This is a genomic window from Microcoleus sp. FACHB-SPT15 (assembly GCF_014849525.1).
GTDB classification, from domain to species: domain Bacteria; phylum Cyanobacteriota; class Cyanobacteriia; order Cyanobacteriales; family Coleofasciculaceae; genus Symplocastrum; species Symplocastrum torsivum.
In genome coordinates this window covers 1-55,855 of the sequence record NZ_JACJNU010000024.1, presented here as the reverse complement: position 1 = coordinate 55,855, position 55,855 = coordinate 1, and the positions used below count along the sequence as shown (strand labels likewise).

Below are 55,855 nucleotides of genomic sequence, written 5' to 3'. Positions count from 1 at the left end.
AAGTTGATTAAACGCTCTGCTTATGGTTTTAGACATTTTGAAAATTACCGAATTAGATGCTTGCTTAATTGGCATCTTAATTGTTGATTTAGCATACTAAGTACTGAAGAGCCGAATATTTTTTCTTAAAGCTTGTCACACAGTACCCTAATTTTCACTTATTAGTAATTCATCTAAATCAATTACTAACAATGAACCAAGAGTTTTTAGAAATCAGAAACACCTTGCCAGAATGTCCAAGATGCGGGAAAAGCTCACTAGCTCAACTTAGCCGCAATAAGTATCAGTGCTTGTGGTGCGGATTTAATCGAGATCTTTCTGAACCTGAATGGACAGGTGTTATTCTTATTGGCGGACTCATTGGATTTTTTGCCCTTGTTTTCTTTAGCCAAGGATGAAGATTAGCTCATCCCACGTCCTTTAGACGTGGGATTTCCTGTTATTTGTTGTTGGTTATTGGTTATTTATCTCCTGGACAAACAACAAAGTGGCGGACGACTTGTAAGCAACAGTAAGCTTCTTCCAGAATCGCTTCTCAAAACTCTTGATGCAAATGCCCATCCCGCAGTTGCACGACGGGTTGATTAGACATTTGCACTAGCTGTTCATCATGAGTGGTAACAATCACTGTTGCACCCATTGCGTTCAGCTTTTTGAGAATCCGCAACACCTGCCGAGAATTATCGGGATCGAGGTTGCCAGTTGGTTCATCCGCTAGCAACACTGGAGGAGTGCCAATGATGGCACGCGCAAGGCTTACCCGTTGTTGTTCTCCTCCAGAGAGTTCTTCAGGAAAACAGTCAGCTTTATGTTGCAAACCTACTAACTTCAGCGTTGGCAGCAGACGACGCTGAATTTCCTTGCGGGTGAAGCCTTGTGCCCACAGGACAAAGGCAATATTTTCTGAGACAGTACGACGGGGAATGAGTTTGTAGTCTTGAAAAACAATACCAATGCGGCGACGGAGTAATGATAAGCGATCGCCCCTCAACTTCCCCACATTAAACTGCTCAAGAATCACATCTCCCTGTGTTGGACGTTCCGCACCATAAAGCAGCTTCAACAACGTTGACTTCCCAGCACCAGAAGGGCCGGTGACAAACAAAAAGTCTCCTCGATTCACTTCCAGATTGACATCAAGTAATCCCCGACTGCCATTGGGATAGGTTTTTGTCACCCCTTGTAACTTGATTATCACAGGCATTTGAGTGGTTCCCGCGTTGGAAGCCACTTGCTGCTGAGTTTTAGGATTACCAGGAGGAGCAAATGCTGTGGTCATAGACAAGCAATCAACAATGATTGGTGAGTATAAGCGAATTCAAGACTTTTCTCTTTTCATTGGGCAGGTGCCCAACGAAACTCTAAATTTACTTCAAACCAAGCGCTGGCCGATCGCTTTTAGAGCAAACTGTGGCAAAGCCATCATCCGCCGCCAACGCCAGGGTTCCTGATAAAGTCGGTAAAGCCATTCCAGATTATTTTCCCGTAACCACACTGGCGCACGGGTTTTAAGCCCTGCCCAGATATCAAAGCTCCCACCAACGCCAATCCAGGTGGCTTGAGGGCACAAGTGGCGGTGTTTAGCAATCCAAAACTCCTGACGAGGGACTCCCAATCCTACCAAAATTAGCCGGGGTTGCTTAGCTTCCAGGGTTTTCTTTAATTCTTGTTCCGCTTCCGGTGAGAGGTAGCCGTCTTCAACTCCTGCGATCGCTAATTCTGGAAGTTGTTGTTGCCAAACCTTAGCCGCATTCTGTGCAACACTAGGTGCCCCTCCATAGAAAAAAACCGGGCAAGACTCTCCCAATTGCCCAGCCTGTCGGATTAAAGATTCAGCAAGTTCAATTCCTGGACAACGCCGTTGCCGTTGCCCTTGGAGACGTAAGTAAAAGATGACTCCAGCACCATCCGGAATCACCAGTTCGGCATCACGAATAATGCTAGCGAGAGCCTCATTTTGCTCTGCTTGGATCGCCATTTCTGCATTCAGTGTCACGACATGGCTACCCAGCTTTTGATGCAGACGAGTTCCAAGCCAGTAGTCATAGTCATCTAATAGGTGAACCGGTAGCCCCAGGATCGGGAATTTTTCAGGTGCCTCAAGCATAGCCCAGTGTTCGCATAGCCTCACATCACACTAACACTATGAAGGCTAGCCGATCCGGACATTTAAATCTAGCGGCTTGTTAATATTACTCACCAAAAAAAATTAGAGACGTGAGCGATCGCAATCACTGGCTTCTAATCAGCTACTGTACAAAACACAGCTAGCCCGTTCAACCCATTGCCTACAGGGGTTCACTGAACAAGAAGAATAAAGGAGTGGCTGTGTTCAGGAGAATCCTGAAGGATAGGGGAAGTTTGCTTTCTCAAGACTTCGTGGTGCAAACCCTCCTCACGTCTCTACTATCTCTACTGGAACACTACTTGCTCTAAAAAAACACTTAAAGAGTGTGTAGTTAATCCTGGTTTAATTCAGATAACTCGTTTAACAGAGCCATCAGCGTACAACTCCAGTGGTACTAGCTGAACTTTCCCTTTAACGTTGACTTTGCTGTAAACGATACGTTCCAAGGGAGAATTGTTTTGGTTATAACGACGAGACATTGTACTCACCCCGTATAATTCAAAGGTTTAAAAAACTTTTCAATCAGGCAGCTATTTAACTTCCTTAACTGCCTACTTCTGTGATACAAGAAATATTGTGAAGAAACAGTAAAGCTGACACGATTTACTATAAAGCTTTCAATAATACTTCCTGAAAGTTCAAGAGGTGCTTGACATTAGCACCGTTTCCTTATTCAGTTCTGTTAGCCAACCACTTAACAACCTCGGTTAGGTCTGCACTGTGCTGACGATAAATCATCAACTGGTCTTCTTGAGCAGCCAATGCATTTTTGGGTTGTGCATCTATAGATTTAAGAGCGGCTTCATACTCTAGCTTTAGGTAGTTCTTAATCTCTGTTTGATTAGCTTCAGGAGAAAGGTTTATTTTGACAACCAGTGTACCATCGGATTTATTTTCAATCCCTTGAATGGATAGCTCAGGTCTATCATTCTCAATTTTTAACTTTTGGAATGAAATGAAGAAGGCTTTCCAATCAATACCATGGCGGAAAGCCAGCTCTATCGTTTCTAATACTTTTTCAAATAACTGGGCACACTCTCCTGGTGCAAAGTTGCCAGTCAAGGGACGACGTGCCTGTTGATGAGCTTGCAGATAAACATAGTCGCACGTTATGTCTTGGAAGGTTGTAGCAATATTTAGCTGCCAGTCTTCTAAGCAAGCTCCTGTAAATATTGCCTTATTGAAATTAACATTCCAGACTTGGGTTCTTTCTAAACCTGCCTCACTCAAGTCTGCTTCACTGAAATCTGCCAGACTGAGGTCTGCATCACTCAGATTTGCCCTACGCAAGTTTGCCTCAATGAGGTTCGCCATTGCAAGGTTTGCCCCACTGAGGTTTGCGTCTGTGAGATTGGCTAAGGGAAGATATGCCCTAGTCAGATTGGCTCGACTAAGATTGGCTTCCCTTAAGTCTGCCCGATAGAAAACCGTGCCACTAAGGTTTGCTCGATAAAACACGGCTTGTCTAAGGTCTACACCACTGAGGTCTGCCTCTCTGAGGTCTACGCTAGTAAAGTCTGCCTCGCTCAGGTTTGGTCTAATGTCTGGATTGTTTTCTCGCCAATTGTTCCAAATAGGGATGCCTTGCCTAAGCACAGCAAGATGTTGCTCATTTACCATCTCACGCTTGTCCGCTAGCTCATCATGGATTAGTAATGAATACTAGCGATCGCTTAGTAAAACAGGAAAACTAAGACAGCAAGAGTGTCGGCAAATAGCCAATTCAAAGATTAGGAGCGATCACAGGTTTTCGTGGCATCACTTATTTGATGTGTATTGCCTCCCGTCTCAACCTGACCAGGAGGCAGAGCAACAAGAGTCTAGGCTTCGCCTGTGGTGTTCTTATCGCGGCGTCCGAGCAGGGTGCGAGTAGCGGCAATAACTTCAGGCGCTGCGAGTGCTAAGGACGCAAACGAGCAAAGCGTCGCAACTTGGCAGTACTCACAAAACGCTTTGTTCTCACTCCACTCCTCACGAGCTAGCTCAACATTTGTCACCACGTCGATTAGGATCTTGATGCCCATTGCAATCGGTAGGAGAGGGTTGCGCTGTGCGCGCTCCAGACCACCAGCCGCCGCCAACCAAGCCGTGATGGCATAAGTAAACACCATTATTGGTCCATCGGGTGAGTTGAATTTGTTGTAAGCGTAGTTAGAAGCGTCAACGCGGTCTGCATCGAAAATCTTCTGTCCCGGAGGATCGGGCAGGTGACTAACAATTCCAGTTTGGTAGAGTGTGACGAGTTGTCCCATGGAACCGCCGAGCATAGACAAGCCGATGATTGCTCGCCGACGGCTCATGTGGGGGTTCTTTCCTTGGCGCAGTTCTTGACTTAGTTGTGTTGGCTCCATAAAGCGCAATCCTCCATAACGTAAGAGTTGATGGTTACATCAGCTATGCACAGGGCATTCCACCAACGATGGAAGAATACGCAATATGCATCCATTCGGCGAAGACAACGCCGGACGTTGAGAGCAGATAGATTCACTACATTTTTACGGAGCCAATTTGATGCGTACCACTCACGCAGGAGGTACTTCTCAAGCCTTATATTTGAGGCTTTCGTATTTAAAAACACAGGCTAACTTAACATTTTGTTATTTCTCTTTCTAGATAGGCGATTTAGACAAAATAGCAGGATTAGATTGCAAGAGAGACTCGATGTGCGAAGCTCACAACGAACACTGAAAAGCCCTCTTTCCCACTCCCTGTGTTTAATCTAGGGCTTATTTCTGTGCGGTGAAGAGGGTATCAATGCCATTATTTTGCTATAGGAGAACTAAGCATGGTGACAACACTAGACGACACAAAGCGGCTTGCGATCGGCGAAAGATTAGCTGACCTGAAAGCATTTCAAGAATTAATTATCTCTGACGAGCAAAAACTAATAGATGCCTGTCCTGATGAAGATGTTCGCAAGCGTCTCCAAAATATGCTTGAGGATGACCAGAAAAACCTGGGCATTATCGAGACGGTCATCGTTCAATATGGCATTCAATCTGAACCTAGTGCTGCGACCAAAATATTTATTCCGCAGTTTGAGCAGATGATGTCAGGTGATGAGTTTACGTTCTACCAGAAACTCATGCACCATGAACTGATGAAGCATGGTCAAGCCATGAGTGGAATCATGATTCACAAAGCCGCTCAGGTGGTAGGGGCTGATATTGAAGTAGCAATTGGGCCTTTGAATACCGTTAACTTCGAGGGACGCGCTCACCAAGAACAGCTCAAGGGGATGCTTGAACAGGTGGGTGTCCGCGAAATGACAGGCAAAGATGCTGATCAGGGACTTTGGGGACGGGTGCAAGATGCGATCGCTGCATTCTCAGGTGTAGTTGGTAGCGTAACCACCCAAAACACCGATAAGCAAGATATGAACATCCAGACCCTCATCCGGCTGGATCACAACAAGACGAATACTATCTTCACCGAAATTGGAGCGACGAAAGATCCTCAAAAGCTCCAAGAGTATTTCGGACAACTCTACAAAGATTTATTAGTACACGCTCAAGCTGAAGAAGAAGTCGTCTATCCAAGAGTTCGCCCATTCTACGGCGATGACAACACTCAAGAGCTATACGATGAGCAAGCGCAAATGAAGCAGATGCTCGATCAAATTAAGGCGATGGACCCCGCTAATGCTGATGAATTCAGATCAAAAGTTAAAGATCTGATGGATATGGTTGGCGATCACATTCGTCAAGAGGAATTCACAATGTTCACTGCAATTGACAACAATTGCAGCGATGAGCAAAAAGAGCAAATGGCGACTGAATTCAAAGCTGCCAAGAGCAAAATTCAGCAAGAAATGACAGCCTAATTACGATAAGCTGCCGAGAGCCTTTCGCGTCGCCTTTTTAACTAATTGGTTTTCGGGGAAAGGTAAAAGGGAACAACCTTTTACCTTTCCCTTTTAGCCTTTTTCCTATAAGTGCATATTGCTTTCTTATAGTAGTAGCTACGAATGTTAGGACATTAAAGGGAGCTAAGGAACTTAGAGTGAGCCGATTTAACCCAAAGCTGACTGCTGAAAGCTATAAATGTTGTCAAGATTCTAGGCGTTGGTAGGCATAGGGCAAGCAACTTTTGTCCCCCCTAACCCACAATACCCATTTGGGTTTTTGGCTAAGTACTGCTGATGGTAGTCTTCAGCAAAATAAAACTCTGGCGCTTCAAGAATCTCCGTTGTGATTGTCCCGTAACCAACATCACTCAAAGCTTGCTGATAAGTGTCTCGTGAGGCTTGAGCTATCTGCTTTTGACTATCGGAATAGACGTAAACGCCTGAACGATATTGTGTACCCATGTCATTACCCTGACGCATCCCTTGCGTCGGATCATGGCTTTCCCAGAAAACTTTCAAGAGTGCTTCGTAACTAATAACGCTTGGGTCAAACACCACACGCACCACTTCATTGTGACCCGTTTTACCGGAACAGACCTCATTATAAGTGGGATTTTTGGTTATTCCAGCCGCATACCCTACGGCTGTCGTAAATACTCCCTCAAGCTTCCAGAATAGCCGTTCAGCTCCCCAAAAACAGCCCAGTCCGAACATCGCCATCTCTAGCCCAGCAGGATAGGGAGGTTTGAGCGGATTTCCGTTTACATAGTGACGAGCGGGCACTGGCATGGGTTCTGCGCGTCCCGGCAATGCTTCCTCAGGAGAGGGTAGGGTTAGTTTCTTGCCAAATCCAAATAGCACCATTACTTCTGACCCTATATTTTTAATGAACGTCTTTGTCTTTACCTTACTTAATATCTTAGCTTTGGTCTAAAAACTTTACCGGGCAACAGCAATACAGGTGAGTAGTGAGGCATCTGTTTTAATCGCTTGGGCATTGATATGAGTTGGACTGGCGCGATAACCTTGCGCTTGCAAGGCTTGAATTAAATGCGATCGCTTTGGAATATCCATCCGACCTCGATGTCCAATTTCCGAGAGAGTGTAGAAATAAGGTGGTAAATCTGCCTCAGATTTCATAGTTTGAAGCAACTGTACTCGCTTGAGCCAGTTCCACTCCTTTGCTAGTAGTTCCATACGCCTGAGATAGAGTTGTTCATGCAATACTCCTAACCACATTGGACCACTTAAAGTTAGGGGATGAGAGTCATGAGGGCAAACAACCCGTCCTAGCTTGCGCCAAGACACAGTTTGATAGTCACCGCAATGGTGACAGTAGCCTAAGAACCCGTAATTTTCTGCCGTCAATGCTTGAGTTCCCACCAAACGCAGCATTACCCGATAGGTTTGACCGACTTGCAGTGAAAAAATTGGCTCAACGCCTAGTCCCTTTGCCGCCGCTTGTTGTTGCACACTCCCAATCAACAGGCGCAATCCTTGCTCATGAGCAGCAGGATGGTTTCGTGCATAAGCACCATAGGTACTCAAACTGCTCTGGGGGGCGTGACCTGTTGCGGTGCGCCCATCCGTGCTAGTGAGGTAAAGTAAGCCACCGATTTTCGTTGCCCAGAGGCTGGTGTTCAGATACGGTGCTGGAGAACCGAAGCAATCGACATCGACAAAATCGTAGTAGTCTTTGTGGTTGTAGCACTCAAAAAATACTCGGTTTGCATCAAGATGAGTCACCTGACAGCAACCTGATGCGATCGCTTCTTCTAAATTTTGGTGCAATACGGTACTAAGTTCTGGGTTCCCCTCATTCGCCCAAACCCAATCGGCGCGACTCTCTAACCAATAGCGCAAAGAGCGCACACCACAACCACTCATTGCATCCAACACTCTCAAGTAACCCGTATCACAGGGGTAAATTGCAGCGGATAAAACGCCTAAATCTCTCGCCACTTGGCTAAGGGGACGATAGAAGGCATTGCCAACCCTGAACCTCGCTCTTACTTCGCTTTGCATGTAATGATGTTTAACTGGAGTTTAAACTACCAACAAATTGAGTGAGTACGCCTTATGCAGTGGCTAAGTGAGCGATCGCTCTTAGCAATTCCCGTCGCAGGCAGTGAGAATCAGGGTAATCTTTCCGAAGTAATCATCGTTCTCATCATCTTGTTGTTAGTCGCTACAGGGGTTGCTCTGATCTCGCGACGATTACGAATTCCCTACATTACAGGTTTAGTACTAGCAGGTCTAGCGATCACTGAGCTGTTGCCGAATCGTATTGCTCTAAACTCTGCTTTAATTTTCAATCTCTTTTTGCCCATCCTACTGTTTGAATCGGCAATCAACACAGACATTAGTCGTCTACGGAGTACGATTAAACCGATTGCCATCCTTGCAGGACCAGGGGTTTTACTTTGTACTGGTATCACTTCAGTTTTGCTCAAACTAGAACTGGGTTTAGCTTGGGTGCCGGCATTGCTAGTCGCTGTAATTCTGTCGATTACGGATACAGCCTTGGTGATTGCTGTTTTTAAAGAAGTATCTGTGCCTCACCGACTGGTTACCTTGGTTGAGGGTGAAAGCTTACTTAATGATGATGTTGCTCTGGTTTTATTTAGCCTAATTTTGACCGTATATTCTACAGGTTCCTTATCGCCTCTAGATGCAGTACAGGAATTTTTATTTGTCATCATTGGAGGAGTATTAGTTGGATTAGCCTTGGGCTACCTGAGTGTTGGTTTATTCAGCCAAACAGATGACCCCTTAAGTGTGATTCTACTTACCGTTGCTGTTGCCTTGGGAGCCTTCCAAACGGGTGAGTTTTTTCATGTATCCGGTGTGGTTGCCGTTGTTGTAGCAGGATTGATTGTCGGCAACCTTGGCGTTTCCCAAAGCACCTCTGCTTCGACTCAAGTAACCTTGTTTAGCTTCTGGGAATTTGCGGGATTTGGAGTCAATACATTTATCTTTTTACTGATTGGTTTAGAGATTAATCTCATCACCCTCTGGCAAACTTTACCCGCTGTTCTCTTAGCACTGATTGCCTATCAAGTGGGGCGTGCATTGACCGTTTATCCACTCTTATCCTTAGTTCGGTTTATTGACAAACCGATTCCTATGCGCTGGCGACACGTCCTGTTTTTAGGGAACATTAAAGGCTCACTCTCGACAGCGCTAGTTTTGAGCTTACCAACATCGTTACCGCAACGAGAAAAGTTGATTGCGATCGTGCTTGGTATTGTCCTGTTATCTCTAGTAGGACAAGGGTTAAGTCTGCCCTGGTTTTTGCGACGTTTAAAGCTATCTCATCACTCAGAATCTCGTCAGCAGATTGAGGAGTTACAAGCCCAACTGATGACAGCGAAAGCGGCTCAGGATGAATTAGAAAATCTTCTAAAATCAGGAGTTTTACCTAAAGCCATCTATGAAGAGATGCGTGCAGCTTATCAGGTAAAAGTCGCCGCGTCTGAGAGAACGTTGCGGGATATCCATAACCAACGTCCAGAGCGATCGCCTTTGAATGTTAGCGATCGCACTAAACTAGATGCAATCCGTCGGCAATTACTCTTGGCAGAAAAAGGGGCACTCAATGACGCGCTGCGCCGACGTATCCTCTCAGAGGAAGTGGTAAAAGAGCGAATTAAAACCCTTAATGAGCAACTTCTGAAGCTGGAGGATGATTAGAACGTAGATCCAAATAATCAACCACCTGATGCAAGAGTTCAGATTTAGTCACGACTAGAATGGTTGACCCTGCCTCCAGCATCGTATTGCCATTGGGAATCACTAGGTCGGCAGAGGGATGGGGTTGATAGCCAATAATCAAAGAACCCACTGGAAAACGGGAATCCTTAGCAATGAGGCCAAGGCTACAACCAGCAACATGGGAATCTGCGGGAATTGCCAACTTGAAGACTTCGACCTGTCCCTGCTCGAAGTGCATCATCGACTCGACTTGGGGATATTCAATTGCCGTCACCATTGTATTCACAGGTAGGTCAATGGTGCTGATTACATGATGCGCTCCAGCAAGACGATAGGGTTCGGCAAAATCGCGGTTACGCATCCGTGTGACAATCTGGGGTACGCCATAGTGCTTGGCAAGGGTAATCATTGCTAGGTTTAGCGCATCATCCCGGAGAGCAGCAACAAGTGCATCTGCCTTACGAATTCCGGCTTCCTGCAGCAATTGGATATTTACTGCAGTGCCTTCAAACACCATCACCCCTACCTGTTCGCGTGCATATCGGCAGGCAGCAGGGTCAATTTCAATAACGGCGATTGTATGCCCCAAGTCCATTAGTTCTTTAGCCAAGTTCAGCCCGACTAGTCCTGCGCCGCCAATCAATATATACATCGCTCGTCCCCCGCTCTTGTAATTGCTGTTGCAAGCTTTTCTATTGTGACTGAAAGCGGCTAGTTGCCAGTTCTACGCTTGACTACATCCGAAAGCGGAATACAGAAAATACAGAAAAACATCAGCCCCCTAAACCGAAGTATCAGTCTAGGAGGCTAATTGTCAAAGTAACTCGCTGAGTGTGAATGTTGGTCTATCTTTAGAAGCTAACGAAGGTATAACCGATGCCTACCATAAGCCCGAAGTCGGTTGTATCTTCAAGAAAACCAATATTGAGGCTAGCATTGGCGACAAATTGGGGTGATAAGGGGAAATCAACACCACCAGTGACCAAGAAACCTAGGTTGTCATCCTCATCCGTAGAAAGAGCGAGTCCACCGCCTACAAACGGTGCAAACCGCACGGGTTCAAACGGGTCAGTTGACTGAATCCTAAAGTCGTAAGTCAGCGGGAAGAGGAAAACGGTATCGTCTCCGATAATAGCCGCTGGGCGGAAGGAGAGGGTTCGAGTCAGACCAATCTTGCCATTGATCACAAAGCTACCCCGACCTAGAGCCGTATCACCGTCAATGCCAATATTGCCACCAATCCCGACATAGCTAGCACCACCACGGGTAGGACGACCGGGATCAATCTCAGTTTGAGCCACTGTGGTATCGGCTTCGCTAGCTGCTGCATCAGAAGACGCTTCTGGCACAGGTGCAAACTCTGGTTGTGCTGACAGAAGATCCGCAGAGGTTTCTACGGTTCCTGGTGTCGGTGCTTCGATTGCACGATCCGCCGAACTAGCAGAACCTTGCTCGTCGTTTAGCGCTACATCTAGTGGTTGTTCCTGGGAATCAGCTTGATTCTGTTTAATGGCAGCATCATTGGCTGGTTGCAAATGATGCTGTTGAGTTGTACCTTCTGGAATTTCTGTAACAGAAGGATTACTTGCAAGTTGTGGCTTGACAGTCGAGGTGGCTGTCTCGGTAGACTCAACATCCTCAGTCAGTGCAGCCGTTGCTTCTAAGCTTTCCTGAGATGAAGTTGAGTCTATGGGAAGTGAGTTAATGGGCGAAATAGCGATCGCAGCAGACTCAACCTCCTCAATCAATGTGGTATCGGCTTCCAATGACTGTGAACCATTGATCACCGTTTCCGCATTAGCGGAGATCGCACTGCTAAGAACCGTCAAAGCAACAAAGCCAAGAAGGAAGGAAACTTGTCTAAAAAAATTCATCTTTACGGTCACCCCTCAGAAATCACATTAAAAATCGAAAAAGCCAAATCTATCAGCTCATTTTCTCGGATTTTCGAGCTTAAGCAACTAAAATCCTGAGGTTAATTTAAAAGATTCTAAGGAATTATTGCTACCTTTGCAGGAAGATTTTAGATTTTAAAAGCCTCTCCCAATTGGAGGATTTTTGTATACACCGCAAGATAAAGTTTGAAACCTTACCCGACTCTCAATGCGATCACATAACCACAAGGCTTACTCTTGTAGACTGAGACTGAGCTTTTTGTCTGTCCTAGAAACACTGGGACAGGCAAGATACCCATCCCAGCGATATGTCAAGTAACCCTCACTTCATTAAGTGATTCATCGCGGCGACAACCTGTGCAGAAACAAAGGGGAAAAGGGCTTGGTTTTTGCTGTGAGCTTTGCCTTCCGTAAACACGACTAAAAGATAGGGTGGTACGTGTGGTAGCTCAATATAGGCGGCATCATGGCGAACCTGACTCGTCCAACCTGCCTTTGACCACAACTGCGCCTCTTGGGGCAACCCAGCACCGAAGAAACCTGTAACCTGATTTTCCTCACCCTGTGCCAAGTTAGCAGGTTCTAAACTTCGTTTCATTAACGCCATCATCGCTTGCGATCGCGTTGATGACACCGCCACACCGCCAACAATGCTGTGTAACAACCGTGCGGTAGCATTTGTCGTCAGCATATTACGGTTCTCCATCAACTCTCCCAAAAACACCCGTTCCCGACCATAAGGGCCATCCCCCCAGGTTTTTTGATTAATGTTGATAGTTTCCAACTCTTGCCAACCCAAGGATTGAAAGTAACGATTGACAATATTGCGCTGAAACTTCCAGGTTTCAAAGGGTCCAGATGATAATTCTGGGCCACTGGTCGTGCCACTTAAAATATCGACAACCAAACCTGTGGCATCATTACTAGAATCGACAATCATATCCCGTATGGCTCTGTCCAACTCAGTGGAGGGGGGAGTCATCGACGTTTCCAGCCACTCCTCGATCGCAACGAGGTAGAACAGTTTCACAACACTGGCAGGGTAAATCCGCTCTACACCGCGATAGCTAAAGCCCCGGACTTGATGCTTCCAAAATTCTTCTGCCGAAAGTGCGCCACCAGTATTCACGGGGACAGGTGGATCGTAGACTATCCAGGTGAGAGCAATTTGATTGCGAGCAAGTCCAGGAAATTCCGCCCAGGTGGCTTCCAGGATTTCTAATCCTAGCTTTTCTAATTGTTCGTCTTTCCGAAAAAAAGTCATTTTTAGCTATCGGCTTTAAAGAATGCCGTCCTATCCAAAAACCCAAATCCCAAGTCAACAATTCAACGAGTACCGCTGCAAAGCGCCTCTGAATCTCTATGATTCTCCCACTTCTAGGAGTCTGGCAACTCAAGCCGCTGCAGGGCGTTATTTGAGGGTATTGTCACAAACTGATGAGAACGTCCTTGAGGTTCGCCTGTGTGAGGATGACTATCCAGGTTGGTTGCCACTAGAAGATTTTGACTATCTAGAACCTGTTGATACACCCTATCAGGCGATCGCACTTTCACGACTCGAAATTCAAAATCGTCTGCCTCAAGTTATTGCCTTCACCCTAGAGGCGATGAAACAACCCAACTATTATCTCTGGGGAGGTACTGTTGGACCCAACTATGATTGTTCCGGACTAATGCAAGCGGCGTTTAGAGCATCGGGGATTTGGTTACCCAGAGACTCCTACCAGCAGGAAGCATTTACTCATGCGATCGCTATTGAGGAACTTTTACCCGGAGATCTAATCTTTTTTGGAACTCATGAGAAAGTAAATCATGTCGCACTTTATGTAGGAGACGGACGTTATATCCATAGTTCTGGCAAAGATAATGGTCGAAATGGAATTGCGATTGACCCCCTATCGGAACAGGGAGATGCAATTACTCAAGCGTATTATCGGCAGTTGTACTCTTGCGGACGAGTGGTAGAAAGTTATCAGCCATCAAACTTTCCGATGGATAAATAACTGCATGAAAAAAGTTCAGAATACAGAAGTTCAGAATGCCCGCACCCCGGACAGAGGCTGGGTGTTTCTACAAGGAGTTCAGGAGAACTCCTGCAACTCCTGAACTTCAATCCAAAATCTAGAAATTTTTCTTTGTGGGTGTGAGGTAAATATGTTAATTTCTCAAAGGTTATTAAGCGAGGATACTGCTGCCCCTGCGAGTATCCCTGATGTGTCTGTTGTGGTGCCAGTCTATAACGAGGTAGAGAGTTTGCCTCACTTGATAGACGCGATCGCAACCACAATGCTTGCCCAAGAGTTGAGTTACGAAATTATCTGTGTAGATGATGGCTCAACAGACGGTTCGGTACAACTGCTCAAGGAACTAGCAGAAACTCGCAGCGACATCCGTGCTGTCTTACTGCGTCGTAACTATGGTCAAACCGCCGCCATGGCAGCAGGATTTAAACATGCACATGGTCGTGCGATCGTCTCTTTGGATAGTGACTTGCAAAATGATCCAGCCGACATTCCCCTATTATTAGCCAAGCTGGAAGAAGGTTACGACCTCGTGAGTGGTTGGCGCTTGCATCGCCAGGATGCGGCATTAACCCGATTGCTTCCTTCAAAAATTGCCAACTGGATTATCGGACGAGTTACGGGTGTCAAAATTCATGACTACGGCTGTTCTCTCAAAGCTTATCGTTCAGAACTCTTAGCAGATATGAACCTCTACGGGGAGTTACACCGCTTCCTTCCGGCATTGGCGTTTATTGAGGGGGCAAGGATTACTGAGTTACCAGTGCGTCACCATGCACGTCGCTTTGGGCGCAGCAAATATGGATTAGCAAGGACATTTCGGGTGTTGATGGACTTATTAACCATCTGGTTTATGAAGAAGTTCCTAACCCGTCCGATGCACGTTTTTGGTTTATTTGGCTTGCTCTCAATGCTTCTAGGGCTATTGTTGGGAAGTTATCTCACCTTTGTCAAACTGGCACTAGGAGAGTCGATTGGTAATCGTCCCTTATTGATTTTGACTGTCGTGCTGTTGCTAGCAGGTGTCCAGTTGTTCAGCTTTGGGTTGCTGGCAGAATTAATGATGCGAACCTATCACGAATCTCAAGGAAGACCAATCTATCGGGTGAGGCAAGTCATTGAGCCTGGTGTTAAGAATGGTAAAGAGAGAGGAAACTTGCCTTGAGTGTGGCAAGAATGCAGCGATAGAGTGAAAGTTTTTCGTTCGCTAGAGCCGCAACAACGCAAGAACCTATTGGCTTTGTTTGCGGCGGGTCTATTATTCTGGGCTAGTTTAGGTTCTTTATTGCCAACCCTACCGCTCTATGTGGAAGATGTGGGCGGTACAACGCAACAGGTTGGCGTTGTTATGGGGGCTTTTGCGGTAGGACTGCTACTGTGTCGTGCGCGGCTAGGAAAGCTTGCAGACCAACGCAGTCGTAAACTAGTAGTTCTGATTGGCATGGGAGTGGTTGCGATCGCTCCCTTGGGTTATCTTTTTGTCAACTCAATTCCCTTACTTCTGCTAATTCGGGCGTTCCACGGCATTAGTATTGCGGCTTATACCACTGGTAACAGTGCTTTGATTGTCGATTTATCACCAGCCGAGAAGCGAGGTGAGTTGATTGGCTACATGAGTTTAACGAATCCGATTGGGATTGCGATTGGGCCTGCAATGGGTGGCTTTCTTCAAGAACAATCTGGCTATATACCGTTGTTTCTGCTTGCCTCTGGACTGGGACTCTTAGGGTTCTTTTTTGCATCTCAGGTGAAAGAACCTCGTGTTACTCGTAACTTAAACAGCGATTCAGACAAAGTCTCAGTTCAGCCAGAGAACGATAAATTTTGGCTGTTGCTGGCTAAACCCGCTTTCCGGATTCCGTCATTGGTTTTGCTGCTAACAGGATTGGTCTTTGGGTCAGTAGCGACGTTTGTGGCACTGTATATCAGAGAATCGCAGGTGGATTTGAATGCTGGCTGGTTTTACACGGCTGCGGCGATGTCGAGTTTTGGGATTCGCTTGGTTACGGGTCGTGCATCTGACCGTTATGGTCGAGGGCTGTTTATCACTGGGAGTCTGGTCTGCTATGGCTTAGGGATGTTGTTACTTTCCCAAGCCCAGAGTGCTGTTTACTTTTTGTTGGCAGGTCTTTTAGAGGGGGCTGGCGGTGGAACGTTGATTCCGATGATGATTGCTTTACTTTCCGATCGCTCTTACGCTCATGAACGCGGACGAATTTTTTCTGTGTGTATTGGTGGTTTTGATGTCGGAATTGCGATCGCAGGGCCAGTTCTCGGTACGTTTGCACAACAGTTGGGCTACCAAGGCATCTTTTCACTCTCTACGGGTATTGCTTTACTCGCTCTTGTCATCTTCGTTACCCAGAATAGCAAAGATTTAGCGCATTCCCTGCGGTTTACTACAGGTCGTGGACGGGATGTCTATGCGTTAGTGGATAAAGTTTAGGAAACCACCTGGGATGAGGAAGTACAAATAATAAACCCAGACCAATATTGGTCTGGGTTTTAGTAAGTCATAAGCTAGTCAACAGTTTTCGAGATTGCTGGCTAGCGGTTTACAGATAAAGTTTTAACTTAACGCTACGACTCAGGCTTAATCCTGATTACTTACTAAGTTAGCCAGAAGCTGTGAATAATTTGTGAATGTCAGACTCCTGGATGAGATTGATAAATCTTTTACCGAAATGCCCTAGTGTAGATGGCTTTGGATAATGTCATCAATCCTGGCTTCCAATTCTAACGGATAGTTCAGGTAATCTTGCGTTACTTGAAAGCGAACATAGCGTTCATCCACATCGAAGGCTTCAGCTAAGAATCCACCAAAGCCACGCGCCCGTTTATCTATTTCTAAGAAAACTTCCAACTGATTGGACTGAAGTGCGAAAACGACTTCCAACTCATCCAAACGTCCCCGGTAATTGCCAAAAGGTCGAAACTCAAACTCTTGAACAAAGGGGTAGTGACTCCCGAAATGCGGGTTGTATTCACAATCAACTTTATTGAGTTGAAAGCCAAGGTTCTCGATCGCATTTAAGACTTGCTGCATCAAAGGATGAGGACGCACCTGGATGTAATCCGTGTCTTTTGGGTCAATCGCAGTAGAAATATCCAACCCAGTCCGCAGATAAACAGGTTGCTCTCGCATCGTCAGAGGTGTTTCATCGGGAAGAGGGAAAGAAAAGGGGATAACCTTGGCTTCTCTTGGCTGTAGGTTGAAGCGTTCCGAGAGGCGATATTTGACCAATATGCACTCCTCAGTCACTGTGCGATCGTCAACTTCCCGTTTGTATGTCGTAGCAATGTACAGGTAGATATCGTCAATCTCTTGCTCAACATCCCCACCTGCAATATGGACTTCACCATTGAGCATCTCACCGGGAACGAGTACATCATCGAACAGACGAGCATCTACGGTTGCTGCACCGATTCCAACCTTGGCTAAAAGCTTCTTGAACCTTGACATGGGTTTGTCCTCACTCGGCGATACCATCTTAGTTCAACAGGAAAAAGACTGTGTGCGATCGCAAATTGCAGCAATCACTCACTAGTTACAAAAGGGGCAAGAGGTTTTGTGAGTAATTAGGACAGGTGAAAAACTTTCTCCCCCGCTGTACTAGCCACTCTTCTACATATTCTTAAAGATAAAAAATAACCGCTGAGTTTATCTCAACGGTAAGTCGTTAAACCAAGCTGTCACGCACAGCAATTATTCAGCTTAATTAGTCTTATACAGCAGCAGGCTCAGTCGGTTGGGACTCCCAAACATCGTTAGTTTCAGTGTTAGCTTGCTGCTCGCCAGAAGCTTCAATTGCCGCAGCAGGCTGCTGGGCTAGATTGAGCTTAACTACACGATTTTTAGCCGCTTCTACCTTAGGCAGTGTCAGCGTCAAAATGCCATTCTTGAAGTCAGCTTTGACTTGATCATTTTGAACGGCAACAGATAGAGGAATCACACGCTGAAACTTACCGTAGCGGAACTCAGAGCGGAAGAAGCCTTTTTCTTCAGCTTTCTTCTCATAGCGATGCTCACCAGTGATTGCAACTGCTTCACGAGTTACCCGAACATCCAAATCCTTGCCTTCAACGCCAGGAATTTCTGCCCGTAAGATTACGCTATCTTCCGCATCTTGAACTTCGATTGCAGGCTGCCAAGTTCTAAACGTGTCGTGATTAACTCCAATCATTTCATCAAACATTTGATCCATTTGACGGCGTAAGGTTTCCATTTCTTGGAACGGTTGCCAACGAATCAGTACCATAGCTGAATTTCCTCTCTTGCTCTTGTGCATCAACCTTCACTTCACACTCTTCTATAATGCCGAGTCTAAAGCCTAGAGTCAGTGAGGGAAACCGCATCTGTTTTGTAGGATTAACCAAACTTATTGAGTGATGTCCTGTTTACTTGAAGCAAAACCTACCTGTCAAGAAAAGAGCATTGAAGGGATAAGGTTTCTACTTTCTCCTAATACCCAGTTCAATCTAATTAAAAGTATGAGTATGCTTTCCCCATCACCCCAACTCCTCACCTCCCCATCACCCACCCCCTCATCACCCAACCCCTCCTGTTCATTAAAGAGTTTGAAGTTCTGTAACCTCATGTCTCAGGGGATGAAAGCGCTGCGGTAAACTAGCCCTTGATCCTGAGTCTCGCTTATTGAGTGGAGAACTCTCGTTTGGAGCCGTTATTAAATGTCTCATAGCGTCAAAATTTACGATACCTGCATTGGTTGCACCCAGTGCGTTCGGGCTTGCCCCACAGACGTCCTGGAGATGGTTCCCTGGGATGGCTGTAAAGCAGGTCAAATTGCTTCATCACCTCGCACAGAAGACTGTGTAGGTTGCAAGCGGTGCGAAACGGCTTGTCCTACTGACTTTCTGAGCATTCGGGTATACCTCAGTAATGCTGAAACTACCCGCAGTATGGGTTTAGCATACTAACCATTCCGTCAAGACTTCTCAGTCTTTGCGGTTATGGTGCTGCTATAGCAAGCGTCGATAAGATGCGTTTAGATTTTGATTTCATTGAGGAAGCCCCTGTGCCTCCTCTTTTTTTTGTCTTAGTGTCATTCCTCTGGTGAAGGGGATTGGGGATTGGGTTGACAATCGAAAAAATAGGAAAAAGTTTTTGCTCTATAAAGATTTGCTCTAGTCGTAGACACTGCAACCTTTTCGTCTCTGGAGGAGTCTCTACTCCTTCCCTCTTGCCTTGACGTGTTATCAAGAGCCAAGTAGGTTGTAAAACATGGTGCGAAGCGAGGAGTGATGTTGTAAATGTGTGGAATCGTTGGTTATATTGGCACCCAAGCGGCTACAGATATCTTGATGGCGGGGTTGGAGAAACTAGAGTATCGAGGTTATGACTCTGCCGGAATCGCGACGGTTTGGGAAGGAGAACTGCACCGCGTTCGAGCGAAGGGAAAACTTCACAACTTGCGTGAAAAGCTAGAGAGCCTGGAAAATCCAGCGCGACTTGGCATTGGACATACTCGCTGGGCAACTCACGGCAAGCCAGAAGAATACAACGCTCACCCGCATACAGATAGCGCAGGGCGAATTGCGGTGGTGCATAACGGGATTGTTGAGAACTACCGGGAGTTGCGTGAGGGTTTAAAACAGCAGGGGTATGAGTTCCGCTCGGATACTGATACTGAAGTGATTGCTAATTTGATCGCGGAACATCTCGCTAACGCCTCAACCTCCTCTCAAAACTCTAGCCCCCTCTTAGAAGCCGTGCGGCAGACGGTAAATCAGTTGCAGGGAGCTTTTGCGATCGCAGTGATTTCTGTGGATTACCCGGATGAATTAATTGGCGCGCGGCAACAAGCACCATTAGTTGTCGGATTTGGTCAAGGTGAATTTTTCTGCGCCTCAGATACCCCGGCAATTGTGCCTTACACTCGCGCTGTTTTGCCTCTGGAGAATGGGGAACTGGCGCGGCTGATGCCGATGGGGATTGAAGTCTATAACCTAGAAGGCGATCGCCTAAAAAAAACGCCTCGTACCCTCAACTGGAATCCTGTTCTCGTTGAAAAGCAGGGATTCCGACACTTCATGCTCAAGGAAATTTACGAGCAGCCTGGAGTCGTGCGAACCTGTCTGGAGGCTTATCTCAACAATGATTGGAGCTTGGAAACAGATGATGGTACACCGCCACAGGCATTCCAGCCACCGATTCAGCTAGGCATCCCAGCATCACTCTATGAGAACTTAGAACGAATTCAAATTCTCGCCTGTGGTACCAGTTGGCACGCTAGCTTAGTCGGTAAGTACCTGCTCGAACAGCTAGCCGGGATTCCCACAATGGTGCAGTATGCCTCAGAGTTTCGCTACGCACCATCACCACTCACTCCCAACACCCTAACAATTGGAGTTACACAGTCGGGGGAAACGGCTGATACTCTGGCTGCGTTGGAGATGGAACAAAAGCGTAGAGCAGAGTTGCTAGCTCCCTATCAGCCACGACTCCTGGGGATTACGAATCGTCTAGAGAGTTCCCTTGGGACGCTGGTACCTCATATTATTGAGACACACGCAGGGATTGAAATTGGTGTTGCGGCAACGAAAACGTTTGTTAACCAGCTAGTTGCGTTTTACTGCCTTGCTTTAGATTTGGCATGGCAACGGCAAACCTTGCCCGCATCGCGCATCAAGGAAATTTTGGTTGGCTTACGGCAGTTGCCCGCGCAGATTGAACTGATTTTAGAAAGCCAAGAGCGCTATATCGAAGAGTTAGCGCATGAGTTTGCCGAGACTAAAGACTTTATCTTTTTGGGACGTGGGATAAACTTCCCGATCGCATTGGAAGGTGCCCTTAAACTCAAGGAAATTAGCTATATTCACGCTGAAGGTTACCCTGCTGGTGAGATGAAGCACGGGCCGATCGCATTATTGGATGCTAAGGTGCCAGTAGTTGCGATCGCAATGCCGGGTAATGTCTATGAGAAAGTCCTCTCAAATGCCCAGGAAGCGAAAGCGCGTGATGCTCGTCTGATTGGGGTAACGCCGATAAATGATCCAGATGCGGCGGAGACGTTTGACAATTTGTTGCCAGTGCCAGCAGTGGAAGAGTTGCTCTCACCCATTCTGACGGTGATTCCCTTGCAGTTGTTGGCGTATCACATTGCTGCACGGCGCGGTTTGGACGTTGATCAGCCTCGCAACCTCGCTAAGTCTGTTACGGTTGAATAGTACATTTGTACTATTGTAGATATTTGTGGAGGAATAATAAAGTTGGACAATTTGGAAAACGGTTAAACAATTTAAAAAACGGTTGAACAATTTCTCCAGCCGAAATCCTATCTCTGGAAACGAGCGTGCGTACCAATAGCATCGCGATCGCTTCCAGAGATCTCTTTCATGGGCAGGATAGACGGGAATGGCAACAGACTACATTTGAGAGGTGCAGCAATTAGTACGGGTGACTCTGGCGGGACTAACTTGTGGATAGGAACGCCGTGCAGCTTGAGTTGCTACAGCTATTAGGAGTTTTTAAAAAATAAAGTCAAGCGGTAGGATGTCTTGCCCGTGAAACTTGGGTATAAGTCAGGCATTCGGAAACTCTACGGTCTTGAGGACTTCCTGACCGCAAGACAGGCTCTTAGGAATAGAAGTAGAATTTATGCTTTTCTTTCAAATGATGCAATCTCCCTGTTCCTCAAGTTCTGCACCACACCTTAACAGTTCCATCTTTACTACCACTTACTAGAAGCCGACCATCTGGACTAAAGGCAACTGAAGTAACTTTTTCTTCATGCTCATCCAAAGTGCAAATTTGCTGCTCAGTTTCTACATTCCAAATTGTTATTCCTTTATTTGAATTACTACTAGCAAGGATTGAACTATCAGGACTGAAAGTGATTGAATTAACAGGACAATGCACTTCTATACTACCAACTTTTTCTCCAGTTCCTCTATCCCAAATATTTATTTTACCATCTTCACTACTACTAGCAAATATCTTACACTTAGGGCTGAATACAACTGAATTTACGGCTTTTTTGTGGGCTTCTATTGTCATAATTTTTGAACCCTTTTCAAAGTCCCAGAGATTGATAATTCCCTTTTCATCTCCACTGACTAGAATCTTTATATCGGGACTAATAGCAATCGAGTTAACCCGATCTAAGCCTCCTGGGAAAGTATGTTGTATTTGTCTTGTAGAAATTACCCAAAGTTTTATAGTTTTGTCATGGCTACCACTAACAATAAACTTACCATCACTGGGATGAAATGCGAAGACTACAGTAGAAATCTCTCCCTGTTCATTACTAGAAAATTCCTCATCTTTATCCGTCCGTAGATTCCGCATCTTGATGACATTTGAACGCCATAAATTAACCATGCCACTTGCAATAAACTGTCCATCAGGGCTGAAAGCCACTGAACTAACACTATGCTTAGGAGTCCAAGAAGACCAAACAGTGTCAAGTTTCTCTTTATCCCGGCTCCATATCCTAACTGTTTGATCGTAATACCGAATAGCAATCTGTTTCCCGTCTGGACTGAAAGCGACTGAACAAACACCAACGGATTGACTAGAGGTATCCAGGATAGTGTGTAAACACTGCCATGATTTGCTTCGAGACTGTATGCCTGATTGTGCTATCGTCAATGGAGTCTCTCTTTTTAGTATCAGATTCCTACTAGGCTCACTATCCTTCAGCAAATTAAAAGACTTCGATGGAGTTGCAGGCATAATAGTAGTCAACTCCCAAAAATCTTTGTAATGTTTTACTAACTGCTCGTGAATTTGCTCAAAATTTATAGCCGCTACCACTTCATCTCTTATTGATTCCTTCAAAACCATACCTTCTATAAAAGGAATAGGTCTTTGTGGATCTTTGAGAATTTCATCTTCCTCCCGTCCGATATACTTCGTAGATGCCCAGCTAGTACGAAATACCAAGACAATATTTCCTAACTCACGGTAAGGAATTTCTATATATACTGCCTGTCCTGAATCAGTTGGATATCTGTACTTTGCTACCGCCTTCTTAAGTAAGTCTGGAATTTGAGCATCACAAATAAAGTCGGGAGCTACAATTGTTGTAAATTCAAGGTTTTGGCTACTGCTGACTAGAAATGACCAAGCCTTTAATTCTTCCATGTTGGCAATCCACAAGTATTTGTGTAAAGGTTTTAGATTATTCAGTTGAACTGTTTTTTTAGATTAGCCTGAAAAACTTATTCTCAGGCTATGTTCTTTGTCTTACACTGCACTAGCAGTTAATTCTTACAATCAAAGAAAACACATACTTATTAAGTAGTTAATTTCAATGATTCCAAGAGTCTTCATCTGTCAGTCTTTCTGGTAAATCCTTAATCGTAATCATAGAAGCAGGAAAAGCTTTATCAAGCCGAGCTTGAATTTCTAGAAAACTTTCAATTGCATAATTGAGAGCTGAGTGTTCATCTTGAACGGCTTTGAGAGATACCTCGCGTTGACGCTCAAGTTCTGCTATCCGCTGAGCCTCTTGTTCCCGCGTTTGCTGTGCCCCAGCTTTTGCAGCTTCGCTTATTTTCTTTAGTAATGAATCGGTAAAACGAAATTCTGGGGGCAGGTCTGCAGCTATAACTTTGCGAAATAATTCAACTCCTCCACCAAAAAGGTCTAATACGGAATCCCAAAAGCCTATTTTTGTTGAATCATCAATGCTTTGATTGTTCTGTTCAAAAAGATTTTTGTTTTCTTCTATTTTTTGAGTCAGTACAGCTTGAACTTTGTCCGGCAAAATACAGGCAAGAGGTGCTTCTATCAAAAATGGCTTGAGAGGTTTTCCCATTTTATTCATGCTTCCATCCGGTTGTAACTCAGCGAATTCTTTTCCTACTGCACTCACTGGAATCAAACGAACTGAAGAATTTCCTTCTATCCTGTTGTACACAAAATTGTAAAAGGATTCGTCTTCCAATAACTTATCACGTACCTTTTCTAGGGAAATTTCTGCCTTCTCAAGAAGATCCCATTTACTAATGACACAATGGATCGGATTCTTCAAGTCTTCATTTTTATTGACAACTGGTAGTATTTTTCCTAGATCTCTAAAAATTTCATTTCCTTCGTCTTGATTACGCATCAGATATAAAATCTTTTGACCATCAAGAAGTACTAGAATACAGGAAGCTTTCTTAATTTCCTGCTCTAACTCTTCATTTCGCCTTTGTGTCAAGTCACCACCTGCAAAATCTACATAGGTGAATCGGCAGGCTTCATAAGTTTGAAAATTTGGTTTTTGAATTTTGCAAGTGAAGTTCCACTTCTCAATATCTATTGTTCCTGGTTCCCAAGGTTGTTTGGGGTCTGCAAGATTATTGTATCTATCTACGAGTTCTTGATGAATGGTTTTGTTTCCGTCAGAAACACTACTCTCATCAGCTTCTAAGTAGAACTTGAAATTGACTCCTGGGGTGGAAAGTCGCTTGTACATACTTGCCAGAAACACTGTCTTACCAGAGCTTCTTGGTCCTACTAGAATTACTGTATATGTATTCATGTCTGTCTCTGGATAGAGGAATTTGACGATACTATCAATTAACCTAACTCATTCAATCCCGTAAAGCTATCTCCTCTGTCAGTGCTTTACCGGGTGTACCTTTCGTGATAAGTGCGATCGCACTCCTTGTTGCCGTCCTACAATTCCATCAACGACTGCACCCACTGGAAATCACTATCGTTTAACGGCGGAACAGGTTGCACAGAATAATCAATCGCCAGGTCTAGAGCCGCTTCCTGGTAAACCTGTCTCAAAACCTCAGATAAATTCACCACAGGTTCTTGGTCTGGTGGCTGCAAAGGAAACAAGAATTGGGGAATCGATTCGCGCACATTAAACGGGTAGAGTTCAGCTTCGGGACGGAGATTAGCCCGACTGACCAGAATGCGGTAGTCTGAGCGAATCGCTTCTGCCATTGGCATAAAGTTCCCCATTCTCAGCAAATCGATTTCAACCAAGTGAGTGGCACTGTTCAAAACCTTTTGTCGCTTAGTCAGATACTTGTCTCGACCTTCACCGACTCGCTTATTCTTGGGTGAAAGGACTTCTACAACCGTTACTACTCGCCCAGTCTTTACTTCCCGAATCTCCAGATAGCGTTCAGTAATTTCTTCAGTCAGGGGTACTGTCACTCGAATTGGCTTGCTTAAAACCCCAGTTGCCACAACAGAGCTTGGTTCAGCCTCAGGCGTTTGCTGGAAAACAGACGCATCTGGAATACCAACCAGTAGAGCATCCAAGTAAACTCGTTTCTCAACAGCAGCTCGATATTTGGGTACTAATGAGGGATTTAGTGATCGCGCCAGCTCAACAATTAGCCAGGAGTGAACCTCTGACCACAAAGAAGGATTTTCCATATAAGGGTTCATCCCTGGAAAACTCACTGCCATAATCACAACACAAGGAATGAGAAAACGGACGATGGAAAAAGATGCGCTCCATCCCTACTATATCTATACCTTTTTCCAAGTACAGGAAAGCAAACGTCCAGACCCCAAATTGAGGAGCAAGCGGTGAACGAGGTAGATATCCTGGGGATTGACTTAGGGACAACCAATTCAGCCATTGCCATTCCACAGTTTTGCCTCATCTTGTTTCAAGCGTTTGAGTAACCCCCACCCTGCGTTAAGGCTCTATGCTTTCCCATAAGTCCCTAGATGCTGTAGGGGCAAAGCATTTGGGCAATAACTTGAGGGCAGAAATGAGGAACTCGCTATCCAAATGCTTCGCCCTTCCCCGCGACGCATGACAGGATTCCAGGAAATATGGGTAAGGCATAGGCGGTAAGGATAGGGATTCCTCGCTGTGACCAGTTGATATCATTGTCTGGAATAAGTTTTGGCACAATCACCAACGCTTGTGCCGTTAGCTCTCGTGAGGTGTTAGCCTAGGCAATCACGCAGATTCAAGTAGGAGTCAAGGAATGCGGTGTGCAATTAGTAGTCGTGCGGGGCAAGTCCTGGCAAGAGGTAGCCTGATTCTTCACAAAGGTGATGATGGCGAATTGCGATTGGATTTGCAAACTGATGGAGGGCAATTGCTCCAGGGTGGAATTATTGACCCGGATGGGGATATGAGATCTGCCAGTGAAGTGTTATTTGACCAGTTCTTTAAAGTATGGGGTATGAGCAATTTGACCTTAACTGTAACAGTCCGATAAGTGAGAAGGAATGACGCTCAAATCCGGTTGAACACTCGATGAACGCTGAGGCATCGCTATTGTCAGATTGATGTCGCCGTGCGATTCAGCGCCATCTTGTCAAACGAAAGTATATCTTGTGGGACTAGTGTGAAGGGCTTGTGATTGGGAAAATGATATAGGGTTGAGTCTAATGTGACCTCAGGAACCTGTGTTGATGAGCATCGGAGAAATTTGGGGGCTGATGAAAGTAACGGTGTCTCAGTGGAGGCAAGATCAAGCCTCGCTGATGGCAGCTGCTTTAGCCTATTACACGGTATTTTCTCTAGCACCGTTGTTGATTATCATAATTGCGATCGCAGGAGCAGTATTTGGGGAACAGGCGGCAAAAGGTGAGTTGGTAACGCAAATTCAGGAGGTGATTGGCACAGATGCTGCCCAGTTTATCCAAACAGCGATTGAAAATGCTAGTCAACTCGATCCAAGTCAAGGCCCTATCCCCACATTGATTAATATTGGTGTCCTCCTTTTCGGCGCAAGCGTTATTTTCACGCAACTCCAAAAATCACTCAATAAAATTTGGGAAGTGCAAGCGAAGCCAGAAAACGGCATCATGCAGTTCCTTCGTAAACGCCTTCTATCATTTTCGATGGTGCTAGTGATTGCGTTTTTACTGCTTGTGTCGCTAGTTGTCAGCACATTACTTGTGATTCTCGGCAATTATTTGAGGGGATTGATTCCTGGTTTTACCTACTTGTGGCAAATTCTCAATGCTCTTGTTTCGTTTAGCATTGTCACGCTGTTGTTTGCGATGATATTTAAAATTCTGCCGGATGCCAAGATTGCTTGGAAGGATGTCTGGATGGGTGCAGCAATTACGGCAGTGCTATTCAATATCGGCAAATCTCTTTTAGGATTTTATCTAGGTCATAATAGTTTTGCCTCTGCCTATGGTGCAGCAGGCTCGTTGGTAATTATTCTGACTTGGGTTTTTTATTCCGCTCAGATTTTGTTCTTGGGGGCAGAATTTACGCAGGTTTACACCAGAAGATGGGGTAAAAAAATTGTTCCGGCAGAGTATGCGCTGCAAGTTCCTAAAACCTCTTGTAGGGAATTAGATCGGTAAGCCTTTTTCCTGTACCTCAGCCCAAGTTAGTTCGCTTTCGATATAAGTTTTCGCTAGATTGATGAGTTGATAAAGATAGTGATTTCCCTCAGGTTCAGTCATCATCGTATGCGGGATATCTAGCTCTTTATCAAAGCAGTGATACCAAGATTTTGCCTGATACTTGAGTACGGATTCAAACAACTCCTGATGCTCATGACGGTTTGTCGCTCCATCTTTTTCACTGGAAACAATCAACATCGGGGTGGTAGGAGTATGTTTTGCTCGCTCAAGAATCTCCTGTCCCATATCTAGAAAGATTCGTGCAGCAGGAATGCGAAAGCCATTATAGCCAAAGTTCCCTGGATTATCTTTGTTGAGCCACTCGTAGTAAAACGGAAGAGTTTCTACAAGCCAATCTACCAGCAGATTATTACCACTTAGGTAGGGAGCAAAGAGTAGGGTTCGATAAATTTGATCGGGATATTTGAAGGCTAACCAAGCGGCTAAGATACCCCCCGTAGAGTAGCCTCCAATTATCACCTGTTCTCCTAAGAGTTTCGCTTGTTGGAACCACTCTTGTACAAACTTCAAATAAACTTGAGGATCTTCTGGAAGAGGCGGGGGATTATCACCATCCCAATCTCCTGCTATTCCATGACCGGGTTGTAAGGGAGCGAGGACGTTGTAGCCTGACTGAAATAAGGCTTCTCCTAATGGCTCAAACTGATAGGGACCAGCCGTAAACCCGTGGAAGAATAGAAAAACTTTAGGGGTGGGGTGGGGTTGGAAAAAAAAATTCGAGCGGCACTTTTCGTTCCGGATTGGTAGTGCGTCCTCACGGGTTTTAGCTTGTTCAACAATTGCGGCTGTTGTGGTGGAGTAGTCGAACATATAATCAACGGTTTTTACTTCTTCCTTACCATTCGCCTAATTAGGAGTGCGAAAAAACTACCGTTAGGGGTAAAAATCAGTTTCCTTGTAAGCTGCTGGCTCTACCTTTTGAATCCAAACTTCTTTTTGGATAGGTGGCGATACAGCCGTTTGAATTGAAACCTAGAGCGATCGCTTTCAGGCGATGTAACTCCCAAGGGTAATCGAATGGTGAACGTGCTACCTTTGCCCAATTCACTCTGCACTTGTAGGCTGCCCTGGTGTGCATGCATGATCGCCTGGGCGATCGCAAGTCCCAATCCTGACCCACCCGTGTGGCGAGAGCGATCGCTATTGACTCGATAGAAGCGATCAAAAATCTGCGTTTGCTCCGAAAGTGCAATGCCAATGCCTGTATCTTGAATATGAATCAGAGCCTGATGTTCGCTGCGATCTAAGACAACTGTTACCTGACCCCCAGCAGGGCTGTATTGGATAGCATTAATAATTAAGTTAGAAACCAGGCGATAAAGCTGCTCCTCATCACCGATAACGTTCAGTGGATTATGTATCCGTAGCAAAGAAGTCAGCGTCACTGATTTGGAGAGTGCCAACGCGGCAAATTCCTCGACTAAATCGCTGACAAGATCATTTAGACAACTCATCTGGTGTCGCCGTGGCAAGGCTTGTTGCTCCAAACGCGCCAAGAGCAACAAATCGGCAACCAGTTGAATCAGTCGCCGATTCTGACGCCCGATTGTGTCTAGGATGTCCTGCACCTCTTTTTCATCCAACTGAGGCACCGAACGCACTGATTCTACCGTCGCTTGTGTCGCGGCTAGAGGCGTCCGCAACTCGTGGGCAGCATCCGCTGTAAACTGTTGGATCTGCTTATAGGATTGGTAAATGGGTTGCATCGCTAAAAGGGCTAACCACCAACTGGAGACACCTACCAGAATCAATATCGTTGGTAATCCCAATTTCAAAATCCATTTGACGTTATTGAGGTAGTCGTTGAAGTCTTTGAGACTCCGCCCCACTTGAAAGTACCCCCAATCACGATTGTCTTGGGTATGTAGCGATAGAGAAATTTGATGATAAACGTTGCCTTTGCCATCGTTTAGGGTTTGCCAGCGTTCCTTGTTTAACACTTGAGGGAGTCCCTGTAGATGGACACCCGCTATGGCAATTAGCTGCCCTGAAGTATCAAAGAAACGGATATAGTAGTTACCTTGGTTAACGGCGCTTAGAATATGGCGATCGGGACTCAACTGCTCTTTCATGCAGTTGCCTCCGGCTAAGCAAAGATTTGGTAAAAGCTGCTCGACAACTGGCTCCAAGCGTCCGGGTTGCTTCAATTTCAGTTCAATACTGTCATGCAACGTTCCTGCTACAGACTCCAACTCGCGGTCTACGGCTACCCAATGAGCGTGGGCGATCGCTTCGTAAACACCGAATCCAGACAGGCTCAAAATCAACCCCATGACTCCGGCATACCACAGAGCCAATCGAGTGCGAGTTCGGTTAAACAGTTTATTTTGATTCATGAGTTGGATTGAAGCGATACCCAATACCATGCAACGTTTCAATCAAATCAAGGCGGTTACTAGAAGCTAGTTTGCGACGCAACAGACGGACTTGAGCCGCTACCACATTACTAATCGGTTCTGCACTCACTTCCCATAGCTGATTCCGAATCTGGTCGCTGGTAACAACCTGATTAGGGTGCTTCATGAAGTACTCCAGCAGTTGGAATTCCTTAGTGGTTAAGAGAATCACCTGCTGCTCGGCTAAGGGGTTTTGAAAACAAACAGTGCGGGTGCTGTAATCTAAGGTGAGGTTGCCAACCGTCAACTGTTGGGGTTGAAGCTGGGGCGATCGCCTTTGCAATGCCCTTAAGCGTGCCAGCAGTTCTGCCATCCCAAACGGTTTCACCAGATAGTCATCCGCGCCAGCATCTAGCCCTGCTACCTTATCTTCCATTTGGTCTTTGGCTGTAAGCATCAAAACTGGCAGAGGACTATGCTGCGATCGCAGTCTATGCAGTAGCTCTAATCCTGACAGTCCTGGCAGTAACCAATCGAAGATCGCCAGCGTATACTGGGTTGCTTGGTCATTTAGAAAGTTCCAAGCTTCTGTGCCATCAAGAACCCAGTCAACGACATACTTATTCTGATTCAGAACTCGCTTGATAGCCGCACCCAAATCTGGCTCATCTTCGACTAGCAAAACTCTCATAAAATCAATCCGTCAACGTCAATAGAAAAAACCGAGCGCGAGTCCGAAAGAGTGAATTTTATGCATTAGAATCCTCGCCTTTGAGAGACTAACAGCTTAGAAAAAGTAGGTAGCAAAGGTAGCAATAGTTTATTGACCGTTTTGCTCAGGAGTCACTGACTAAAACTAAAACGACCATCTACTTTTTGTCCATCAATCTCCGAAGTGACTTTTACCTGATACTGACCCGATGCATTTCCGGGAAGCAAAGCTGCATAGTGTTGTCCTTCAGCGTCATAGGTGAGGGGAAGGGTCTTTTGAGTCCCATCAGGTAGCTGAACTTGAGCTGTTACTTTGGCGTTAGGGATTGCTTCGTGATTGTCGCCTTTTTGCAAATAAAAATCTAAATGAGTTCCGTTATCTTCTTTCACAGGGACAAACTCTAAGTGGTAGGAGCCTGACTCGACAACTTGACCGCCTGCTAGGGGTTTGGCTGTATGACTGGAGGACTCAGTGTTAGCGGCATCAGTTGGTTGTGCTGTTGATTCAGCGGGTTGGGTAGTTGTTGGGCTACTATCTGAGTTTGTGGCTTGGTTGTTGTTACCACAAGCGCCCAGAAAAATCAGGCTGATACTGCCTAGAGCAATCAACATAAACTTGAGAGATTTCATACTTTTGGTTCCTAACACTAAACAACTGCAAATTTCTTTTTCCATAACAAAATAGCAGCACTAACTCAAAACAGAGATGGTGCCGCTGTTTGGTAATTCGAGCCTATCCCCCTGCTAAAAACTCATAAGGGAATCTACGCGCACTAGGGGGTAGCAAGGAGAAAGTCCTATCTGGATTGATTGCTCTGTCCACCCATCATTCTCGGCATATTGTTCATCATTCCTGGCATATTGTTCATCATGTTTTTGCAACAGCTACATCCCGTTTGGTTGGGTTGCTGTGGCGTCTGGTTCGTTTGCGCTGTTGTTTGGCTCGTCTGCTCTTGAGTCGGCTTTGCCTCATTGGTACTGGAGGCTGTAGTAGGTGTCACAGTCTCATTGTGAGTGTCTGCTAGCGTTGGACTCGCTGTCAACGTTAGCAATGCCATACAAGCGATCGCGCCACTCAATACTGTCTTAGCTCGTGTAGTCAGGCTCATCTTTTACTCTCCGTGCTTGTGTGAATTTATTGATTCTTAGCGAACTAAAGCCATACTAGACTCTCTAGTCAAGTGGAGAGTCAAGCTAGTCATTCAAGGATTTCGCATAACCTACTAAATCAATCCTGACAAATAAGGGCAAGACAATCACCTCTCAACAACGGCTTTGACTACCCTCCCGTTTTCAGAAATTGGTGGTATTTGTTTAGGCACTAAGAATTTCCCAAATTTGACGTACAACGCTGGTAATACCATTAGCGTTAATGCTGTAGAAGTAAACAACCCACCCAGCACCACTATAGAAAGTGGTTGCAGAATTTCCTTCCCTGGTCCACCCTCTACTACCAGGGGTGCTAAACCCAGTGCAGAGGTGAAAGCCGTCATCAGGATGGCGTTGAGCCGTTCCATCGACCCAGAAATCAGAACTTCTTTAAAGGGCATCCCTTCTGCAAACTTAGTATTGTAGTTGTCCACCAGTAGCAGTCCATTACGGGTGGCAACCCCAAACAAGGTAATAAAGCCAACTAGAGAGGCAATGGAAACGATGCCTCCAGTCAAAGCGACCGAAAATACTCCCCCTACCAAAGCTAAAGGCAAATTAATCATGATTGCGGCGGTAGAGGGGATGGATTTAACAGAAAGGTACATGATTACCGTAATGACGACAAAGGCTATAGCACTGGAAATTAAAATGTTCTGGGTGGCTCGTTCTTGTGCCTCAAATTGACCCGCATACTGGATATAGTAACCAGCTGGAACTTGCACTTGTTGCTTAACTTTGTCTTGGATTTCATTCACAACAGAACGCAAATCTCTCCCCTTCGCATTAGCCGCCACAACGATCAATCGGGAAACATTCTCGCGGTTGATGGTATTCGGACCCGTGCCGTTATCAATTATTGCAACTTGGGCTAAAGGAATTTTTTGATTGTTGGGAGTATCAACTAGTAAATTGCGAATGGTATCCAGATTTTGACGAGCATCTGGCTTTAACCACACCACGAGGTCGAAGGTTTGTTGCTTTTCTAAGACTTGGGATACGACTCGCCCATTGAGTGCTGTTTCAATAATTTCAGAAAGTTGTCCGACCTGAAGACCATATCGAGAAGCAGCAGCTCGGTCAAATTTGATTTGGATCTGTTCAATTGGCACTTGGGGTTCGAGTTGTAAATCTACGATTCCCTCAACCGTTTTCATCACATCATTAACTTGTTGCCCAATGATGCGAAGTTGTTCTAAATCGGGTCCGAAAATTTTAACTGCGATCGCACTTCTGACCCCAGACAAAACTTCATCCATTCGGTGAGAGATAAAACCGCCAATATTAGGCGCTACTCCTGGTAATTTGGCAAATTCCTCCCGTAGCTTCTCAATCGTCTCCTCCCGGTTTTCCATTCCGGCTTCGCTCAACTCGATGTCCAAATGCCCCAAATTGACCCCCCCTGCATCAGCATCCCCTGGCGCACGTCCCGATCGCAACTGCACGTAGGGAAATCTGGCATCACCCTTAAGTGCCTCTTGAATTGCTCCTCCAGCGCTATTGGTCGTTTCTAGAGATACACCAGGATATAGCAGCACGGTATTCACCAAAGTTTGCTCCTGAAACTCTGGTAAAAACACCCGTCCCAAGGTTGGAACAATGAGAATTGCCGCCACAAAACTAGCAATGGCGAGGCTCAAGATAATTCCAGAACAACGCAGAGAAAACGTTAAAAGGGGATGATAAAGCCGCTTAAAAAATCTCGCTACCCAAGGTTCCCGTTCTGGCAAACGACCGTGAGGTAGTAAGATGGCGCATAAAGCCGGAGTCACTGTTAAAGCCGTCACGCTAGAAGCGATAACTGCCGCCATATAGCCCAAGCCCATTGGAATAAAAATGCTACCTTCTACGCCAGTCAAAGCGAAAATTGGGGAGAAGACAACGATTGTAATGATGGTGGCTCCGAACACTGAGTCGCGTACCTCTTGGCAACCTTCAAATACAACATCCAAAACGGGACGGGGGTTGGGAGAATATTTATTTTCCCTCAGAGAACGGAAGACATTCTCCGCGTCTACAATCGCATCATCAACGGCTGAACCAATGGCTACTGCTAGTCCTCCTAAAGTCATCGTATTCAAACCTTGTCCCAGCCAATTGAGGAGTAGGACTCCGATTAGCAAAGACAAGGGAAGAGCCGTTAGACAAATAGCAAGGTTTCGCCAATTCATCAAAAAGGGGATAAGGATAAGGGCAACAATAATGCTGCCTTCAACTAAAGCCTCCCTCACATTCTCAATAGAAGAATCGATGTAATTTTCCTGACGAAATGTAGCAGTAACTTTTATATCTTTAGGTAAGCCTGCTCTCACCTCTTCCATTGCCGCTTCAATCGCACGGGTGACAGTGGGAGTATCGGCAAGAGGCTGTTTATTAATCATCACGATAATTGCCTTTTGACCATTAAAGCTGCCATCGCCGCGTTTGAGTTCTGCACCAATTTGTACGTCAGCGACATCTGCTATGTTGACAGGCTTACCATCGCGAGCCGTAATTACCGATTGCTGTAAGTCTTCGATCGATTCAATCCGCCCAATACCCCGGATTAGCTTTTCTCGGTCAGGGGTGATTAAATAGCCACCCGGAGCATTAACATTGGCAGCGGATGATGCTTCCACAACGTCTTCTAGAGAGACATTAAAGGCTTTTAGTTTCTCTGGATCAACTAATACTTGATACTGGCGGATATCGCCGCCATACGCTACCACTTGACTAACGCCAGGAACAGCCAAAAGACGATTGGTTACTTGCCAATCAACAATACGCCGCACTTCCATTAGGGACGTTGTTTGGGAGGTGAAGGCATATTGGAGTACAGTGCCGACAGGGGAGCTAATCGGAGAAATTTGTGGCGTTTCCACCCCTTCAGGAAGCTTACTTGCCGCTTGCTGTAGTCGCTCTGTTACTAGCTGCCGAGCTTGATAAATATCGGTTCCCCAGTTAAAAATGATTTTGACAACGGAAATCCCCGCAGCACTAGAAGAGCGTACCGCTGTCACTCCTGGTGTCCCGTTAATCGCACTCTCAATCGGTAAAGTTACCAGAGATTCCAATTCTTCTGGCGCAAGTCCGGGGGCTTCGGTTTGAATTTCAACTTGGGGAGGGGCAAAGCTAGGGAAGACATCCAGTGGCATCTGGATGATCGTGCGAAATATCCAAAAGGTAACAACAATTGTACCGAGGATGACCAGCCAGCGTTTCGCGATCGCCCATTTGATAATAGCGCTCAGCATCTTTAAGTATTAGCTAAAAATATACTTTTGAGTTAAGGAGCTTTTTTAATTCAAAACTCATCACTCGTTTAAGAGCGCGGTTCTTGAGGCTCGTCATGCTCCCCAAGACGAGAGCTAGAATGAGACGCGATCGGCTGCTTGGAGTTGTTGAGATGAGGCTCTGTTTCATAGCTAAGGGCGTTGTACTCCATGTTGCCTACTGACAGCAGCCGACGCTCGGTTCGACGTGCAGCCCAGGAAGCTCCAGCCCAAAAAGTGCCAACAGCGATCGCGCCCCCTGCCGGGATGACCAACCACCAAGGAAGCTGAGAACCACTCTTGTTAGAATCAGTCGCCTGAGAGGGTGCAGGAGCCTGATCATGTGCCTCGTCGGCATTAGCGGTACTACCACCTCGCAATGATTGAGCATAAAGTTGAGGCGATCGCTGGGTGACAACCAAATCCCCCTCAAATAGACCTGTTTTCACCTCAACCATGTCCCCGGACGTTTGACCTAACGTGACTTCAACAGGCTGATAGGCATTGCCATTTTGGAGATAGACTTGTTTCTTGCCGTCCGCCTCAACCACGGCTGAAGTAGGAATGGCTAAGATAGCTGCCGCCGTTCGGTCTGTTAGGACTTCTAGTTCGGCAAACATCCCTGGTTTGAGTACTCCGCCAGGGTTGTCCAGTTCGGCTTTTACTGGCACCACCCGCGTTTCCCCTTCTACCACCGAGGCGATCGTGGCAATCCGTCCGCTGAAGGTACGTTTAGGCAAGCTACTGACCTTGACGCTCACCTGTTGACCCGTCTTGACTTTGTCTAAATCTTTTTCGTAGATATTCGCGGTCGCAAAAACACGATTGTCATTCACAATCGTCATTAACTTGCCGCCTGCATCCTCGAAGGCTTGACCGAGGGTTACTTCGCGATCGCTAACTGTGCCAGAGATAGGAGATGTCACCGTCACCAGTCCTTTGTCATTGGCACGAGTTCCCAATTGTTGCAGCCTTGTCTGATAGGCGGTATCACTCAGGCGGATACGGGACTGGGCTACCTCAACAGCGGCTTGGGCGCGTTTGAGTTGGTTCTCTGCTTCCAGAACTTCCCGGCTACTCGTTGCCTTGACGAGTTGAGCCTCGCCTTCTCTCAGGTGCGATCGCGATTCCAGCATCTGGCGTCGTGGCAGCGCTCCTGCACTCACCAAACCTTGGTCTTTGTCATATTGTTCGCGAGCTACCTCAACTTCGGTGCGAGCTTGTTCAATCTCAGCAACGGCAATTTGACGTTGACTCTCTAGATTTCGTTCAGCTAGTCTCAAGTCCGCTTGAGCTTGCTGTAAATCGGCTTGGGCTTCTGCTTCTTTTTCCTGGGATTCGACGCGCAGATCCACTAAGTCTGGTGCAGCTAGGACAGCGACAGGTTGACCTGCTCTCACAGAAGCACCAGGTTCCACCAATAGCTCAACGACTTTCCCTGGAATCGGTGCAGTCACCTCCACTTTTTTGTTGGGCAGGGTTTCAATCTGACCCGTGGTTTTTATCCCAACCGCTAGCTGTTGGCGTTTGACTGGCTCAACTTTAATTCCCAGTCGTTTGGCGGTTTCGGCATCAACCTGAATAGAACCAGTAGATTGACTGGCTTCGTCTGTGTGCTGAAATTCGTTTCCGTGTCCGCCGTGGGCTAAAACAGCTACGGGAATCGTTATTAGCATAAAGCTCAGGAGTGCAAAAGAAACACAACGGAGCGGTGCAGGGCGTTGGGGGTCACAGTTGCGCGTCATTGGGAATGTCATTGAGTCCCGATAGAGCAGAGGAACGGCAAAAGAAGGGCATTTGATCTAGTGCAAGAGGGCAGGAGGCAGAAGGCTTTTATGAAAGAAAACTTGTAAGGTAAACTTTTTAACCTTTTTCAACTGCGTAGTCATTTCCGCCACACTGCACTAAGTATTTATGTTTCACAGAGGTGGTGGCTCACTAAAGAGCATTTACAAGTTTCACTCTTGAAGTACCGCATCTGCACTTACTAGCCAGTTTTTCACCCAAAAATGAAATCACGATGAAATGTTCCTACCTCATTAGTAGGAAATCCGGCTCTCCCGTACTGGTGGTGATACTAGCTCCATCCCAATAGACATAACTGATCAGTACGAATTTAGTACAAAGGTACCACAAGCTTTGAATTCAAAAAGGATTGCTATATATCCTTCAAGTTAGGTCTTGTGTTCTAACCTTATTAAAGCTCCTAGCTTCAATCAACTTCACACTCAAAAATTAGTCTGTGCATACGTTCAACTCTCCTAAAACTTCAGGGAAGTCTAGTTTTACCAAAAGAACATGGCTTCCTATGCTCACTCTCCTAGGCGTGAGTCTTACATTAACCATTACTTCAGCTCAACCTGCTTCTGCTGTTGGGATAGTTGGCACAGGAACACCTGCAAGCTGTACAGAAGCGGCTTTGAATAGAGCTTTAGCGGATGGTGGCAATGTTTATTTCAATTGCGGTGCAAATCCTCACACAATTTCCATAACTAGAGAAAAGGTAGTTGCGACTAATACCTTAATCGATGGTATGACTAACGGTCAAAGCTTAATCACACTGAGTGGTAGAGGACGAAATCGAATTTTTTCCACTCAAAACGGCATCGAATTTACTGTTAAGAACCTCACTATTGCCAATGGTTTTACAACTGACCAGGGAGGCGGTATTTCCAGTGGGTTTCAAGGAAAGCTAAGGGTTGTTGGTTGCACATTTAGCAATAACATATCTACGAAAGGGGGAGAGTTCGATGGTGGGGGTGCAATTTATATTCAAAGTGAGGGAACGGCAATTATCGAGAAGAGTTCCTTTGATGGAAATCAAGCTGGAAATGGTGGTGCCATTCACAACTTATTGAGTGATTTAACGGTTGATAACAGTACCTTTACAGGCAATGAATCCGTTCGTTCTGGCTCAGGCGGTGGGGGTGGTGCAATTTTCATTGATGGGGCTAAGGGGGATAACGGAAAAATTATTATCCGCAGTAGTAGCTTCACCAATAACACGGCTGTTCTTCAGGGAGGTGCGATCTTTAGTCAACTTTATAACAACAATACCAACACGATTGAAAATTCAACGTTGTCTGGTAATAGCGTGACTGGCACAGGTAATCAAGGATTCGGTGGAGGAATTTTCAGCATTGGTGGGGGCGCAAATACTGCCCTTAGTCTGGTTAATACTACCCTTTCTGGAAATACAGCGAGTAGTCAGGGGGGTGGTCTTTGGAGTGGTAACGGTTTAACAGTGAATATTACCAACAGCACAATTTTTGGGAATCAAGCGATTAGTGCTGATGGAAGTGGAATAGGCGGCGGGATTATGCGAACGGGCGGCACAATCAACATTACCAACACCACGATCGCAAATAATTCTGCGGGATTTGAAGGTGGGGGAATTTTTGGAGGGACAGCAACCACGATTACCAATGTGATCATTGCCAACAACACGGCAAGTAATGGTGGTAACTCGATTATCAAAAATAATTGCTTGGATGCCTTAACTAATGGTGGCAACAATCTGCAATTTGCCGCTAACAATCCCAATGACGCTGACTGCGGTACAGGTATCCCCATCGCTGACCCACTTCTTGCTTCTCTCGCTAATAATGGAGGTTCGACTGAGACGGTGGCACTACTACCAGGTAGTCCAGCAATTGATGCGGCTAACAATGCCGCCTGTCCTGCAACTGATCAACGAGGTGTTGCTAGACCCCAGGGGGGCGCGTGTGACATCGGTGCTTTTGAGGCGGATTGACACTCCCATGCCTAAAGGCGATGGGATTCTTGGTTCGCGGACTCGCCGTTAAACGACAGGATTACTCCAATCGCCCAAGAGGGCAAATCTCCCCAAGCGTAAGTTCCGGCGTGCCCCGCCGTACTGAGTGCTAGTTTCAAGATGTTGATGGCAGCATTAACATCCCGATCTTCGATGAACCCGCAATGTGGACAGACATGGGTTCTAGTAGATAAGGATTTCTTGACTTTATTCCCACAGCTAGAGCAATTTTGACTTGTATTGTAAGGTGGCACAGCAATCGTCACCTTTCCGTATTTAAAGCCAAAATATTCTAGCCATTGGCGAAATGTTGACCATCCCGCATCACTGATGGATTTAGCAAGATGCCGATTCCTCACCAACCCTTTTACATTTAAGTCTTCATAGGCTACCAAGTCGTTAGATTGGATGACGGAGTGTGCAACTCGCTTGCAATACTCTTTTCGTTGCCTACTTACTCTTAAATGCTTCCGAGCATATCGGTTTCTTGCTTTGTGGTAGTTTTTAGACTGCGGTAAGCCACCTCGTTTGAACTTCTTGGACTTCTTGCGGTTGGATCGGTTTAACTGCTTCTCTGATTTCCTATAGAACTGAGGACAAGGTTCTGTATTGCCAAGGTTGTCGGCAATGAAGAACTTTAGCCCTAAGTCCAATCCCACCATCTTTCCGGTTAGGTTGGGTTCAACCCTAACTTTTGCATCAACTGCAAATTGAGCGTAGTACCCATCAGCCCTACGGATAACCCGTACTCGCTTAATCTGCTTAATGTCATAGTAATTAAGGTCGTAGGTTCCTTTAAGCTTAAGGGTTCCTATGTTCTTCCCGTCCCGGAATGTAATCGCTTTTCGGTTAGAAGAAAGTTTCCAGCCGCTAGTTTTATATTCAACTGAGCGGCAGTGTTTCTTGAACTTTGGAAATCCCTTCTTCCCCTTAACTTTTTTCTTGCAGTTGTCAAAGAACCTTGCAATAGCGCTCCAAGTTCGTTCTGCCGCAGACTGTCGAGCCATTGAATTGAGTTCGTCGGCAAAAGGAAATTCTGCTGCAAGTACAGCGCAATATTTGTTGAGGTCGTATTGACGCAAACCCTTGTTTTCCATCCAGTAGCGCAAGCACTTGTTTTGGATGAACTGTGAGGTGCGAATCGCCTCTTCTATAGCTCGATACTGAGCTTCTTTCCCTTTCACTTTGAACTCGTAAACAATCATGGGTTCGACCTAACCACCACAAATATTATGTTACTACCTTCACATAAGATTGTTCATGACGCTTTATGACTTCGTTGCAGGATCTATTGGTCACCGTAGGAACGGAGGTGACCCGCCTTATATCTCACGCATGAATGACGTGGGTTTTACGGCGTTTCTATAATTTAAGACGTTGCTAGCCATTCGAGGCAAAGGTATGCCTTTGCCTAGAAAACACTCCTCAAACCACAACGAATTGGTAGGATAGTGTTGATGGACGATTTAGATCAATGCTACAGAGTACTGGGGTTAGATCCTGGAGCATCACTGGCTGAGGTGAACCAGGCATATAAGGACTTGGCATTTATTTGGCACCCCGATCGCGTTCCTGAAGATAACAAAAGACTACGAGACAAGGCGCAAGAAAAACTCAAGGAAATCAACCAAGCGCGTGATCAGTTGCGATCGCTTCAACAGCAGCAACGAACGAAAACACCCAAATCACAACCTTCACCCAAGCGTTCTCAAGCAAGCGATCGCAAAACACCACCCCAACAGCAGAAGCAATCCTCCTCTGGGTCTTACTACCATCAATCCCACTACCAACCGAAATCTCCAAATCCTGATTTAAGTGGAGCTGATTTTCGGAATGCTGACCTGAAAGAAAAGGATTTGTCAGGCAGAAACTTGACTAACGCCGATCTTAGTAACGCCAACCTCAGCGATGCCTTTTTACATAAGGTGAATCTTACTGGGGCAAATTTAGAGAGAGCGAATCTCTTTAGAGCCAACCTATTTCAAGCCAACCTAAGTCATGCCAACTTACGATACACGAACTTAATTGGCGCAGACTTCAGTGGTGCTGACCTCAGTGGGGCTGACTTGAGGGGGGCTAAAATTGGAACCAAAGACCGACTGATGGTTAAGTTGACAGGTGCTAACTTGTCTGGAGTAATCTGGCCTGATGACATAGTCAACAACGCTTAGCAAGTTAAGCACAGCGACACGGCAAGTTATGCCGCATCAGGATTTAGGTCAATCATCTCTCTAGTCGTATAGGTACCAATTGGACTCCAAAGTACATAAGGGAGGAGCAATAAAGCTGCTGTTCCGGAAATTGGAGACACAGCCAATGTCAGCAAAATCCCCAAGATAGCCCCCAATCCGCCCAAGATTGTGCCAGCGGCTAGGCTTTTCGTTCTCAACGTCACAGGAATATAGGCAACCGTAACAACTTCTACCAACAAGTAAACTCCCATAAACAGCCATGTACTAAGGCTTCCAGGGTCACTTTCCCAGACGAGGATAGCTGAGAGTGCGCCACATGCAAAAATGATCGTCCAGATGAACGGGATAGCTGGCTCGAAGAATAGCCAGTTCGGTCGGTCTAAACGTTTAGCCCACTTTATGTCACGGCGGGGTCTAATCAAGAAGCTACCTAGCGCCACGACAAAAGTCACAGTAGCGATAACTACCCAAGATTTAATCATCAGTCTTACCTTTATGCCCACTTAGCGACACATCCAAATGACCTTGCCACTGGATGCGATCGCATTCTTGGTATATTTGTTTGCTTTACGTTTTATGATAATCAACCAACCACAGCCCAAAACCTCTCTCTGAGTGAACACTTGTTCGTTCTGAACCGGCTACCAAAAACCTCGCTTACCACTGGGTAACACAGTCGCCCAATTGGTTTTTGCCACAGCTAGTTGTTCCTCAGTAATCTTGGCGTTGGAGAGATTTGCCCCACAGAGATTTGCCCCTTTTAAACTCGCGTTGTTGAGATACGCAAAGCTCAGATCTGCACCGCGCAAGTCAGCCCCTTCTAAATCGGCATAGCTTAAGTAAGCTCGACCTAATTTCGCATCCCGTAGGTTTGCCCGATTTAGACTTGCCCGTCCAAAATCAGCATTGGATAAATCTGCCCCCTGTAAATTGGTTCGAGCCAACTTCGCTTGGTGAAAAATTCCGCCAGCTAACTCGGTTTTATGAAGATCAAGCCCACTCAAATCTTGAGAGGCAAAATCTCTCCGACCTTTCATATAAGCTGTCAAGACCACATTCGCATCTAACTTAGCAGGAAGTTTTGGTTTTCCTGTTGTAACGCTCTCACTACGAAGGGAAGTTGTTGAAGCGCGTTGAGCAGGAATACCCTGATTACGTTGCCCGCCTAACGTTCGAGAACCGCTTTGTTCCTTACGGGCGCGTCGCGCTCGAATTGCATCTGCCAACTTCGTCGTTGCCGTGGAGGGGGATGAAGACGAACTCGGTGAGCCTAAGTCTCCAGAGTAGAAGAGTTGAGGGTTTAGAGGGTTGTGTGGCTGATTCGGCTTAGCAACCAATCCCTGCTCTAGACTGTCAAGATAAGGCTCCAAGTCAAGCGCTCTTAGGATATCTGTTGCTGACTGGTAGCGATGACGAACCGAAGCCTCCAACATTTTTTTCAAAACTTCAGCAAAATGGTCACTGACATGAACGTATTTCTGCCAGACCATTTCCCCAGTTGAGGGATTGTAATCTAGGTCTTTTGGTGATTTACCCGTTAATAAATAAATACAGGTGACCCCGACAGCATAGATGTCACTGGCATAAACAGGTCGCAATGCCATCTGCTCAGGTGGCGCAAAGCCTGGGGTACCGATCGCAAAATTTGTTAAAGCTGTTTGGTCTGAGTTACTGGCTGTAGGGGCGTTGACTTGGTTTTTCACAGCACCAAAGTCAATGAGAACCAGTTTGCGGTCTTGTTCACGACGAATCAAGTTCGCGGGCTTAATGTCCCGGTGAATGACCTGCTGGCTGTGGATGTACTGAAGTAGTGGCAGGAGTTCACTAAGGAATTGCTTGACTCCGGCTTCCGATAGTGGACCAGAGCGCTTGATTTCCTGCTGGAGGGTCGAGCCGCTAATGTACTCTTGTACCAAATAGAACTGCTGTTGTTCGTCAAAATAATCCAGCAGCCGAGGTACTTGGGGATGATTACCAATTTTTCCGAGGGTTCTGGCTTCTCTCTCAAATAGCTCCCGTGCCATCGGTATGACATGAGAGACATTGGATGCCGGACGCAGTTGCTTGATGACACAACAGGGGTCACCGGGCAAAGATTTATCTTCAGCGAGAAATGTTGCCCCAAATCCACCTTGACCCAAAGCTTTGTGTACCCGATAGCGATCGCGTAACAATAGCTTTGTGCCGCACGCCTGACAGGCATCGGCGTGCATCGGATTTTTGGGCTGAGGACAGGCAGGATTTAGGCAGTAGCTCATTCAGCGTCACCGATGGGGCGTCGTCCGTGCTGGGACGGAAGCTTTATATTGAAGCACCCGGCTTTACATATCTGGCTCTCGTTGGGAACGCACCGCCGAATGCACCCTAGTTTGGCAAGCCTTGTAGATAGAGATCTGATTTAAGACCAGGATATCCTACTTTTCATGTCTACCTGGTCAAGAAGGAAGCCAAATCGAGTCAAGTTCGCCAAAATTTATGTAAAGAGTTGATGAAGCTAGCTTAGCTTTAATAAAGCATTAATAAAAATCTATGCTGAGCTGACAATCCCAAGAAAAGGGTGATGGGTGATGGGGCGACAGAGAAAGTACTACCTTTGACCGCAACTTGGTATTAGACAATAACTCAAGTGGCTGGCACACAATTAAAGCCCTCCCAATCCCCAATTCCCAATTCCCAATCCCTAATCCCTCAATGCTGACGGTAAAATAATCGAACTACGGAAGGTAAAACTTAGAGTTCAATGCGTATCTCTCTAAACTGGCTACGAGAACTGGTGGACGTGACGTTAACCCCAGAAGAGTTAGCCGAAACCCTAACACTGGCAGGATTTGAGGTTGAAGACATCGAAGATCGTCGGAGCTTCGCCGATGGCGTGGTAGTGGGGAAGGTTCTGGATGTACAGCCCCATCCGAATGCGGATAAGCTCAGAGTCTGTCAAGTGGATATTGGCGCGGCTGATGGTGTACTCAATATTGTCTGTGGCGCGGCGAATGTCCGACCAGAGATTTATGTTCCAGTAGCCACTGTCGGCACTTACCTACCCGTAATTGATGTGAAAATTCGCGCCTCAAAGCTGCGGGGGGTTCGCTCAGAAGGAATGATTTGCTCCCTAGCCGAAGTGGGCTTGGAAAAACAGTCGGCTGGTATTCACATTTTTGAAGAGGAGAATCTCCAGGTGGGCAGTGACGCTCGTCCCCTCCTCGACTTGGAAGATGTCATTCTCGATTTGACAGCAACAGCAAACCGTGCTGATGCCCTCAGTATGGTGGGGGTCGCCAGAGAGGTGGCGGCGCTTACAGGCGCGTCAATGAGGCTTCCAGACGCTCCTGAAACAACGATTCCACAGGGTTCTGGAAATCTGAGGATCAAGGTTTCTGAGCCACAAGCTTGTCCGGCATACATTGGGACGGTGATTGAAGGAGTGAAGATTGCTCCCTCCCCAGATTGGTTGCAACGGCGCTTGCAAGCAGCGGGAGTGCGACCGATTAACAATGTGGTGGATGTCACAAACTACATTTTGTTGGAGTGGGGACAACCGCTTCATGCGTTTGATCGCGATCGCCTAAAGGCAGTTGCAGGTGGAGATGCCTTAACCGTTGGAGTGCGCTTCGCTCAAAGTGGCGAATCTCTCAAGACGCTGGATGGTCAAACCCGAAGCCTTCAACAACAAACCCTATTAATTACCGCTAACAATAAACCTGTTGCTCTCGCTGGGGTGATGGGTGGCGAAGAAACAGAAGTCCACGAGAACACGCAGAATCTAGTCTTAGAAGCGGCGTTATTTGAGCAGGTGGCAATTCGTCGCTCAGCCCGTACCCAAGGCTTACGGACAGAAGCGTCTACTCGCTATGAGCGAGGTGTGAATCAGGCAGAATTGGGGATTGCGGCAAAACGTGCGATCGCACTAATCACCCAGTTAGCCTCTGGGTCACCAACCTCACAAGAAATTGCCGATACACGCCCCGATCCCTCAACGTGGGCACGTTCAATTGAGCTACGTCTTGACCGAATCAATCAGATTTTAGGCCCCGTAGATTTGGGAGAAGACACAGGCGAAATCCTCGCGGAAGATGTCGAACGTATCCTCACTGCCCTTGGGTGTCAACTGAATCGTAGTGATTCAAACATTTCCACCCAATGGATAGTGACCGTTCCCCCCTACCGCTATCGGGACTTGGAGCGCGAAATTGACTTAATCGAAGAAGTCGCTCGTCTATACGGCTACGACAAATTCTGTGATGACTTACCGGATAAGACAGAACCAGGGTATCTTTCCATAGAAGAGCAACTAACACGACAACTGCGAGAAGCGTTTCGTGCGGGAGGGCTGACAGAATTAGTTCACTACTCATTAGTCAAGCCAGAGAACGAGACGCAAATTCATCTGGTTAATCCTCTGCTTACAGAGTACTCAGCCTTACGAACCGATTTACTTATGGGCCTAATTGATGCCTTCCAGTACAACCTAGAGCAAGGGAATGAGGCGCTCAATGGCTTTGAGATTGGTCGGCTGTTCTGGAAAGAAGAAGAAGGCTTGGAAGAAGCGGATGCGATCGCTGGAATTATCGGGGGTGATCCAACTCAAGGCAAATGGGTGAAGGGAGGACGTTCCTCACCAATGACTTGGTATGAGGCAAAGGGTGTCCTAGAAAGTGTGTTTCAGCGCTTGAATCTCAATGTTGAGTATCAGCCGAATCGACAAGATGAGCGCTTTCACCCAGGACGTACAGCGTCGTTGTGGTTTCAAGGCGATCGCTTAGGCAACTTTGGGCAGCTACATCCTCAACTACGTCAGGAACGAGGCTTACCCGATGCTGTCTATGCCTTTGATCTGGACTTGGATGTACTCTTGGATGCTTTAGATCAGGATGAAAGACTGACTCCACGGTTCCAGGTATATTCGACCTATCCAGCGACTGACCGGGATATCGCCTTCTTCGCACCTGTAAAAGTCTCTGTAGCAGAAATAGAACGCGCTACTCAAAAAGCAGCCGGGACGTTATTGCACTCTGTAGAGTTATTCGATGAGTATCAAGGCGAATCTGTCCCTGCTGGACAACGAAGCTTGGCATTCAGGCTAATCTATCGGGCAAGCGATCGCACTCTGACGGATGAAGAAGTCGAGCCAGTGCATCAAAAAGTCCGAGAAGCCCTAGTCGAAAAATTCGGTGTCAGTCTCAGAAGTTAAATAGTTATTGGTTGTTGGTTAACTGTTATTAGAAAATAATTAACAACCAACAACCAATAACTAGCGATGCCTAAATATGTGATGTGGGGAAGCTACTGTGAGGATGTTTTAGAAAAGCGTGCGCCTCACCGACAAGCTCATCTTGATGGTCTTGCTGCTCAAAAAGAGAGCGGTGTCTTAATTACGATTGGTCCGACCAAAGATGTCACTAAAGTTTTTGGCATCTATGAAGCTGAAGACGAAGCCACAGTGCGCCAGCTAGTTGAGGCTGACCCCTATTGGCAAAACGGGATTTGGACTGAATACGAGGTGAAAGAGTGGATTCAAGCTTTTTAAGTTCAAGCTTGAAGGGAGAGTTTACCTAGCCCACGAAGAAAGCGATCGCCCCAAGCTGGCTATTCTCTAATCTTTAAAATTTTTTGCTTAAAAATTTTAAAGCAGTGGAATTTTTTGACAGGATATTCGTTTGGCATAGACGAAAGCGATCGCTTTTTACACAAACTAATAATTTTTATCTGACTGCATATAAACAAATCAGCACCTGAGCAGAATTTGGTTTTCCGATAAATTAAGCTAAAATCTGCTCAAATCAAGCATTCGGATTTACAGGTGTGGAGGAGTAAGGAAATGGTTCGTCTTAAGGGCTTGTTGTCCGGACTGAGTGCTATGGGTTTAGGAGGCTTTGCTATTGCCGCAACCCTTGCCTTCACCACGGAGTCAGCTTCTGCTCAAGCTGCCTACGGGAGTTATGTTGGAGTTGGTCCGACGGTAGGTATTCTTGAAGATTCACGAGGAGAGGCTCAGCAAATTGGTGGAGTGCTGGCGGTGCGCTACAAACTGTTGGAAATACCTGTCTCATTACGTGCCCAAGCTCTCATTGGCTCCGGCACGGCGATTGTACCAACAATTTCCTATGACGTTCCCCTCAACTGGCAAACCGATGCCTATTTAGGTGCTGGCGTTGCCTTTGCAAGTGGCACTACGCCGTCGCCAGTAGGAGATAAAACAAGCTTTGCCCTACAACCGGGTATTGATTACATTGTCCCGAATAGCAACACTGTTCTATTTGGCAATGCAATTATTGCTTTCGACGCCTATCGCAATGGAGGAGGAGCCGCTCTTTCCGTGCAAGGTGGGGTTGGTTTGAGATTTTAGGAAATTATGATGGAAGTGTGTGTAAACACTAAATCACAGCCAAGACTTTAAATTTATTGTGAATCAACGATGTGCAAGAGCTAAACAACCATTCTTGTGGGTACTCTAGATATATAACCTAGGGTAGATGTCTTTATGCATTCGTTGGGGAAACGGCTGAAAGATTGTTATGAATTGTCCTGTGATCCTACTACCGGGGATAATTCTTCGCAGATCGAAATCGGATATCCACGTCCACAGTTGCGGCGTGCTAGCTGGATTTGTCTAAACGGCTCGTGGAAGTTTACGTTTGACGACGCTGGGCAATTTGTTCGACCTGGTGATATTTCTGATTGGACTCATACCATTCAAGTTCCCTTTGCTCCAGAATGCACAAAAAGTGGCATCGGCGACACAGGTTTTCACCCAAACTGCTGGTATGAGCGGGAATTTGACTTACCCGAACAAGAGGGTCGGGTGCTGCTCCACTTCGGGGCTGTAGACTATCGTGCCCGTGTTTGGGTTAATGGTCAATTCGTGGCAGACCATGAAGGTGGACATACTCCATTCAGCATCGACATCACACATGTCTTGAATGAAAACGGACCACAACGGGTAACACTTTGGGCACAGGATGACCCCTTCGATCTGGCTAAACCACGCGGTAAGCAAGATTGGCAGTTAGAGCCACACAGTCTATGGTATCCGCGCACAAGTGGTATTTGGCAAACAGTCTGGGCTGAGGTCGTTCCTAGCACTTACATCGAGCACATCCGCTGGACACCCCACTTCGAGCGGTGGGAGATTGGCTTTGAAGCCTTTGTCACGGGTGAGCAATACGATGGTATGCAAATAAAAGTGAAACTAACAGTTGGTTGCCAACTGCTGGTAAACGATACTTACGAGGTGATCAACGGGGAGATTCACCGTCGCATTGCACTCTCTGACCCCGGCATCGACGACTACCGCAACGAATTGCTCTGGAGTCCTGAGAAGCCGACCCTAATTGATGCCCAAGTTCAACTGTGGCAAGACGACAAGCTGGTGGATGAGGTGAAGTCCTACACGGCAATGCGGACTGTGGCGATACAGCGCGATCGCTTCATGCTCAACGGGCATCCTTACTATCTACGGCTAGTTCTAGACCAAGGCTACTGGCCCGACACGCTGATGACTGCCCCCTCAGATGAGGCGTTGCGGCGCGATGTCGAGTTAGTCAAGATGATGGGCTTTAACGGCGTCCGCAAGCACCAAAAGATTGAAGACCCTCGGTTCTTGTATTGGGCAGATGTCCTGGGTTTAATGGTCTGGGAAGAGATGCCAAGTGCCTATCGCTTCACGCCCAAAGCGGTAGAACGCATGACAAAAGAGTGGACTGAGGTGATCAACCGAGATGCTAGCCACCCCTGTATCGTGGTTTGGGTGCCGTTTAATGAATCTTGGGGTGTTCCTGACTTAACAGCGACGGAGCCTCATCGGCACTGCGTCCAAGCGCTCTACCACTTGACCAAAACCCTAGACCCAACTCGCCCGGTAGTTGGCAATGACGGCTGGGAGAGTGCAGCAACTGACATCCTGGCTATTCATGACTACGATAATAAGCCTACTCGGTTGGCAAAGCGTTATGGACCAGAAGTCAAGTTATCAGACCTGTTCGATCGCCAGCGTCCGGGAGGGCGTGTTCTCACCCTTGATGGTCATCCCCATAACGGACAGCCGATCATGCTAACTGAGTTCGGTGGTATTGCTTACGCTGACCGTGAACAACCTGATGCGGATAAAGTCTGGGGATACGTGCGGTCTTCGGATGTCTCGGAGTTGCAAATTCGGTATACGGCGCTACTGGATGTGGTTAACAAAGTCGGTATGTTCAGTGGATTTTGTTACACACAGTTGACGGATACCTTCCAGGAAGCAAATGGTCTGTTGTATGCAGACCGGACTCCGAAGTTTCCGCTAGAAGCGATCGCATATGCAACCCTAGGCAGGGGCGAAGAGGAAGAGGAAGACGTTATGCTCTCAGGAGTTAAAGCTAGTTGGTCCCCAGAGGAAAATGTATTCCCAGGAGCTGCTAAAGCCGGATGGACGTCCGCTGACTCTATACAGTCGGTACCCAATTGCGGAGGGTATCCAGGCTCCCAGCCCCGGTAATGAGCCGATTCAGGCAAATCCCCACCTACGTTGGCATCCCTTGCGGGGTGAGTGGATTGCTTACGCCAGTCATCGTCAGGGGCGGACATTCATGCCGCCCCCGGAGTACAACCCACTGGCCCCCACCATCGATCCTAAATTTCCGACCGAACTCCCCCAAGGACAATATGACATAGCGGTTTTCGACAACCGCTTTCCTTCGATGGCGCTGGCGGCGCATGAGCCACCTAGCAGCATTGTTGAAACTCTACCTGCAAATGGGGCGTGCGAGGTCGTGGTTTTCACCCAAGACCCCGAAGCGTCCCTCGGTTCCCTGGAACTCTCTCACCTAGATTTGCTGTTGCAAGTGTGGGGTGATCGCACTCGTGTACTCGGAGGGAATCCACATATCCAGTACGTTCTGCCCTTCGAGAATCGAGGTGTGGAGATGGGGGTGACGTTGCTTCATCCCCATGGTCAGATTTACTCCTATCCTTTTGTGCCTCCTGTTCCTGCACGGATGCAGGAACGCCAGCAGAAATATTATCAGGAAAATCAGCGGGGCTTGCTGCAAGATTTGATTCAAAAAGAAATTGAAGACAAGCAGAGAATTATTTATATAGATGAAGAGGCGATCGCATTTGTCCCCGTGTGTGCCCGCTATCCTTACGAAGTTTGGATTGCAACCATTGAGCCAGTTGCGACATTTATTGACCTTACAGCAGAGCAGCGGAGAGGACTTGCCAAAGCTTTAAAGACTGTCACCCTCAAGTACGACGGCTTATGGAGACGCCCCTTCCCTTACTTAATGGCTTGGTTCCAGGCACCTACTGACGGGCAACCCCATCCAGAATCACATCTGCACGCCGAGTTCTATCCCCCCTATCGTACCCAGGATAGACTTAAGTACTTAGCTGGAACTGAACTGGCAGCGGGAATGTTTGCCAATGATGCTCTCCCAGAAGAGAAAGCCAAGGACTTACAGGCAGTATCGGTACTTCTCGAAGCGGGGGTGAGGGTGTGAAGGAATTTAATGAAGAAGTCTCGCGCAAACTGGAGTTAATTCGGGATGCATTAAGAGAGACCCAGGCAACGGGTGTCCGCCTTAAGGGAACAGACTGGTTTGCTTGGGCGACTGCTGGCGGTTCCAATACTGTGCTGCTTACCGCTGAAACCGGAGTAGCAGAAGTGTTGGTAACTGCTCAAGAGGCTTGCGTATTGACAGATGAAATCGAAGCACAGCGTTTAAAAGATGAGGAACTTCCAGAGAATTTTCAAGTAAATGTAAATCCTTGGGCTGATGCGGCTGCGCGTGAATCGTTTGTGCGAGATGTTACCAATGGGGGGAAGGTTCTTAGCGATCGCCCCATCCCTCACGTAGAGAAGCGCTTACCCACGTCTCTACAAGTTCATAAACAGGTAATGATGTCAAGTGAGCTAGAGCGATATCGCGAAGTCGGGCGTAAGGCAAGTGAAGCGATGACAGAAGTCTTAACAGCCGCCAAGCCTACCTGGACAGAATATCAGCTTGCGGGGGCGGGTGCAGAGGCATTGTGGGCAAGGGGAATACATCCAGCGTTGACTCTAGTCGCTGGCGAGAGGCGTTTGCCACTTTACCGTCATGCTACCGCGACTGGAGAAGCGATCGGGCGGCAAGCAATGCTGGTGTTTTGCGCTAGGAAATACGGTTTATATGCGAACCTTACCCGATTTGTGTCATTTGGTGCGTTAGGGGATGAACACGCCGAATTGCACCGTCATGTGCGGGAAATTGAAGCGCAAGCACTGAATGTGTGCAAACCTGGCACATCTCTGGACGCAGTTTATCACGCCTTAGCTCACGCTTATGACCAGCACCGATTCAAGCAGGCAATCCTCCAACATCACCAGGGAGGAACGACGGGATATTTGTCGCGAGAAATTGTGGCAAATCCTACTACGACTGACACTTTAGTAGAAGGCATCCCTGTTGCTTGGAACCCAAGTTTAGTCGGGGCAAAGGTTGAAGATACGTTTGTGATTCTTCAGGATGGCAAGTTGGAAAATCTGACTTTTGATCCAAACTGGCCAAGTGTTGAAGTAGAAGGAAGAGTGCGCCCTGTCCCATTGGAGTTTACATAATAAGCATTAGATATCTGGCAAAACTCGTTGCCGAATTGGGTATTTGGGTTTCATCATGACAGGAAATTTATCTACTAGGCAAATTGTGGCAATGGGAGGTGCAGGCTTATCAATAGAACCTGACAATCTCCTACTGGAAAAATACCTCCTCAAACTGGCAAACAAAGACAGTCCAAAAATTTGTTTTATTCCTACCGCTAGTGGTGATTCGCAAAGCTATATCGACCGATTTGACACAGCGTTTGCACAATTAACCTGTACACCATCTCATTTATTATTATTCAGATTACAAACGGCGGATTTGAGGTCTTTCGTTCTTGAGCAAGACATTATTTATGTAGGGGGAGGCAATACAAAAAACCTCATTGCTCTTTGGAGAGATTGGGGACTTGACAGCATCATCAAGGAAGCCTGGGAACGTGGAGTTATTCTCGCGGGTTGGAGTGCAGGCTCTATTTGTTGGTTTGAAGAGGGAGTAACAGACTCTTTTCCAGGGGAACTAACTGCATTACGTTGCCTTGGCTTTCTTGAAGGTAGTAACTGCCCCCATTACGACGGAGAACTAGAAAGAAAACCGTCCTATCATCGACTTTTATCAGAAGGACTAATTAGTCAAGGCTATGCCGCAGATGATGGGGTTGCTCTCCATTTCTTAGCTACTCAATTGGAGAGAATTGTGAGTTCCCGTCCTCATGCCAAAGCGTATCGGTTGGAAAAAGTAGGTGAGACAGTCAAAGAAAGTCCGTTAGAGCCAACATACCTAGGAGATATCCTAAACACATCGCTCTAAAAAGTAGCCTAGATAGATGTCTGCTACAGCTTCCGCAGCCTGTTACGTTTTAGCGATCGCATCCTTCAATTGAGAGTCGCTGTAACCTCCGGAAGATGATAGAAAAATCTGCTTTTTGAGATAATTTTGATTCATCATGGTGTAGGCTTTTCAGCTTTCGCTCCACTCAGGCAGCTTTCTATGAGTTCAACATACGACTTTCAATACTTTCAGGGGAATTCTCTTTCCGATCTGTTTGCACAAGATATCACGGATGCAGGTTATGCGTTCATCCTAAATTATCCTGCGACTGCTAGTTGGGCAGCTTATCCCAATACGAAAAAGTATTTTCTTCAAGATGGCAGTAGTGAAGCCACCAAAACTTCTTTTGATAAGATTTGCCAGAAGGAACCTTGGAAAAATCTGGCTGTGTTAGGCGACACCCTTCCAGGAGTTGTCATTATTGAGCCGCAAAAGTTGCTGATTGACTACTGGCGGGAGCATTTTGGCTTCAGCTACACCAATCTGGAGATGATCCATTGCTCAACTTATCTGGATGAACTTAGCCAAAGCGATCGCGTTAACAACGTCATCACACTATTTCCGTTTGATAATCTCAAACCTGAAAAACACGCTGTCGATCCAGACACTCACTATCACTTGCTCAGCAAAGTGGCGCTAGCCTCCCTAGGGGTGCAATGTCCGAAATTCGAGAGCTACAATCTGCACGAAGTCAGTCTCGAAGACATTAAATTACCAGAGCAATTCCCCTACTTGATCAAAACGTCGCACGGAATCTCCGGAGAAGGCACTTACATTATCAGAAGTACTAGCGAACTGAACTACTGTTTGGAAGAACTGAGAAAATATCTTGATATTAAGCTGCTTGATACGATCATTGTCTCGGAGTTTGTCAAGAATGTTGTCCAGAACTACTGCGTGCAGTTCTATGTCAATAAGGCGGGAGAGATTACGCTCATCGGTACGACGAGGCAACTCGTCACCGCAGAGGGCAATTATTTAGGAGGAGTGATTCACTACCGCGAAACTGACATGAGCAGATTCTTTGAGATGATTGCTGCCATTGGTCAGTATGCTCATCAACAGGGGTATTTCGGCTTTGTTGGCTTCGATGTGTTGGAAGATAGAGACGGACAATTTTATGCGATCGATGCCAATTTCCGAGTCAATGGCTCAACTCCTATGTGCTTACAACGCCATACCTTACTGGGACTAGGAAAAGAAGTGGCGACATATTCCAGTGACTACCGGATGGATGGGACATTAGACTCCATTCTCGTCACCCTGAAACCAGAACTTGATCGCAAAGACTTTATCATCCTGTCAGCTCTAGAGAAGCTCAAATACGGCAAAATTTATACCGATATTTACGGGATTGTGACTGGAGAGACGGTTGAAGATATGCAGCACATTGAGCAGAACTTAAAAGATAAGGGATTGCAGTTTGTCGGTTAAACAATATATTGACCTAGAGGTTATTGGTGAGTGGTTGATCGCCTCACGCCAGGGTTATATGTTCGATGTTGATTCCAAACGCAGAGAATGCAGTTGTTGACATTCGTAAACTTCGCGACTACTGCCTAAATCCAGACCATGATGAAGGGAAACACAAAGCTCGGCTTTTCTCCTCAAGCTTGGACATAACTGCTGATAATGCTGAGGAGTTACGCCAAATCCTTTTGGAAGTTGTCAAGACTCATGAGGCGCGATTGGGGCGACAGGATGACTTCGGGCAACGCTACACTCTGGATTTCACGCTCGAATGGCAAGATAAAAGTGCGACTATTCGGAGTGGTTGGATTATCGAACAGGGTTCTGATATCCCAAGATTAACGACCTGTTACCCTCTGTAGTACCTGGAGGTGATACGAGATGACGGCAAATACAGCCAAATTACTTGATGTAGTGGCACTAACGGTAGATCTTCCCGAATACAACCTGTGGCGTGGGCAAGTCGGCACAGTGGTTGAAATATTGGCTGGTGGTACTGCGTTTGAGGTTGAGTTTAGCGATCGCAATGGACGTACTTACGAGTCTGTTGGTTTACGTCCAGGACAAGTTATGGTGCTGCGTTTTGAGCCAGCATCGCCCGATTCAAAAGCTGAAATGGTTACGGCGTGATATGTGCGATTTTTTGAACAGTCAGATTATGATTTGGGCATGGAGTTTGAATGGGATGAGTCGAAGGCAACTGCTAACTTGAAAAAGCATGGTGTAAGCTTTGAAGAAGCCAAGACCGTGTTTGACAATGCGCTAGCTGTTATCTTCAATGACGAAGCAAACTCCTTAGATGAGCAACGGGAAATTATCATTGGTCATTCTCGCAGGAATCGGTTGCTGCTGGTTAGCTTTACTGAACGTCTCAACGCCATTCGTATCATTAGTGCCCGTATAGCCACTCGAAGGGAACGTGAAGATTATGAACAAAAAGCCTTTCGATGAATCTCCCAACCCTGAGGATGAATTATTGCCGGAGTACCACTTTGATTACCAGAGGGTAAAGCGCAACCGTTTTGCTGCTCAAAGTCTCAAGCGAAGGATGACAGTAGTGGTTTTGGATGAAGATGTTGCTGAATTTTTTACAACATCGGAGTCAGTTAACAAGGTACTTCGGGCGTTAATTGAAGCCATGCCACAAGCAGCAAGCGATGAGACAGCCTAACATAACCACACTGCAATGCTATGGAACCTCCTACTTTTGCCACACCCACCCTATGCACGGGTACGGGATGTTGATAGTGATAGGGTTGGGGATTGAGGAGTGATGACTTGTTCGATAATGTCAGCCGCTCGCCTCACACCACCTGCTTGTGCGATCGCCTCTTGAATTCTCCTGGCATTGTACCTGTAAGATTCCTCTGCCAGTACCTGTTGAATTGCAGTTTGCAATTTAGAAACGCTGAGGCGAGAAATTGCAATCATTTCTCCTGTTCCTGTCCAGCGGATGCGTGCTGCATTTCCAGGTTGTTCAAACGTAATTGGCATGGCAACTAATGGGACACCATGACTGAGAGAATCCAGTACTGTATTGAGTCCGCCATGAGTAATGGTTAGACTAGCTTTGGCAATCACCTCAAGCTGCGGTGCATAGTCAACCACTAGTGGAGAACCTGGCAGTGCTTGCACAGCATCGGGACTCATCCCACCTCCATGGGCGATGACGAGTTGCACATTGAGTCTTTTACAAGCTTCGGCAATACAGCGAAACACATCCTGTTTGGTATTCTGCACACTACGCGGTAACTTCCACTGCTGGCGATACTGGTTAATTACTTGCAGAATCGGTTGGCAACTGCGATCGAGGATAGTGTAAGCAACCTGATTTCGGAGCCGCGCCCACAAAGTATTTTCATAGTTCCAAGGCATAAAGAACGGTGGGGCATCCGCTCTGCGCTGAATTGCCTGACCACAGCTAACGCAAACGAAGGGAAGATTGAGAAATTCCGCGATCGTTTCTCCAACGGGTTCCAACTGATCGACAATCAAAGCTTCAATTCCCGCCGCTTCCACAGCCGCAGGAGCATCCTGACAGATGATTTCCGCACTATGACGACAAGAATCAACGGAATACCGAAGTGCTTCAATCTCACTCAACTGAGCAAGCTGCTTGAATGTTTCTGCCATTGAGCCAGGTTTGTAGAGGGATTGCCCAATCGCCCAAAAATGCAGCCCTTCCGATCTCACCGTTCGGTCATTTGGATGACCCAGTAGCCAAATAACCAGCCTCAAGTGTAGAGTGATCAAATGGTTAAGCCAGATGCAGATTGAGGCGCTAATCAACCAAGAAGTACCACCACCACATGGCAACCGAAAGGGATTAAGCTACGGTCAACTAGCTGTGTTGCTGTTAAGTTACATCATTACCCAAGCCGATCACCGACTGTGTGCAGTAGAAAGCTGGGTCAAGCAAGATCATCAAACTCTAGAATTAGCAACAGGCTGGAAGATAGCAGACAAAGACGCAACCGATGACCGACTGGCAGATTTGTTGAGTGTATTGGGTTCATCCCAACACCAGGCAACAGAGGCGATTGAAACTTTCTTGGGACAACACTTAATTCGAGCCTATGAATTACCGACACAAGTCGCTCGCAGTGACACCACTAGCTTTTCGGTCTATCATCAACCCAATCAAGAAGTACCCGAACCAGA

At 46.5% G+C, this 55,855-nt stretch carries 49 protein-coding genes and 1 pseudogene; 24 read left to right on the top strand and 26 right to left on the bottom strand.

What is annotated here, in order from left to right; genetic code table 11:
• Nucleotides 1-535 precede the first annotated feature (535 nt).
• From ftsE to H6F98_RS07825, 5 genes are all read right to left on the bottom strand, one after another.
• Complete coding sequence (gene ftsE, locus H6F98_RS07840) at nt 536-1,279, bottom strand: cell division ATP-binding protein FtsE (RefSeq protein ID WP_192218110.1); 744 nt, start codon at nt 1,277-1,279, stop codon at nt 536-538.
• A gap of 93 nt (nt 1,280-1,372) precedes the next feature.
• Nucleotides 1,373-2,107 carry a WecB/TagA/CpsF family glycosyltransferase gene (locus tag H6F98_RS07835; RefSeq protein WP_192218109.1) on the bottom strand — a complete coding sequence of 245 codons (735 nt, stop codon included), beginning with the start codon at nt 2,105-2,107 and terminating at the stop codon, nt 1,373-1,375.
• A gap of 368 nt (nt 2,108-2,475) precedes the next feature.
• A complete protein-coding gene (locus H6F98_RS33975; protein WP_277927539.1) occupies nt 2,476-2,607 on the bottom strand; it encodes a hypothetical protein in 132 nt (43 codons plus the stop codon).
• A gap of 190 nt (nt 2,608-2,797) precedes the next feature.
• Nucleotides 2,798-3,748, bottom strand: a complete 951-nt coding sequence (locus H6F98_RS07830; protein WP_192218108.1) for a pentapeptide repeat-containing protein — start codon at nt 3,746-3,748, stop codon at nt 2,798-2,800.
• Between the two features lie 200 nt (nt 3,749-3,948).
• On the bottom strand, nt 3,949-4,479 hold the full coding sequence (locus tag H6F98_RS07825) for a vitamin K epoxide reductase family protein (RefSeq protein ID WP_192218107.1): 531 nt from the start codon (nt 4,477-4,479) through the stop codon (nt 3,949-3,951).
• 434 nt (nt 4,480-4,913) lie between these two features.
• Between H6F98_RS07825 and H6F98_RS07820 the strand changes: the two genes are divergently transcribed.
• Nucleotides 4,914-5,951 (top strand): hemerythrin domain-containing protein, encoded by a 1,038-nt coding sequence (locus H6F98_RS07820; RefSeq protein WP_192218106.1) that lies wholly within the window; start codon nt 4,914-4,916, stop codon nt 5,949-5,951.
• Nucleotides 5,952-6,185: 234 nt separating this feature from the next.
• Here the strand turns inward: H6F98_RS07820 and msrA are convergent, their stop codons facing one another.
• Both msrA and H6F98_RS07810 read right to left on the bottom strand, forming a co-directional pair.
• Nucleotides 6,186-6,839 (bottom strand): peptide-methionine (S)-S-oxide reductase MsrA, encoded by a 654-nt coding sequence (gene msrA, locus H6F98_RS07815; protein WP_192218105.1) that lies wholly within the window; start codon nt 6,837-6,839, stop codon nt 6,186-6,188.
• Between the two features lie 75 nt (nt 6,840-6,914).
• Nucleotides 6,915-8,000 carry a tRNA (guanine-N1)-methyltransferase gene (locus tag H6F98_RS07810; protein ID WP_192218104.1) on the bottom strand — a complete coding sequence of 362 codons (1,086 nt, stop codon included), beginning with the start codon at nt 7,998-8,000 and terminating at the stop codon, nt 6,915-6,917.
• 54 nt (nt 8,001-8,054) lie between these two features.
• Between H6F98_RS07810 and H6F98_RS07805 the strand changes: the two genes are divergently transcribed.
• The gene (locus tag H6F98_RS07805; protein ID WP_192218103.1) at nt 8,055-9,668 is read left to right on the top strand and encodes a Na+/H+ antiporter; all 1,614 of its coding nucleotides are present in this window, start codon (nt 8,055-8,057) and stop codon (nt 9,666-9,668) included.
• Here the strand turns inward: H6F98_RS07805 and H6F98_RS07800 are convergent.
• The 3 genes from H6F98_RS07800 to H6F98_RS07790 form a co-directional block, all read right to left on the bottom strand.
• The gene (locus H6F98_RS07800) at nt 9,634-10,341 is read right to left on the bottom strand and encodes a TrkA family potassium uptake protein (RefSeq protein ID WP_192218102.1); all 708 of its coding nucleotides are present in this window, start codon (nt 10,339-10,341) and stop codon (nt 9,634-9,636) included. The genes H6F98_RS07805 and H6F98_RS07800 overlap by 35 nt on opposite strands.
• A 199-nt stretch (nt 10,342-10,540) precedes the next feature.
• Nucleotides 10,541-11,563 carry an outer membrane protein gene (locus H6F98_RS07795; RefSeq protein ID WP_192218101.1) on the bottom strand — a complete coding sequence of 341 codons (1,023 nt, stop codon included), beginning with the start codon at nt 11,561-11,563 and terminating at the stop codon, nt 10,541-10,543.
• A 343-nt stretch (nt 11,564-11,906) separates the two neighbouring features.
• Nucleotides 11,907-12,848 carry a serine hydrolase gene (locus tag H6F98_RS07790; protein ID WP_192218100.1) on the bottom strand — a complete coding sequence of 314 codons (942 nt, stop codon included), beginning with the start codon at nt 12,846-12,848 and terminating at the stop codon, nt 11,907-11,909.
• Nucleotides 12,849-12,870: 22 nt separating this feature from the next.
• Here H6F98_RS07790 and H6F98_RS07785 point away from each other — a divergent pair, with 22 nt between their 5' ends.
• From H6F98_RS07785 to H6F98_RS07775, 3 genes are all read left to right on the top strand, one after another.
• On the top strand, nt 12,871-13,587 hold the full coding sequence (locus H6F98_RS07785; RefSeq protein WP_192218099.1) for a C40 family peptidase: 717 nt from the start codon (nt 12,871-12,873) through the stop codon (nt 13,585-13,587).
• A gap of 151 nt (nt 13,588-13,738) precedes the next feature.
• The gene (locus H6F98_RS07780) at nt 13,739-14,770 is read left to right on the top strand and encodes a glycosyltransferase family 2 protein (RefSeq protein WP_192218098.1); all 1,032 of its coding nucleotides are present in this window, start codon (nt 13,739-13,741) and stop codon (nt 14,768-14,770) included.
• A 24-nt stretch (nt 14,771-14,794) separates the two neighbouring features.
• Nucleotides 14,795-16,051: an MFS transporter gene (locus tag H6F98_RS07775; RefSeq protein WP_192218097.1), complete on the top strand. Its 1,257-nt coding sequence runs from the start codon at nt 14,795-14,797 to the stop codon at nt 16,049-16,051.
• 243 nt (nt 16,052-16,294) lie between these two features.
• Here H6F98_RS07775 and H6F98_RS07770 read toward each other — a convergent pair whose 3' ends face one another.
• Together H6F98_RS07770 and H6F98_RS07765 are read right to left on the bottom strand one after the other, a co-directional pair.
• The gene (locus H6F98_RS07770) at nt 16,295-17,068 is read right to left on the bottom strand and encodes a sporulation protein (RefSeq protein WP_192218096.1); all 774 of its coding nucleotides are present in this window, start codon (nt 17,066-17,068) and stop codon (nt 16,295-16,297) included.
• A gap of 262 nt (nt 17,069-17,330) precedes the next feature.
• Nucleotides 17,331-17,864, bottom strand: a complete 534-nt coding sequence (locus H6F98_RS07765; RefSeq protein WP_192218095.1) for an Hsp20/alpha crystallin family protein — start codon at nt 17,862-17,864, stop codon at nt 17,331-17,333.
• 430 nt (nt 17,865-18,294) lie between these two features.
• Between H6F98_RS07765 and psaC the strand changes: the two genes are divergently transcribed.
• Together psaC and glmS are read left to right on the top strand one after the other, a co-directional pair.
• Entirely contained in the window at nt 18,295-18,543 is a 249-nt protein-coding gene (psaC, locus tag H6F98_RS07760; protein ID WP_190432475.1) for a photosystem I iron-sulfur center protein PsaC, read from the top strand.
• Nucleotides 18,544-18,876: 333 nt separating this feature from the next.
• A complete protein-coding gene (gene glmS / locus H6F98_RS07755; protein ID WP_192218094.1) occupies nt 18,877-20,793 on the top strand; it encodes a glutamine--fructose-6-phosphate transaminase (isomerizing) in 1,917 nt (638 codons plus the stop codon).
• A gap of 466 nt (nt 20,794-21,259) precedes the next feature.
• On the opposite strand, the gene H6F98_RS07750 is transcribed toward glmS, so the two are convergent.
• The 3 genes from H6F98_RS07750 to H6F98_RS07740 form a co-directional block, all read right to left on the bottom strand.
• The gene (locus H6F98_RS07750; RefSeq protein ID WP_192218093.1) at nt 21,260-22,711 is read right to left on the bottom strand and encodes a WD40 repeat domain-containing protein; all 1,452 of its coding nucleotides are present in this window, start codon (nt 22,709-22,711) and stop codon (nt 21,260-21,262) included.
• A 166-nt stretch (nt 22,712-22,877) separates the two neighbouring features.
• Nucleotides 22,878-24,098, bottom strand: coding sequence for a GTPase domain-containing protein (locus tag H6F98_RS07745; RefSeq protein WP_192218092.1), 1,221 nt, complete (start codon nt 24,096-24,098; stop codon nt 22,878-22,880).
• Between the two features lie 137 nt (nt 24,099-24,235).
• Nucleotides 24,236-24,988 carry a DUF4058 family protein gene (locus tag H6F98_RS07740; RefSeq protein WP_192218091.1) on the bottom strand — a complete coding sequence of 251 codons (753 nt, stop codon included), beginning with the start codon at nt 24,986-24,988 and terminating at the stop codon, nt 24,236-24,238.
• Between the two features lie 533 nt (nt 24,989-25,521).
• Between H6F98_RS07740 and H6F98_RS07735 the strand changes: the two genes are divergently transcribed.
• Both H6F98_RS07735 and H6F98_RS07730 read left to right on the top strand, forming a co-directional pair.
• Complete coding sequence (locus H6F98_RS07735) at nt 25,522-25,758, top strand: hypothetical protein (RefSeq protein ID WP_192218090.1); 237 nt, start codon at nt 25,522-25,524, stop codon at nt 25,756-25,758.
• A gap of 196 nt (nt 25,759-25,954) precedes the next feature.
• Nucleotides 25,955-26,863, top strand: a complete 909-nt coding sequence (locus H6F98_RS07730) for a YihY/virulence factor BrkB family protein (protein WP_192218089.1) — start codon at nt 25,955-25,957, stop codon at nt 26,861-26,863.
• On the opposite strand, the gene H6F98_RS07725 is transcribed toward H6F98_RS07730, so the two are convergent.
• The 7 genes from H6F98_RS07725 to H6F98_RS07695 form a co-directional block, all read right to left on the bottom strand.
• Nucleotides 26,852-27,736, bottom strand: coding sequence for a carboxylesterase (locus tag H6F98_RS07725; RefSeq protein WP_192218088.1), 885 nt, complete (start codon nt 27,734-27,736; stop codon nt 26,852-26,854). The two genes, H6F98_RS07730 and H6F98_RS07725, sit on opposite strands and share 12 nt — an antisense overlap.
• A gap of 101 nt (nt 27,737-27,837) precedes the next feature.
• Nucleotides 27,838-29,262, bottom strand: coding sequence for a two-component system sensor histidine kinase RppB (rppB, locus tag H6F98_RS07720; protein WP_192218087.1), 1,425 nt, complete (start codon nt 29,260-29,262; stop codon nt 27,838-27,840).
• Nucleotides 29,249-29,953, bottom strand: a complete 705-nt coding sequence (gene rppA, locus H6F98_RS07715) for a two-component system response regulator RppA (protein ID WP_192218086.1) — start codon at nt 29,951-29,953, stop codon at nt 29,249-29,251. The genes rppB and rppA overlap by 14 nt, the downstream gene beginning before the upstream one ends.
• A 152-nt stretch (nt 29,954-30,105) precedes the next feature.
• Nucleotides 30,106-30,603 (bottom strand): hypothetical protein, encoded by a 498-nt coding sequence (locus H6F98_RS07710; RefSeq protein WP_192218085.1) that lies wholly within the window; start codon nt 30,601-30,603, stop codon nt 30,106-30,108.
• Nucleotides 30,604-30,770: 167 nt separating this feature from the next.
• Nucleotides 30,771-31,082: a hypothetical protein gene (locus H6F98_RS07705; protein ID WP_192218084.1), complete on the bottom strand. Its 312-nt coding sequence runs from the start codon at nt 31,080-31,082 to the stop codon at nt 30,771-30,773.
• Between the two features lie 147 nt (nt 31,083-31,229).
• Nucleotides 31,230-34,355 carry an efflux RND transporter permease subunit gene (locus tag H6F98_RS07700; RefSeq protein WP_192218083.1) on the bottom strand — a complete coding sequence of 1,042 codons (3,126 nt, stop codon included), beginning with the start codon at nt 34,353-34,355 and terminating at the stop codon, nt 31,230-31,232.
• A 68-nt stretch (nt 34,356-34,423) separates the two neighbouring features.
• Complete coding sequence (locus tag H6F98_RS07695; protein ID WP_192218114.1) at nt 34,424-36,118, bottom strand: efflux RND transporter periplasmic adaptor subunit; 1,695 nt, start codon at nt 36,116-36,118, stop codon at nt 34,424-34,426.
• 563 nt (nt 36,119-36,681) lie between these two features.
• Here H6F98_RS07695 and H6F98_RS07690 point away from each other — a divergent pair.
• Complete coding sequence (locus H6F98_RS07690; RefSeq protein ID WP_192218082.1) at nt 36,682-38,127, top strand: choice-of-anchor Q domain-containing protein; 1,446 nt, start codon at nt 36,682-36,684, stop codon at nt 38,125-38,127.
• Nucleotides 38,128-38,138: 11 nt separating this feature from the next.
• Here H6F98_RS07690 and H6F98_RS07685 read toward each other — a convergent pair whose 3' ends face one another.
• A complete protein-coding gene (locus H6F98_RS07685) occupies nt 38,139-39,353 on the bottom strand; it encodes an RNA-guided endonuclease TnpB family protein (RefSeq protein ID WP_192218081.1) in 1,215 nt (404 codons plus the stop codon).
• A gap of 252 nt (nt 39,354-39,605) precedes the next feature.
• Between H6F98_RS07685 and H6F98_RS07680 the strand changes: the two genes are divergently transcribed.
• Nucleotides 39,606-40,319, top strand: a complete 714-nt coding sequence (locus H6F98_RS07680) for a pentapeptide repeat-containing protein (RefSeq protein ID WP_192218080.1) — start codon at nt 39,606-39,608, stop codon at nt 40,317-40,319.
• Between the two features lie 26 nt (nt 40,320-40,345).
• Here the strand turns inward: H6F98_RS07680 and H6F98_RS07675 are convergent, their stop codons facing one another.
• Together H6F98_RS07675 and H6F98_RS07670 are read right to left on the bottom strand one after the other, a co-directional pair.
• Nucleotides 40,346-40,822, bottom strand: a complete 477-nt coding sequence (locus H6F98_RS07675) for a TspO/MBR family protein (RefSeq protein WP_192218079.1) — start codon at nt 40,820-40,822, stop codon at nt 40,346-40,348.
• A 159-nt stretch (nt 40,823-40,981) separates the two neighbouring features.
• Complete coding sequence (locus H6F98_RS07670) at nt 40,982-42,598, bottom strand: serine/threonine-protein kinase (RefSeq protein WP_192218078.1); 1,617 nt, start codon at nt 42,596-42,598, stop codon at nt 40,982-40,984.
• Between the two features lie 482 nt (nt 42,599-43,080).
• Between H6F98_RS07670 and pheT the strand changes: the two genes are divergently transcribed.
• The 12 genes from pheT to H6F98_RS07610 all read left to right on the top strand — a co-directional run bounded on the left by pheT (nt 43,081) and on the right by H6F98_RS07610 (nt 54,365).
• The gene (gene pheT, locus H6F98_RS07665; protein WP_192218077.1) at nt 43,081-45,528 is read left to right on the top strand and encodes a phenylalanine--tRNA ligase subunit beta; all 2,448 of its coding nucleotides are present in this window, start codon (nt 43,081-43,083) and stop codon (nt 45,526-45,528) included.
• A 66-nt stretch (nt 45,529-45,594) separates the two neighbouring features.
• Nucleotides 45,595-45,864, top strand: a complete 270-nt coding sequence (locus H6F98_RS07660) for a YciI family protein (protein ID WP_192218076.1) — start codon at nt 45,595-45,597, stop codon at nt 45,862-45,864.
• Nucleotides 45,865-46,155: 291 nt separating this feature from the next.
• Nucleotides 46,156-46,683 (top strand): hypothetical protein, encoded by a 528-nt coding sequence (locus H6F98_RS07655; RefSeq protein ID WP_199348359.1) that lies wholly within the window; start codon nt 46,156-46,158, stop codon nt 46,681-46,683.
• Nucleotides 46,684-46,818: 135 nt separating this feature from the next.
• The gene (locus H6F98_RS07650) at nt 46,819-48,813 is read left to right on the top strand and encodes a glycoside hydrolase family 2 protein (RefSeq protein ID WP_192218075.1); all 1,995 of its coding nucleotides are present in this window, start codon (nt 46,819-46,821) and stop codon (nt 48,811-48,813) included.
• Nucleotides 48,716-49,816, top strand: coding sequence for a galactose-1-phosphate uridylyltransferase (galT, locus tag H6F98_RS07645; RefSeq protein WP_192218074.1), 1,101 nt, complete (start codon nt 48,716-48,718; stop codon nt 49,814-49,816). The genes H6F98_RS07650 and galT overlap by 98 nt, the downstream gene beginning before the upstream one ends.
• Nucleotides 49,813-50,913 (top strand): Xaa-Pro peptidase family protein, encoded by a 1,101-nt coding sequence (locus H6F98_RS07640; protein WP_192218073.1) that lies wholly within the window; start codon nt 49,813-49,815, stop codon nt 50,911-50,913. Before galT ends, H6F98_RS07640 begins: the two co-directional genes overlap by 4 nt.
• A gap of 55 nt (nt 50,914-50,968) precedes the next feature.
• The gene (locus H6F98_RS07635; protein WP_192218072.1) at nt 50,969-51,703 is read left to right on the top strand and encodes a peptidase E; all 735 of its coding nucleotides are present in this window, start codon (nt 50,969-50,971) and stop codon (nt 51,701-51,703) included.
• 180 nt (nt 51,704-51,883) lie between these two features.
• Nucleotides 51,884-53,158 carry an ATP-grasp domain-containing protein gene (locus H6F98_RS07630; RefSeq protein WP_192218071.1) on the top strand — a complete coding sequence of 425 codons (1,275 nt, stop codon included), beginning with the start codon at nt 51,884-51,886 and terminating at the stop codon, nt 53,156-53,158.
• A gap of 65 nt (nt 53,159-53,223) precedes the next feature.
• Nucleotides 53,224-53,556: a DUF6883 domain-containing protein gene (locus tag H6F98_RS07625; protein ID WP_192218070.1), complete on the top strand. Its 333-nt coding sequence runs from the start codon at nt 53,224-53,226 to the stop codon at nt 53,554-53,556.
• A 19-nt stretch (nt 53,557-53,575) separates the two neighbouring features.
• Complete coding sequence (locus H6F98_RS07620; RefSeq protein ID WP_192218069.1) at nt 53,576-53,824, top strand: DUF4926 domain-containing protein; 249 nt, start codon at nt 53,576-53,578, stop codon at nt 53,822-53,824.
• Between the two features lie 3 nt (nt 53,825-53,827).
• Nucleotides 53,828-54,145, top strand: coding sequence for a BrnT family toxin (locus H6F98_RS07615; RefSeq protein WP_313929813.1), 318 nt, complete (start codon nt 53,828-53,830; stop codon nt 54,143-54,145).
• Nucleotides 54,123-54,365 (top strand): hypothetical protein, encoded by a 243-nt coding sequence (locus H6F98_RS07610; RefSeq protein ID WP_192218068.1) that lies wholly within the window; start codon nt 54,123-54,125, stop codon nt 54,363-54,365. The genes H6F98_RS07615 and H6F98_RS07610 overlap by 23 nt, the downstream gene beginning before the upstream one ends.
• A gap of 50 nt (nt 54,366-54,415) precedes the next feature.
• Here H6F98_RS07610 and H6F98_RS07605 read toward each other — a convergent pair whose 3' ends face one another.
• On the bottom strand, nt 54,416-55,387 hold the full coding sequence (locus H6F98_RS07605; RefSeq protein ID WP_313929812.1) for a glycosyltransferase: 972 nt from the start codon (nt 55,385-55,387) through the stop codon (nt 54,416-54,418).
• A gap of 52 nt (nt 55,388-55,439) precedes the next feature.
• Between H6F98_RS07605 and H6F98_RS07600 the strand changes: the two are divergent.
• Nucleotides 55,440-55,855 (top strand): annotated as a pseudogene (locus tag H6F98_RS07600) (hypothetical protein); the annotation flags it as partial.

Bases quoted from the DNA above. Each gene is read 5' to 3' on its own strand.
- ftsE (WP_192218110.1), bottom strand. From the start codon at position 1,279: ATGACCACAGCATTTGCTCCTCCTGGTAATCCTAAAACTCAGCAGCAA.
- H6F98_RS07835 (WP_192218109.1), bottom strand. From the start codon at position 2,107: ATGCTTGAGGCACCTGAAAAATTCCCGATCCTGGGGCTACCGGTTCAC.
- H6F98_RS33975 (WP_277927539.1), bottom strand. From the start codon at position 2,607: ATGTCTCGTCGTTATAACCAAAACAATTCTCCCTTGGAACGTATCGTT.
- H6F98_RS07830 (WP_192218108.1), bottom strand. From the start codon at position 3,748: ATGGTAAATGAGCAACATCTTGCTGTGCTTAGGCAAGGCATCCCTATT.
- H6F98_RS07825 (WP_192218107.1), bottom strand. From the start codon at position 4,479: ATGGAGCCAACACAACTAAGTCAAGAACTGCGCCAAGGAAAGAACCCC.
- H6F98_RS07820 (WP_192218106.1), top strand. From the start codon at position 4,914: ATGGTGACAACACTAGACGACACAAAGCGGCTTGCGATCGGCGAAAGA.
- msrA (WP_192218105.1), bottom strand. From the start codon at position 6,839: ATGGTGCTATTTGGATTTGGCAAGAAACTAACCCTACCCTCTCCTGAG.
- H6F98_RS07810 (WP_192218104.1), bottom strand. From the start codon at position 8,000: ATGCAAAGCGAAGTAAGAGCGAGGTTCAGGGTTGGCAATGCCTTCTAT.
- H6F98_RS07805 (WP_192218103.1), top strand. From the start codon at position 8,055: ATGCAGTGGCTAAGTGAGCGATCGCTCTTAGCAATTCCCGTCGCAGGC.
- H6F98_RS07800 (WP_192218102.1), bottom strand. From the start codon at position 10,341: ATGTATATATTGATTGGCGGCGCAGGACTAGTCGGGCTGAACTTGGCT.
- H6F98_RS07795 (WP_192218101.1), bottom strand. From the start codon at position 11,563: ATGAATTTTTTTAGACAAGTTTCCTTCCTTCTTGGCTTTGTTGCTTTG.
- H6F98_RS07790 (WP_192218100.1), bottom strand. From the start codon at position 12,848: ATGACTTTTTTTCGGAAAGACGAACAATTAGAAAAGCTAGGATTAGAA.
- H6F98_RS07785 (WP_192218099.1), top strand. From the start codon at position 12,871: ATGCCGTCCTATCCAAAAACCCAAATCCCAAGTCAACAATTCAACGAG.
- H6F98_RS07780 (WP_192218098.1), top strand. From the start codon at position 13,739: ATGTTAATTTCTCAAAGGTTATTAAGCGAGGATACTGCTGCCCCTGCG.
- H6F98_RS07770 (WP_192218096.1), bottom strand. From the start codon at position 17,068: ATGTCAAGGTTCAAGAAGCTTTTAGCCAAGGTTGGAATCGGTGCAGCA.
- H6F98_RS07765 (WP_192218095.1), bottom strand. From the start codon at position 17,864: ATGGTACTGATTCGTTGGCAACCGTTCCAAGAAATGGAAACCTTACGC.
- psaC (WP_190432475.1), top strand. From the start codon at position 18,295: ATGTCTCATAGCGTCAAAATTTACGATACCTGCATTGGTTGCACCCAG.
- glmS (WP_192218094.1), top strand. From the start codon at position 18,877: ATGTGTGGAATCGTTGGTTATATTGGCACCCAAGCGGCTACAGATATC.
- H6F98_RS07750 (WP_192218093.1), bottom strand. From the start codon at position 22,711: ATGGAAGAATTAAAGGCTTGGTCATTTCTAGTCAGCAGTAGCCAAAAC.
- H6F98_RS07745 (WP_192218092.1), bottom strand. From the start codon at position 24,098: ATGAATACATATACAGTAATTCTAGTAGGACCAAGAAGCTCTGGTAAG.
- H6F98_RS07740 (WP_192218091.1), bottom strand. From the start codon at position 24,988: ATGGCAGTGAGTTTTCCAGGGATGAACCCTTATATGGAAAATCCTTCT.
- H6F98_RS07735 (WP_192218090.1), top strand. From the start codon at position 25,522: ATGCGGTGTGCAATTAGTAGTCGTGCGGGGCAAGTCCTGGCAAGAGGT.
- H6F98_RS07730 (WP_192218089.1), top strand. From the start codon at position 25,955: ATGAGCATCGGAGAAATTTGGGGGCTGATGAAAGTAACGGTGTCTCAG.
- H6F98_RS07725 (WP_192218088.1), bottom strand. From the start codon at position 27,736: ATGTTCGACTACTCCACCACAACAGCCGCAATTGTTGAACAAGCTAAA.
- rppB (WP_192218087.1), bottom strand. From the start codon at position 29,262: ATGAATCAAAATAAACTGTTTAACCGAACTCGCACTCGATTGGCTCTG.
- rppA (WP_192218086.1), bottom strand. From the start codon at position 29,953: ATGAGAGTTTTGCTAGTCGAAGATGAGCCAGATTTGGGTGCGGCTATC.
- H6F98_RS07710 (WP_192218085.1), bottom strand. From the start codon at position 30,603: ATGAAATCTCTCAAGTTTATGTTGATTGCTCTAGGCAGTATCAGCCTG.
- H6F98_RS07705 (WP_192218084.1), bottom strand. From the start codon at position 31,082: ATGAGCCTGACTACACGAGCTAAGACAGTATTGAGTGGCGCGATCGCT.
- H6F98_RS07700 (WP_192218083.1), bottom strand. From the start codon at position 34,355: ATGCTGAGCGCTATTATCAAATGGGCGATCGCGAAACGCTGGCTGGTC.
- H6F98_RS07695 (WP_192218114.1), bottom strand. From the start codon at position 36,118: ATGACGCGCAACTGTGACCCCCAACGCCCTGCACCGCTCCGTTGTGTT.
- H6F98_RS07690 (WP_192218082.1), top strand. From the start codon at position 36,682: ATGCTCACTCTCCTAGGCGTGAGTCTTACATTAACCATTACTTCAGCT.
- H6F98_RS07685 (WP_192218081.1), bottom strand. From the start codon at position 39,353: ATGATTGTTTACGAGTTCAAAGTGAAAGGGAAAGAAGCTCAGTATCGA.
- H6F98_RS07680 (WP_192218080.1), top strand. From the start codon at position 39,606: ATGGACGATTTAGATCAATGCTACAGAGTACTGGGGTTAGATCCTGGA.
- H6F98_RS07675 (WP_192218079.1), bottom strand. From the start codon at position 40,822: ATGATTAAATCTTGGGTAGTTATCGCTACTGTGACTTTTGTCGTGGCG.
- H6F98_RS07670 (WP_192218078.1), bottom strand. From the start codon at position 42,598: ATGAGCTACTGCCTAAATCCTGCCTGTCCTCAGCCCAAAAATCCGATG.
- pheT (WP_192218077.1), top strand. From the start codon at position 43,081: ATGCGTATCTCTCTAAACTGGCTACGAGAACTGGTGGACGTGACGTTA.
- H6F98_RS07660 (WP_192218076.1), top strand. From the start codon at position 45,595: ATGCCTAAATATGTGATGTGGGGAAGCTACTGTGAGGATGTTTTAGAA.
- H6F98_RS07655 (WP_199348359.1), top strand. From the start codon at position 46,156: ATGGTTCGTCTTAAGGGCTTGTTGTCCGGACTGAGTGCTATGGGTTTA.
- H6F98_RS07650 (WP_192218075.1), top strand. From the start codon at position 46,819: ATGCATTCGTTGGGGAAACGGCTGAAAGATTGTTATGAATTGTCCTGT.
- galT (WP_192218074.1), top strand. From the start codon at position 48,716: ATGTATTCCCAGGAGCTGCTAAAGCCGGATGGACGTCCGCTGACTCTA.
- H6F98_RS07635 (WP_192218072.1), top strand. From the start codon at position 50,969: ATGACAGGAAATTTATCTACTAGGCAAATTGTGGCAATGGGAGGTGCA.
- H6F98_RS07630 (WP_192218071.1), top strand. From the start codon at position 51,884: ATGAGTTCAACATACGACTTTCAATACTTTCAGGGGAATTCTCTTTCC.
- H6F98_RS07625 (WP_192218070.1), top strand. From the start codon at position 53,224: ATGTTGATTCCAAACGCAGAGAATGCAGTTGTTGACATTCGTAAACTT.
- H6F98_RS07620 (WP_192218069.1), top strand. From the start codon at position 53,576: ATGACGGCAAATACAGCCAAATTACTTGATGTAGTGGCACTAACGGTA.
- H6F98_RS07610 (WP_192218068.1), top strand. From the start codon at position 54,123: ATGAACAAAAAGCCTTTCGATGAATCTCCCAACCCTGAGGATGAATTA.